General features: G+C 66.8%; 56 protein-coding genes (1 of these 56 running past the window's edge). 30 read left to right on the forward strand and 26 right to left on the reverse strand.

Going from position 1 to position 54,469, the window contains the following annotated elements:
- The first annotated feature begins 45 nt into the window (after nt 1-45).
- From ACX17K_RS20140 to ACX17K_RS20185, 10 genes are all read left to right on the forward strand, one after another.
- Entirely contained in the window at nt 46-327 is a 282-nt protein-coding gene (locus tag ACX17K_RS20140) for a DUF2218 domain-containing protein (protein ID WP_021474915.1), read from the forward strand.
- Nucleotides 328-337: 10 nt separating this feature from the next.
- Nucleotides 338-1,447, forward strand: coding sequence for an ABC transporter substrate-binding protein (locus ACX17K_RS20145; protein ID WP_104946567.1), 1,110 nt, complete (start codon nt 338-340; stop codon nt 1,445-1,447).
- Nucleotides 1,444-2,511, forward strand: a complete 1,068-nt coding sequence (locus tag ACX17K_RS20150) for a FecCD family ABC transporter permease (RefSeq protein WP_493776159.1) — start codon at nt 1,444-1,446, stop codon at nt 2,509-2,511. The genes ACX17K_RS20145 and ACX17K_RS20150 overlap by 4 nt, the downstream gene beginning before the upstream one ends.
- Nucleotides 2,508-3,275 carry an ABC transporter ATP-binding protein gene (locus ACX17K_RS20155; protein ID WP_231162997.1) on the forward strand — a complete coding sequence of 256 codons (768 nt, stop codon included), beginning with the start codon at nt 2,508-2,510 and terminating at the stop codon, nt 3,273-3,275. The genes ACX17K_RS20150 and ACX17K_RS20155 overlap by 4 nt, the downstream gene beginning before the upstream one ends.
- Before the next feature lie 156 nt (nt 3,276-3,431).
- Complete coding sequence (locus ACX17K_RS20160; protein WP_493776160.1) at nt 3,432-7,334, forward strand: amino acid adenylation domain-containing protein; 3,903 nt, start codon at nt 3,432-3,434, stop codon at nt 7,332-7,334.
- Between the two features lie 205 nt (nt 7,335-7,539).
- Nucleotides 7,540-8,718 (forward strand): isochorismate synthase, encoded by a 1,179-nt coding sequence (locus tag ACX17K_RS20165; RefSeq protein ID WP_493776161.1) that lies wholly within the window; start codon nt 7,540-7,542, stop codon nt 8,716-8,718.
- On the forward strand, nt 8,715-10,322 hold the full coding sequence (locus tag ACX17K_RS20170) for a (2,3-dihydroxybenzoyl)adenylate synthase (protein ID WP_493776162.1): 1,608 nt from the start codon (nt 8,715-8,717) through the stop codon (nt 10,320-10,322). The genes ACX17K_RS20165 and ACX17K_RS20170 overlap by 4 nt, the downstream gene beginning before the upstream one ends.
- A gap of 5 nt (nt 10,323-10,327) precedes the next feature.
- Nucleotides 10,328-11,206, forward strand: coding sequence for an isochorismatase (locus ACX17K_RS20175; protein WP_493776163.1), 879 nt, complete (start codon nt 10,328-10,330; stop codon nt 11,204-11,206).
- 2 nt (nt 11,207-11,208) lie between these two features.
- Nucleotides 11,209-11,973: a 2,3-dihydro-2,3-dihydroxybenzoate dehydrogenase gene (dhbA, locus tag ACX17K_RS20180; protein ID WP_231154802.1), complete on the forward strand. Its 765-nt coding sequence runs from the start codon at nt 11,209-11,211 to the stop codon at nt 11,971-11,973.
- Nucleotides 11,974-12,119: 146 nt separating this feature from the next.
- Nucleotides 12,120-13,223, forward strand: a complete 1,104-nt coding sequence (locus ACX17K_RS20185; RefSeq protein WP_493776164.1) for a 3-deoxy-7-phosphoheptulonate synthase — start codon at nt 12,120-12,122, stop codon at nt 13,221-13,223.
- 74 nt (nt 13,224-13,297) lie between these two features.
- On the opposite strand, the gene ACX17K_RS20190 is transcribed toward ACX17K_RS20185, so the two are convergent.
- From ACX17K_RS20190 to ACX17K_RS20250, 13 genes are all read right to left on the reverse strand, one after another.
- On the reverse strand, nt 13,298-14,488 hold the full coding sequence (locus ACX17K_RS20190) for an anthrax toxin-like adenylyl cyclase domain-containing protein (protein ID WP_493776165.1): 1,191 nt from the start codon (nt 14,486-14,488) through the stop codon (nt 13,298-13,300).
- 189 nt (nt 14,489-14,677) lie between these two features.
- A complete protein-coding gene (locus ACX17K_RS20195) occupies nt 14,678-15,718 on the reverse strand; it encodes a TyeA family type III secretion system gatekeeper subunit (RefSeq protein ID WP_493776166.1) in 1,041 nt (346 codons plus the stop codon).
- Complete coding sequence (locus tag ACX17K_RS20200; protein ID WP_493776167.1) at nt 15,711-16,376, reverse strand: hypothetical protein; 666 nt, start codon at nt 16,374-16,376, stop codon at nt 15,711-15,713. The genes ACX17K_RS20195 and ACX17K_RS20200 overlap by 8 nt, the downstream gene beginning before the upstream one ends.
- Complete coding sequence (locus ACX17K_RS20205) at nt 16,373-16,927, reverse strand: type III secretion system domain-containing protein (RefSeq protein ID WP_493776168.1); 555 nt, start codon at nt 16,925-16,927, stop codon at nt 16,373-16,375. The genes ACX17K_RS20200 and ACX17K_RS20205 overlap by 4 nt, the downstream gene beginning before the upstream one ends.
- On the reverse strand, nt 16,924-17,625 hold the full coding sequence (gene sctJ / locus ACX17K_RS20210; protein ID WP_493776169.1) for a type III secretion system inner membrane ring lipoprotein SctJ: 702 nt from the start codon (nt 17,623-17,625) through the stop codon (nt 16,924-16,926). The genes ACX17K_RS20205 and sctJ overlap by 4 nt, the downstream gene beginning before the upstream one ends.
- Nucleotides 17,622-17,873: a type III secretion system inner rod subunit SctI gene (gene sctI, locus ACX17K_RS20215; protein ID WP_046159177.1), complete on the reverse strand. Its 252-nt coding sequence runs from the start codon at nt 17,871-17,873 to the stop codon at nt 17,622-17,624. The genes sctJ and sctI overlap by 4 nt, the downstream gene beginning before the upstream one ends.
- Nucleotides 17,870-18,139, reverse strand: coding sequence for an EscG/YscG/SsaH family type III secretion system needle protein co-chaperone (locus tag ACX17K_RS20220; RefSeq protein WP_343481540.1), 270 nt, complete (start codon nt 18,137-18,139; stop codon nt 17,870-17,872). The genes sctI and ACX17K_RS20220 overlap by 4 nt, the downstream gene beginning before the upstream one ends.
- A gap of 5 nt (nt 18,140-18,144) precedes the next feature.
- Nucleotides 18,145-18,363, reverse strand: a complete 219-nt coding sequence (gene sctF, locus ACX17K_RS20225) for a type III secretion system needle filament subunit SctF (protein WP_021478894.1) — start codon at nt 18,361-18,363, stop codon at nt 18,145-18,147.
- A 15-nt stretch (nt 18,364-18,378) separates the two neighbouring features.
- Nucleotides 18,379-19,098, reverse strand: coding sequence for a helix-turn-helix domain-containing protein (locus ACX17K_RS20230; protein WP_493776170.1), 720 nt, complete (start codon nt 19,096-19,098; stop codon nt 18,379-18,381).
- A gap of 66 nt (nt 19,099-19,164) precedes the next feature.
- Nucleotides 19,165-19,404 (reverse strand): EscE/YscE/SsaE family type III secretion system needle protein co-chaperone, encoded by a 240-nt coding sequence (locus ACX17K_RS20235; RefSeq protein ID WP_104946555.1) that lies wholly within the window; start codon nt 19,402-19,404, stop codon nt 19,165-19,167.
- 13 nt (nt 19,405-19,417) lie between these two features.
- Nucleotides 19,418-20,602 carry a type III secretion system inner membrane ring subunit SctD gene (gene sctD, locus ACX17K_RS20240; RefSeq protein WP_493776171.1) on the reverse strand — a complete coding sequence of 395 codons (1,185 nt, stop codon included), beginning with the start codon at nt 20,600-20,602 and terminating at the stop codon, nt 19,418-19,420.
- A gap of 12 nt (nt 20,603-20,614) precedes the next feature.
- Nucleotides 20,615-22,093: an EscC/YscC/HrcC family type III secretion system outer membrane ring protein gene (locus ACX17K_RS20245; protein WP_493776172.1), complete on the reverse strand. Its 1,479-nt coding sequence runs from the start codon at nt 22,091-22,093 to the stop codon at nt 20,615-20,617.
- A complete protein-coding gene (locus ACX17K_RS20250) occupies nt 22,090-22,491 on the reverse strand; it encodes a hypothetical protein (protein WP_231153618.1) in 402 nt (133 codons plus the stop codon). The genes ACX17K_RS20245 and ACX17K_RS20250 overlap by 4 nt, the downstream gene beginning before the upstream one ends.
- Before the next feature lie 273 nt (nt 22,492-22,764).
- Between ACX17K_RS20250 and ACX17K_RS20255 the strand changes: the two genes are divergently transcribed.
- Nucleotides 22,765-23,403 (forward strand): two component system response regulator, encoded by a 639-nt coding sequence (locus ACX17K_RS20255; RefSeq protein WP_166440852.1) that lies wholly within the window; start codon nt 22,765-22,767, stop codon nt 23,401-23,403.
- A gap of 4 nt (nt 23,404-23,407) precedes the next feature.
- On the opposite strand, the gene ACX17K_RS20260 is transcribed toward ACX17K_RS20255, so the two are convergent.
- Genes ACX17K_RS20260 through sctR form a run of 6 tightly spaced genes read right to left on the reverse strand, consistent with a single transcriptional unit; the run spans nt 23,408 to nt 29,619 of the window.
- Entirely contained in the window at nt 23,408-26,149 is a 2,742-nt protein-coding gene (locus ACX17K_RS20260; protein ID WP_493776173.1) for a two component system sensor kinase, read from the reverse strand.
- Between the two features lie 11 nt (nt 26,150-26,160).
- Complete coding sequence (locus ACX17K_RS20265; RefSeq protein ID WP_493776174.1) at nt 26,161-26,865, reverse strand: lytic transglycosylase domain-containing protein; 705 nt, start codon at nt 26,863-26,865, stop codon at nt 26,161-26,163.
- Nucleotides 26,849-27,913, reverse strand: a complete 1,065-nt coding sequence (locus tag ACX17K_RS20270; protein WP_493776175.1) for an EscU/YscU/HrcU family type III secretion system export apparatus switch protein — start codon at nt 27,911-27,913, stop codon at nt 26,849-26,851. Before ACX17K_RS20270 ends, ACX17K_RS20265 begins: the two co-directional genes overlap by 17 nt.
- Nucleotides 27,910-28,689: a type III secretion system export apparatus subunit SctT gene (gene sctT / locus ACX17K_RS20275; protein WP_046159063.1), complete on the reverse strand. Its 780-nt coding sequence runs from the start codon at nt 28,687-28,689 to the stop codon at nt 27,910-27,912. Before sctT ends, ACX17K_RS20270 begins: the two co-directional genes overlap by 4 nt.
- A 2-nt stretch (nt 28,690-28,691) precedes the next feature.
- Nucleotides 28,692-28,961, reverse strand: coding sequence for a type III secretion system export apparatus subunit SctS (sctS, locus tag ACX17K_RS20280; protein WP_021475303.1), 270 nt, complete (start codon nt 28,959-28,961; stop codon nt 28,692-28,694).
- 10 nt (nt 28,962-28,971) lie between these two features.
- Complete coding sequence (gene sctR / locus ACX17K_RS20285; protein WP_070981127.1) at nt 28,972-29,619, reverse strand: type III secretion system export apparatus subunit SctR; 648 nt, start codon at nt 29,617-29,619, stop codon at nt 28,972-28,974.
- Nucleotides 29,620-29,923: 304 nt separating this feature from the next.
- Between sctR and ACX17K_RS20290 the strand changes: the two genes are divergently transcribed.
- Nucleotides 29,924-30,364 (forward strand): InvB/SpaK family type III secretion system chaperone, encoded by a 441-nt coding sequence (locus ACX17K_RS20290; RefSeq protein WP_493776176.1) that lies wholly within the window; start codon nt 29,924-29,926, stop codon nt 30,362-30,364.
- Between the two features lies 1 nt (nt 30,365).
- Nucleotides 30,366-31,319, forward strand: a complete 954-nt coding sequence (locus ACX17K_RS20295) for a hypothetical protein (RefSeq protein ID WP_493776177.1) — start codon at nt 30,366-30,368, stop codon at nt 31,317-31,319.
- Nucleotides 31,320-31,724: 405 nt separating this feature from the next.
- Here the strand turns inward: ACX17K_RS20295 and ACX17K_RS20300 are convergent, their stop codons facing one another.
- Nucleotides 31,725-32,966 carry a cytotoxic necrotizing factor Rho-activating domain-containing protein gene (locus ACX17K_RS20300; RefSeq protein WP_493776178.1) on the reverse strand — a complete coding sequence of 414 codons (1,242 nt, stop codon included), beginning with the start codon at nt 32,964-32,966 and terminating at the stop codon, nt 31,725-31,727.
- Nucleotides 32,967-32,993: 27 nt separating this feature from the next.
- A complete protein-coding gene (locus tag ACX17K_RS20305) occupies nt 32,994-33,407 on the reverse strand; it encodes a CesT family type III secretion system chaperone (protein ID WP_493776179.1) in 414 nt (137 codons plus the stop codon).
- A 283-nt stretch (nt 33,408-33,690) separates the two neighbouring features.
- On the opposite strand from ACX17K_RS20305, the gene ACX17K_RS20310 reads away from it, so the two are divergent.
- From ACX17K_RS20310 to ACX17K_RS20390, 17 genes are all read left to right on the forward strand, one after another.
- A complete protein-coding gene (locus tag ACX17K_RS20310) occupies nt 33,691-34,068 on the forward strand; it encodes a hypothetical protein (protein WP_493776180.1) in 378 nt (125 codons plus the stop codon).
- Nucleotides 34,055-36,115 (forward strand): EscV/YscV/HrcV family type III secretion system export apparatus protein, encoded by a 2,061-nt coding sequence (locus ACX17K_RS20315; protein WP_493776181.1) that lies wholly within the window; start codon nt 34,055-34,057, stop codon nt 36,113-36,115. The genes ACX17K_RS20310 and ACX17K_RS20315 overlap by 14 nt, the downstream gene beginning before the upstream one ends.
- On the forward strand, nt 36,102-37,418 hold the full coding sequence (locus ACX17K_RS20320) for a FliI/YscN family ATPase (protein ID WP_231153631.1): 1,317 nt from the start codon (nt 36,102-36,104) through the stop codon (nt 37,416-37,418). Before ACX17K_RS20315 ends, ACX17K_RS20320 begins: the two co-directional genes overlap by 14 nt.
- Nucleotides 37,412-37,795: a hypothetical protein gene (locus ACX17K_RS20325; protein ID WP_021475296.1), complete on the forward strand. Its 384-nt coding sequence runs from the start codon at nt 37,412-37,414 to the stop codon at nt 37,793-37,795. The genes ACX17K_RS20320 and ACX17K_RS20325 overlap by 7 nt, the downstream gene beginning before the upstream one ends.
- 37 nt (nt 37,796-37,832) lie before the next feature.
- Nucleotides 37,833-38,306, forward strand: a complete 474-nt coding sequence (locus ACX17K_RS20330; protein ID WP_493776182.1) for a hypothetical protein — start codon at nt 37,833-37,835, stop codon at nt 38,304-38,306.
- Nucleotides 38,296-39,177: a type III secretion system protein SepQ gene (locus ACX17K_RS20335; protein ID WP_493776183.1), complete on the forward strand. Its 882-nt coding sequence runs from the start codon at nt 38,296-38,298 to the stop codon at nt 39,175-39,177. Before ACX17K_RS20330 ends, ACX17K_RS20335 begins: the two co-directional genes overlap by 11 nt.
- A 175-nt stretch (nt 39,178-39,352) precedes the next feature.
- Nucleotides 39,353-41,002 (forward strand): hypothetical protein, encoded by a 1,650-nt coding sequence (locus ACX17K_RS20340; RefSeq protein ID WP_493776184.1) that lies wholly within the window; start codon nt 39,353-39,355, stop codon nt 41,000-41,002.
- A gap of 207 nt (nt 41,003-41,209) precedes the next feature.
- Complete coding sequence (locus tag ACX17K_RS20345; RefSeq protein ID WP_493776185.1) at nt 41,210-41,560, forward strand: hypothetical protein; 351 nt, start codon at nt 41,210-41,212, stop codon at nt 41,558-41,560.
- A 22-nt stretch (nt 41,561-41,582) separates the two neighbouring features.
- Nucleotides 41,583-42,179 carry a type III secretion system translocon protein SseB gene (gene sseB / locus ACX17K_RS20350; RefSeq protein WP_493776186.1) on the forward strand — a complete coding sequence of 199 codons (597 nt, stop codon included), beginning with the start codon at nt 41,583-41,585 and terminating at the stop codon, nt 42,177-42,179.
- 11 nt (nt 42,180-42,190) lie between these two features.
- The gene (locus ACX17K_RS20355) at nt 42,191-42,988 is read left to right on the forward strand and encodes a hypothetical protein (RefSeq protein ID WP_493776187.1); all 798 of its coding nucleotides are present in this window, start codon (nt 42,191-42,193) and stop codon (nt 42,986-42,988) included.
- 19 nt (nt 42,989-43,007) lie between these two features.
- The gene (locus tag ACX17K_RS20360) at nt 43,008-43,469 is read left to right on the forward strand and encodes a SycD/LcrH family type III secretion system chaperone (protein ID WP_115618599.1); all 462 of its coding nucleotides are present in this window, start codon (nt 43,008-43,010) and stop codon (nt 43,467-43,469) included.
- Nucleotides 43,466-44,944: a type III secretion system translocon subunit SseC family protein gene (gene sctE / locus ACX17K_RS20365; protein ID WP_493776188.1), complete on the forward strand. Its 1,479-nt coding sequence runs from the start codon at nt 43,466-43,468 to the stop codon at nt 44,942-44,944. The genes ACX17K_RS20360 and sctE overlap by 4 nt, the downstream gene beginning before the upstream one ends.
- Before the next feature lie 19 nt (nt 44,945-44,963).
- Nucleotides 44,964-45,545, forward strand: coding sequence for a type III secretion system translocon protein SseD (sseD, locus tag ACX17K_RS20370; RefSeq protein WP_493776189.1), 582 nt, complete (start codon nt 44,964-44,966; stop codon nt 45,543-45,545).
- A 12-nt stretch (nt 45,546-45,557) separates the two neighbouring features.
- Nucleotides 45,558-45,941, forward strand: a complete 384-nt coding sequence (sseE, locus tag ACX17K_RS20375) for a type III secretion system effector protein SseE (RefSeq protein WP_463090420.1) — start codon at nt 45,558-45,560, stop codon at nt 45,939-45,941.
- Nucleotides 45,917-46,543: a GNAT family N-acetyltransferase gene (locus tag ACX17K_RS20380; RefSeq protein WP_493776190.1), complete on the forward strand. Its 627-nt coding sequence runs from the start codon at nt 45,917-45,919 to the stop codon at nt 46,541-46,543. Before sseE ends, ACX17K_RS20380 begins: the two co-directional genes overlap by 25 nt.
- Nucleotides 46,540-47,028 (forward strand): SycD/LcrH family type III secretion system chaperone, encoded by a 489-nt coding sequence (locus tag ACX17K_RS20385; protein ID WP_021475284.1) that lies wholly within the window; start codon nt 46,540-46,542, stop codon nt 47,026-47,028. The genes ACX17K_RS20380 and ACX17K_RS20385 overlap by 4 nt, the downstream gene beginning before the upstream one ends.
- Before the next feature lie 30 nt (nt 47,029-47,058).
- Nucleotides 47,059-48,027: a hypothetical protein gene (locus ACX17K_RS20390; protein WP_493776191.1), complete on the forward strand. Its 969-nt coding sequence runs from the start codon at nt 47,059-47,061 to the stop codon at nt 48,025-48,027.
- A 95-nt stretch (nt 48,028-48,122) separates the two neighbouring features.
- Here ACX17K_RS20390 and pnp read toward each other — a convergent pair whose 3' ends face one another.
- From pnp to infB, 5 genes are all read right to left on the reverse strand, one after another.
- Nucleotides 48,123-50,267 carry a polyribonucleotide nucleotidyltransferase gene (gene pnp / locus ACX17K_RS20395; RefSeq protein ID WP_493776192.1) on the reverse strand — a complete coding sequence of 715 codons (2,145 nt, stop codon included), beginning with the start codon at nt 50,265-50,267 and terminating at the stop codon, nt 48,123-48,125.
- Nucleotides 50,268-50,462: 195 nt separating this feature from the next.
- Nucleotides 50,463-50,732 (reverse strand): 30S ribosomal protein S15, encoded by a 270-nt coding sequence (rpsO, locus tag ACX17K_RS20400; RefSeq protein WP_493776193.1) that lies wholly within the window; start codon nt 50,730-50,732, stop codon nt 50,463-50,465.
- Between the two features lie 92 nt (nt 50,733-50,824).
- Nucleotides 50,825-51,748: a tRNA pseudouridine(55) synthase TruB gene (gene truB, locus ACX17K_RS20405; RefSeq protein ID WP_493776194.1), complete on the reverse strand. Its 924-nt coding sequence runs from the start codon at nt 51,746-51,748 to the stop codon at nt 50,825-50,827.
- Entirely contained in the window at nt 51,745-52,164 is a 420-nt protein-coding gene (gene rbfA, locus ACX17K_RS20410; protein WP_493776195.1) for a 30S ribosome-binding factor RbfA, read from the reverse strand. The genes truB and rbfA overlap by 4 nt, the downstream gene beginning before the upstream one ends.
- Before the next feature lie 168 nt (nt 52,165-52,332).
- Nucleotides 52,333-54,469, reverse strand: partial view of a translation initiation factor IF-2 gene (gene infB, locus ACX17K_RS20415; protein WP_493776196.1) — the 3' portion only. It continues 758 nt past the right edge of the window; only the last 2,137 of its 2,895 coding nucleotides appear in the window; its start codon lies off the right edge, out of view; the stop codon is at nt 52,333-52,335.

Genomic DNA, 54,469 nt, shown 5'->3' on the forward strand with positions numbered 1-54,469 from the left:
TCCGCCAACTGCCTGTTCCCGTTTTAAAAGAATGGAGAAATCATCATGCTGAGCAGCCGCGCTTCCCTCACCACCGCCAACGCCGACAAGGTGCTGTACAAACTGTGCAAGCACTACGCGCTGAAGGTGCCGGTGGATTTCGACACCGAGCGCGCCCACGTGCAGTTCCCCATCGGCACCTGCGACATCCAGCGCTCAGGCGACACGCTGGACATGGTGTGCGCGGCGGACGCGGCCGACAAGCTGGCCAAGATCGAATTCATCATGGACGAGCACCTGGGCCTGATGGCCAAGCAGCCGGAACTCAAGCTCGACTGGCAAAAGTAAAGGACGCCCGATGAAGACCGTATTCTCCCGCCTGCTGGCCGCCGCGCTGATCGCCGCCGCCGCGCTGTCGGCCCAGGCCGCCACCATCACCGACATCGCCGGCCGCAAAGTGGAAGTGCCGGCCAAGGTGAACCGCATCCTGCTGGGCGAAGGCCGGCTGTTCTATTCCTTGGCGCTGCTGGAAGGCAAGCAGCCGCTGGCGCGCGTCGCCGGCTGGCAGGGCGATTTCCGCCAGCTGGACCCGCAAACCTACGCCCAGTACAAGAAACGCTTTCCCGAGATCGACCGCATCCCGCTGATCGGCAAGACCAGCGAGAACTCGGTCAGCGCCGAAAAGGTGCTGACGCTGAAGCCGGACATCGCCATCTTCAGCATCTCCGGCCACGGCCCGGGCCTGAACAACCCCATCGTCCAGCAGCTGCAGGCGGCCAAGGTGCCGGTGGTGTTCGTCGACTTCCGCAACGCGCCGCTGGAGCACACCGTGCCCAGCCTGCGCATCATGGGCAAGGCGCTGCAGCGTGAGGCCGAGGCCGAACGCTTCATCCGCTTCTACCAAAGCCGGATAGACGCCATCCGCAAGACGGTGGCCGCCATCCCGGCGCAGCAGAAGCCCAAGGTCTTCCTCGACCTGCGCGCCGCAGCCTTCCCCAACGTCACCAGCGCCGGCAAGGGCAGCCTGGGCGAGCTGGTGGACGCCGCCGGCGGCGTCAATATCGGCGACAAGCTGATTCCCGGCGCGGTGGGCGAGGTGAACATGGAACACGTGCTGGCGTCCAAACCCGACTGGTACATCGGCACCGGCACCGCCGACGCGGCCGACAAGATCGGCATCCAGTTCGGCGCCGACATCTCGCCGGCCCAGGCCCGCGAATCGCTGGCCCGCGCCGCCGCGCGCAAGCCGGTGGGCGCGCTCGCCGCCGTGCGCGACGGCCGCACCTTCGGCGCCTGGCACCACTTCTACAACACGCCCTACCACATCGTGCTGCTGGAAGCCTTCGCCAAGACGCTGCAGCCGACACGCTTTGCCAAGCTGGACCCGGACGCCAGTTGGCAGCAGCTGCACCGCGACTTCCTGGCGATCCCGCCGCAGGGCACCTACTGGGTCAAGGGAGGCAAATGAGCGAGTCCGCCCTGCCCCCGCTCACCGCCGCCGCGGTGAGCGGCGACTACCGCCGCGCGCTGCTGCGCCGGCTGCTGCTGGTGGCCGGCCTGCTGGCGCTGCTGGCGCTGTCGCTGTCGCTGGACGTCACCACCGGCGCCAGCGGCATGCCGCTGGCCGAGTTCTGGCGCACGCTGCTGGAACCGTCCGCCGCCGATCCGGCCACCGCGGTCATCGTCTGGGACATCCGCCTGCCCTACGCGCTGATCGCCGTCGGCGCCGGCCTGGCGCTGGGCCTGGCCGGCGCGGAGATGCAGACCGTGCTGCACAACCCGCTGGCCGACCCGTTCACGCTGGGCCTGCAGCCGGCCGCCGCCTTCGGCGCGGCGCTGGCGCTGCTGCTGGGCATCAGCCTGCCCGGCATTCCCGCCTCGTGGATGCTGCCGGTCAACGCCTTCGTGTTCGCGCTGGGTTCAGCGCTGCTGCTGGACCTGGTGGCGCGCTGGACGCGGATGGCTGCCAGCGGCGTGGTGCTGTTCGGCATCGCGCTGTTCTTCAGCTTCAACGCCCTGGTGTCGCTGCTGCAATTCGTCTCCACCGCCGACGCGCTGCAAGACCTGGTGTTCTGGCTGATGGGCAGCCTGTCCCGCGCCGACTGGCCCAAGATCGGCCTGATCTTCGCCGCCTTCGCGCTGATCCTGCCGTGGTCGCTGGCCAACGCCTGGCGGCTGACCGCGCTGCGCCTCGGCGAGGACCGCGCCGCCAGCTTCGGCATCGACGTGCGCCGGCTGCGGCTGACCTCCCTGCTGCGCGCCAGCCTGCTCACCGCGCTGGCAGTGGCCTTCGTCGGCACCATAGGCTTCATCGGCCTGATCGCGCCGCACATCGCCCGCAAGCTGGTGGGCGAAGATCACCGTTTCTACCTGCCGGTGAGCGCGCTGACCGGCGCCGCCATCCTGTCCATGGCCTCGGTGGTCACCAAGAACCTGATTCCCGGCGTCATCGTGCCGGTGGGCATCGTCACCGCGCTGGTGGGCATCCCCTTCTTCATCGTCATCGTCTTGCGCAACGGAGGCCGGACATGAGCGAACAGCTGTCCATCGAGAACCTGTCGGTCAGCTACGGCAAGCGCCGCGTCATCGACAAGCTGTCTGTCCCCTGTATGCGGGCGGGCGAGGTCACCGCCCTGCTCGGCCCCAACGGCAGCGGCAAGTCCACCCTGCTGCGCGCGCTGGCCGGCCTGCAGGGCGGCGACGGCCTGGTCCGCCTGCGCGGCCGCCCGCTCAGCCGCCAACGCGGCGAGGTGGCCTACCTGCCGCAGACGCTGCCGCCCTGCGTGCATCTGACGGTGTTCGAATCGCTGATGGTGGCTGGCCAGGCCACCGCCGCCGGCCTGTTCCGCCGCCACGACGACCAGCAGGTGTTCGCGCTGCTGCAGTCGCTGGGAATCGACCACTTGGCGCTGCATTTCCTCGACCAGCTCTCCGGCGGCCAACGCCAGCTGGTGGGCATCGCCCAGGCGCTGATACGCGAGCCGGCGGTGCTGCTGCTGGACGAGCCGCTGTCGGCGCTGGACCTGAATTACCAGTTCCACGTGATGGACCTGCTGCGCCGTGAAACCCGCCGCCGCGGCATGGTGACGGTGATCGTGCTGCATGACTTGAACGCGGCGCTGCGCCACGCCGACCGGGTGCTGATGCTGAAGGCCGGCCAACTGCTGGCCAACGGCGATCCGGACCAGGTGATAGACGCCGCCACGCTGCAAGCGGTCTACGGCGTCAACGGCCGGGTGGAGCGCTGCTCGCAAGGCGTGCCCCACGTGCTGGTGGACGGCCTGGCCGCAGGCTGACCCTCCCGGCGGGGCGGCCAGCGCCGTCCCGCTGGATTGAATTCTCCCTTTTTCTCACGCAATGCGATTGAAATTGATATTCAATCGCATTTATGATGTCAGCCTCCGCTCAGGAGCCGCCCAGGCGGCCGAAACCAATAACAGGCAGACATCCTCATGACCGAGACCTCCACCCGCCTTCCCGTCAGCTACGCCCAGCACGGCATCTGGATGGGCCAGCGCCTGGCGCCCGACAATCCCGGCTATTGGACCGCCGAAGCCATCGAGCTGAAAGGCCCGCTGGACGCCGGCATCCTGCGCGCCTGCGCCGCCGAGGCGCTTGCCCATTGCCCGGCGCTGAACATGCGCTTCGAGTTCGACGGCGAGACGCTGTGGCAGCATCCGCGGCGCAGCTCGCCCCAGCCGCTGCCCTGGCACGACCTGAGCGGCGAATCCGATCCCGAAGCCGCGGCCGCCGCCTGGATGCGCGGAGCGCTGTCCCAGCCCTGCGACCCGGCCGTCGATCCGCTGTACCGCAGCGCGCTGATCCAGCTGGGGCCGCGCCATTTCCTGTGGTACGTGCAAACCCATCACATCGCGCTGGACGGCTTCGCCTACGGCCTGCTGACCAAGGTCGTGGCCGCGCGCTACAACGCCGCGCTGCGCGGACAGGACGCGCCGCCGCTGCCCGATTGGCGGCTGGAGCCGGTGCTGGCGGAAGACCAGGCGTATCAGGCGTCCGAACAGCGCGAGCGGGACCGCGCGTTCTGGACCGCGCGGCAGCAAGCCTTTCCCGCCGCCGCCACGCTGGCCCCGCCCCAACCGCTGGCCGACGGCGTGCGCAAGGCCGGCCGCGCGCTGAGCGCAGGCCAGATCGACGCCTGGCAGCGCGCGGCCAAGGCCTGCGGCGTCAACTGGGCCGCCTGGCTGATGGCGGCGACCGCTGCCTGGCTGGCGCGGCACGGCGGCCAGCGCGCCATCACGCTGGGCCTGCCGGTGATGAACCGCATGGGCTCGGCCGCGCTGGCCGTGCCCTGCATGGCGATGAACATCGCGCCGCTCAGCCTGAGGCTGGACCCGGCCCGCAGCCTGGGAGAGCTGGCCCGGCAGGCCGCCGCCGGCCTGCGCGACATCCGCCCCCACCAGCGCTACCGCTACGAATGGCTGCGCGGCGATCTGGGCCGGCTGGACGGCCGCCAGCGGCTATTCGGCCCGGTGCTCAATCTGATGCCCTTCGACCGCCACGCGCCGTTCGACGGCCTGGAAACTCGCATCCGGCCGATCAGCTCCGGCCCGGTGGAAGACCTGTCGATCAACATCAGCCTGCTCAACACCGAATGGCGGCTCAGCCTGGAAGCCCATCCCGATGCTTACCCGGCCGAGCGGCTGGACGCGCTGTGGCATGACCTGCCGCAATGGCTGGACCAACTGGCGCATGCAGAGCCCGGCACGCCGCTGGCGAGCTTGCTGCCGGACTTGCCGCCGCTGTCCATCCTGGAAGGCCCGGCGCTGGAACAGCCCGCAGTCCCGGTGATGGAGCGCCTGGCCGCGCAGGCTGCCGCCCAACCCGACGCGATCGCGCTGGCAGGCGAAGGCCAGGCGCTCAGCTACCGCGAGCTGCTGGACCGCGCCCGCGCGCTGGCTGGCCGCTTGAAGGCCCAGGGCCTGGAGGACGGCGATCGCGTCGCCATCCTGCTGCCGCGCTCGGTAGACGCCATCGTCGCCATCCTCGGCACGCTGTGGGCCGGCGGCTGCTACGTCCCGCTCGATCCGCTCGGCCCATCGGCCCGCCTGGCCATGGTGCTGGACGACGCCCGCCCCAAGCTGACGCTGACCCATCGCCGCTGGACCGCGCTGTGCGGCGACGCGCCGGCGCTGTGCCTGGACGAAGCGCCGAGCGAAGACGCGCCGCGTCTGGACGCTTGCGCCGCCGGCGTCGACAGCCCGGCCTATCTGCTCTACACCTCCGGCTCCACCGGCAAACCCAACGGCGTGCTGGTCGGCCACCGCGCGCTCGCCCACTTCGTTTCCAGCGCCGGACAGTTCTACCGCGTCCAGGCCGGCGAGCGCGTCCTGCAGTTCGCGCCGCTGCACTTCGACGCCAGCATCGAGGAAATCTTCCTGGCGCTGTGCCACGGCGGCACGCTGGCGCTGCGCGACGACGCGATGCTGGAATCGATGCCGGCCTTCGCCGACGCCGTCGCGCGGCTGAAAATTGATGTGCTGGACCTGCCCACCGCCTTCTGGCACGAGCTCGCTTACGCGCTGACGCCGGAATTGGCCGGCCGGCTGTCCCGCGTCCGCCTCGCCATCATCGGCGGCGAAGCCGCGCTGCCAGAACGCGCGCGCCGCTGGCGCGAGCTGCTGCCGGATGCCACGCTGCTCAACAGCTACGGCCCCACCGAAGCCTCCATCATCGCCACCGGCGCCGCGCTGGCGGGCCCAAACGCGGTATGGGATGGCGGCGACGACATCCCCATCGGCCTGCCGCGCCCTGGCGTGGCCGCCGCCATCGTCGACGCCGGCCTGCAGCCGGTGGCGCAGGGCGAAGAAGGCGAGCTGTGCCTGCTGGGCGACGCGCTGGCCATCGGCTATCTGGGCCGCGACGAGCTGACCGCCCGCCGCTTCGTGGCGCTGGACGCGCTGCCGGGCGCGCCGCGCGCCTACCGCACCGGCGACCGCGCCGTCTGGCAGGGCGGCCAGCTGCGCTTCCTCGGCCGGCTGGACCACGAGCTGAAGATCAGCGGCCTGCGCATCGACCCGGCCGAAGTGGAAAACGCGCTGCTGGCCTGCCCCGGCGTGCGCGAAGCCGCGGTGATCGGCCTGCCGCTGGCCGGCGGCGGCTACACCCTGGCCGCCTTCCTGGCCTCGGACGCGGAACATGACGCCGGCGCGCTGCGGCGCCAGCTGGCCGAACGGCTGCCCGCCGCCGCCATTCCCGACCGCTGGCAATGGCTGCAGCAACTGCCGCGCAACGTCAACGGCAAGATAGACCGCAAGCAATTGGCCGCCATGGACAACGCGCCGGCCAGCGACGCGTCCCCGGCCGCCGAGGCCACGCCGCTGGAGCAGCAGATCATGGAAGTGTGGAGCCAGGTGCTGGGCCGCATGCCGGAAGGCCCGCACGCCAACTTCTTCGCGATGGGCGGCAAGTCGCTGCAGGCGATCCAGGCCGCCAACCGGCTGGCCCAGCTGTTGCAGCGCGAAGTCGCCGTATCCGCGCTGTTCAGCTACAACACCGTCGCCGCGCTGGCGCAGGCGCTGAGCGCGCCGGCCGCCCACCGGCCGCCATCCGCGAGCCAGGGCGGCGAGTTCGCGCCGCTGCTGACCATCCAGCCCGGCGCGCTGCCGGCGCTGTTCTGCCTGCATCCGGCGGAAGGCTTGTCCTGGTGCTACCTGGGACTGGCGCGCCACCTGCCGGACACCGCCCTCTACGGCCTGCAGGCCGCCGGCATCCAGGGCGAGCCGCCCGCCAGCTTCGACGCGATGGTGGCCGACTACGTCGCCCGCATGCGGTCCGTGCAACCGCATGGCCCCTACCGGCTGCTGGGCTGGTCGCTGGGCGGCGCGCTGGCGCAGGCGATGGCCGCCGCGCTCGCCGACGCCGGCGAAACCGTTGAGCTGCTGGCGCTGATGGACAGCTACCCGGTCAGCAGCTGGCAAGGCCGGCCCGAGCCGACCCTGCACGACGCCTTGGTGACGGTGCTCAGCGTCAACGGCGAGGTGGACGCCGACGCCGACGGCCTGCCGCTGGACAACGACGCCATCTACCAGCGCCTGCTGCGCGCCGGCAGCCCGCTGGCGCCGCTGGGCCGCGCCGCGCTGGAAAAGCTGGGCCAGGCCTCGCTGCACGGCATGCGGCTGTTCCGCGACAGCAGCACGCCGACCTACGCGGGCGATATGCTGCTGTTCCGCGCCGGCCGCCATCCCGGCGACGCGCCGACGCCGGCTGACTGGCAACCCTATCTGCAAGGCCGGCTGGACTGCGTGGACCTGGATTGCGACCACTTCGGCATGAGCGATCCGGAGCCGATGCGCCGCATCGGCGAGGAACTGTCGCGCCGGCTGAACCGCGCCTGAAGCCCCACGCCCGGCGCGCGCGCTCTCGCGCCGGGCTTCGTCCCCTCCCCTGCGTCGGCAAAATGGATTTTATTTTCCATCCAAGCCCGATTGCGCAATTTTTCCATATTACCAAGGCATGAACAGGGGTATTTGGCGATTGACAGGCGATTACTTTGAATATACATTGAACGATAATTATTATCATTATCATCGGAGTTAAGCCATGCACACCCAGTCGGCCACGACCGGCAGCGCCGAAGACGGCGAGTTTTATTTCATGTCGTCCCACCGCAGCCTGAAGGCCGGCGGTGTACATGCCCGCATCCACACCCCCGCCCGCGGCGCGCTCGATCCGGACAGCGCGTTCTCCCGCGAAGTGGCGGAAGCCTTCGCCCGCGCCCGCGCCGACGGCATCGCCTCCCCGGTGCTGATGGGCGCCATCCCCTTCGACATCGACCAGCCCTCCGAACTGTTCATCCCCGCCCGCCACGCTTTCTTCGACCGCCAAGAGCGCTTGCAGGCGGCCGCCCAGCGCGCCGGCGACGGCGGCAAGGTGGTCGGCTCGCGCAGCATCCCCGACGAGCAAGGCTTCAAGGCCGCCGTCAGCCAGGCCATAGAGCGCTTCGGCCGCGGCGAGATCCGCAAGGCGGTGCTGTCCCGCGTGCTGGAAGTGGACTTCGACCGCCCGGTGTCGGCGGAACGCGTGTTCGACGCCGTGTGCGCGCAAAACCCCAACGGCTACCAGTTCCAGCTGCCGCTGGCCGACGGCGGCCGCCTGGTGGGCGTCAGCCCTGAGCTGCTGCTGCAGAAGGAAGGCGCGCGCGTGCGCACCTTCCCGTTGGCCGGCTCCGCCAAGCGCCAGAGCGACCCGGCGGCCGATGCCGCCGCCAGCGCCAAGCTGCTGGATTCGTCCAAGGACCATTACGAGCACAGCCTGGTCATCGACGACATCCAGAACGTGCTGGGCCCCTATTGCGCCGAGTTGTCCATCCCGTCCGCGCCGTCGCTGCTGGGCACCCGCGCGATGTGGCACCTGGGCTCGCAGATAGACGGCGTGCTCTCCGACGCCGCTCTGCCGATTTTGCAGCTGGCCTGCCGCCTGCACCCGACGCCGGCGATCTGCGGCTTCCCCACCCAGGCTTCCCGCCAGCTGATACGCGAGATCGAGCCGTTCGAGCGCGGCGTGTTCAGCGGCATCGTCGGCTGGTGCGACGAGCATGGCAACGGCGAATGGGCGGTTACCATACGCTGCGCCACCGTGGCCGATACCCGCGTGCGGCTGTTCGCCGGCGCAGGCATCGTCGCCGCGTCCACCCCAGAGTCGGAATGGGCGGAAACCCAGGCCAAGCTGGGCACCATGCTGGGCGCCTTCGGTCTGTCCGGCCAGGAGGCGGCGGCATGAGCGTAGCCTTCACCCGCTGGCCCGACGACCTGGCGGCGCGCTATCGCGCCGCCGGCTACTGGAACGACCAGCCGATGACCGAGATGCTGGCCCGGCAATGCCGCGAGCGTCCCGACGCGCCGGCCGTGCTGTGCGGCGAGCGCGAGATCAGCTACGCCGAGCTGGACCGCCGCGCGGGCAACCTGGCCGCCTGGCTGCTGTCGCGCGGCGTGGCCCGCCACGACACCGCGCTGGTGCAGCTGCCCAACGTCGCCGAGTTCTACATCGCGCTGTTCGCGCTGTTCAAGATCGGCGCCGCGCCGGTCAACGCGCTGTTCAGCCACCAGAAGCTGGAGCTGTCGGCCTACGCCCGCCAGATCCAGCCCAAGCTGCTGATCGCCGACCGCCGCCACCCGCTGTTCGGCGACGACGCGATGGCGGACGAGCTGGCTGCCATCTCGCCGGCGCTGAGCGTGCGCCTGTTCGCCAACGACGAGCTGGAAGCCGTGCTGGAGCGCGACTGCGGCGGCCTGCCGAAACAAGCCGGCCCCAGCGCCGCCGACGAAGTGGCGTTCTTCCAGCTGTCCGGCGGCAGCACCGGCACGCCCAAGCTGATTCCGCGCACCCACAACGACTACTTCTACAGCGTGCGCCGCAGCGCCGAAATCTGCGAGCTCGGCCCGCGCACCCGCTTCCTCTGCGCGCTGCCGGCGCCGCACAACTTCCCGCTCAGCTCTCCGGGCGCGCTCGGCGTGTTCCACGCCGGCGGCGCGGTGGTGCTGGCGCCCAATCCGGAAGCGCTGGCCTGCTTCGCGCTGGTGGAGCGCCACCAAGTGGACATCGCCGCGCTGGTGCCGCCGGCCGTCGCGCTGTGGCTGCAAGCCGCCCCCGGCCGCGAGGCCCAACTGAAGAGCCTGAAGCTGCTGCAAGTCGGCGGCGCCAGCTTCGCCGAAGCCACCGCCCGCCAGGTGCCGGAAGTGCTGGGCTGCAAGCTGCAACAGGTGTTCGGCATGGCCGAGGGCCTGGTCAACTACACCCGCCTGGACGACGGCGACGACATCGTCTACGGCTGCCAGGGCCGGCCGATGAGCGACGCCGACGAAGTGAAAGTGGTGGACGAAGCCGGCCACCCGGTGCCTCTCGGCACGCCCGGCATGCTGGCCACCCGCGGCCCCTACACCTTCCGCGGCTACTACCTGGCCCCGGAGCACAATGCCCGCGTGTTCGACAACGAAGGTTTCTATTACTCGGGCGACGTGGTGGTGGCCGACGAGCGCGGCTACCTGCGCGTGGTCGGCCGGGTAAAAGACCAGATCAACCGCGGCGGCGAGAAAATCGCCGCCGAGGAAATCGAACACCTGCTGCTGCAACACCCGCACGTGGCCCAGGCCGCGCTGGTGGCGATGCCTGACGCGATGCTGGGCGAAAAAAGCTGCGCCTACGTGGTGGCGCATGAGGACGGACTGAAATCGGTGGCGCTGCGCCGCTTCCTGCGCGAGCAGGGCGTGGCCGACTACAAACTGCCCGACCGTTTCGAACTGGTGGACACCCTGCCGCTGACCCACGTCGGCAAAATAGACAAACAAGCGCTGCGCGGCATGCTGGCCGCCGCGGCCGGAGCCTGAACACAATGAGCATTCCCAAGCTGAACGCCTACCCGCTGCCGCAGGCCGCCGACTTCCCCGCAAACAAGACCGCCTGGCGCGTGGAGCCCAAGCGCGCCGCGCTGCTGATCCACGACATGCAGCTCTACTTCCTCGCCTTCTATGGCGAGGACAGCGCGCTGGTGAACGAACTGGTGGGTAAAGTGGAGGCGCTGCGCCGCTGGGCAGACAGCCACGGCATCCCGGTGATCTACACCGCGCAGCCCACCGAGCAGAAGCCGGAAGACCGCGCGCTGCTGAACGATATGTGGGGCCCGGGCCTCACCACCGCCGATCCGGCGGTGCAGGTGGTGACGCCGCGGCTGGCCCCGCGCGAGCAGGACACCGTGCTGGTCAAATGGCGCTACAGCGCCTTCCAGCGCAGCGACCTGCAGGAAAAGATGAAAGCCTGGGGCCGCGACCAGCTGGTGATCTGCGGCGTCTACGCCCACATCGGCTGCATGATGACCGCCTGCGACGCCTTCATGCGCGACATCCAGGCCTTCATGGTCGGCGACGCGGTGGCGGACTTCAGCGAGGAAGAGCACAAGATGGCGCTGCGCTACGTGGCCACCCGCTGCGGCGCGGTGATCGCGCAGTCCGACCTGGCCGTTTCCGGCGGCGACGCCGCGCTGACGCGCGAATGGCTGAAGGCCCAGGTGCTGACCGTGCTGGAAGACGGCGACGACAGCCTGGCCGGCGGCGACAACCTGCTGGATTACGGCCTGGACTCCATCCGCGTGATGGAGCTGGTGGCGCAATGGCAGAAGCTGGGCCTGGAAATCGGCTTTGAAGATTTGGCCCAGGACCTGACGCTGGACGGCTGGTGGGCCGCCATCCAGGCCAAGCTGCCGCAGGAGGCCTGATCATGGTCGGACTGGATTTCACCGGCCAATGCGTGTGGGTGACCGGCGCGGCCCAGGGCATAGGCCGCGAGGTGGCGCGTCGCTTCGTCGAAGCCGGCGCGCGCGTCGTGGCGCTGGACCTGCGGTTCGAGCAAGCGGCCGCGCATTGCGGCGTGATGCGCGAGCTGCCGCTGGACATCCGCGACGCCGACGCCGTGGCCGCGCTGTGCCGCCGGCTGGCCGAAGAGGACGCGCTGCCCGATGTGCTGGTCAACGCCGCCGGCGTGCTGCGCCTGGGCGCGTTCGACGCGCTGTCGGTCGACGACTGGCAGCAATGCCTGGCCGTCAACGTCAGCGGACCGTTCTACCTGCTGCGCGCGCTGATGCCGCACTTCAAGGCGCGCCGCGCCGGAGCCATCGTCAACGTCGCCTCCAACGCCGCCCACGTGCCGCGCATCGACATGGCCGCCTACGGCGCGTCCAAAGCGGCGATGGCCAGCCTCAGCCACAACGCCGCACTGGAGCTGGCGCCGTACGGCGTGCGCTGCAACGTGGTCTCGCCCGGCTCCACCGACACGCCGATGCTGCGCGGCATGTGGCAGGACGAGCACGGAGCCGCCCGCACCATCGCCGGCAAGCCGGAAGCGTTCCGCCTGGGCATTCCGCTGGGCAAGCTGGCCACCCCGGCCGATGTCGCCGGCGCGGTGCTGTACCTGGCTTCCGACCTGGCCGGCCACGTCACGATGCAGGACATCGTGGTGGACGGCGGCGCCACCCTGGCCGCCTGAACATGCGGACCGCGCGACGGGGAGAGGCTGGACGCGCCGTCGGCGCGCGGCCGCCCTGTCGCCGACACCGGGGCCGCGCGCCGGCCCTGCCGCAAACGACGGGCTGAATCCGCGGCTCGTTTGCGGATCATCCTGTGGAGAACATCATGACAACGCTTGCAAGGCCGGATCACGGCCTACTCGCGCCCGAACACGGCCACGCGCCGCCATCCAGCCAGGCCGACTACCGCTCGATGGCCAGCCCCGCCGAACTGCTGCGCAGCCTGCCGGCCAACGCGCGCGCCAGCGCCTCGGTCCACGCCGGCCGCGACGCGGTGAAAAAAGTGCTGAGCGGGGACGATCCGCGCTGGCTGGTGGTGGTGGGGCCCTGCTCCATCCACGACCCGCGCGCCGGACTGGACTACGCCGCCCGGCTGGCGGAGCTGGCCGCCGAACTGAACGACACGCTGCTGATCGTGATGCGGGCCTACTTTGAAAAGCCGCGCACCAGCGTGGGCTGGAAGGGCCTGATCAACGACCCCTACATGGACGACAGCTACTGCGTGGACGAGGGCATGCACATCGCCCGCCGCTTCCTCCTGGCCGCCGCCGAGCTGGGGCTGCCGCTGGCCGGCGAGGCGCTGGACCCGATGTCGCCGCTGTACCTGGCCGACCTCTATAGCTGGATGGCGATCGGCGCACGCACCACCGAATCGCAGATCCACCGCGAGCTGGCGTCGGCGCTGGACAGCGCGGTGGGCTTCAAGAACAGCACCGACGGCTCGCTGGACGCGGCGCTCAACGCCATCGTCTCCGCCAGCGCGCCGCACGCCTACCTGGGCATGGGCAAGGATGGACGGGTGGCGGTGGTGAACAGCCGCGGCAACCCGCACTGCCATCTGGTGCTGCGCGGCGGCGGCGGCCGGCCCAACTATGATTCGGTGAGCATTGCGCTGGCCGAACAGGCGATGAAGAAGCACGACATCCCGCCGGCCATCATGGTGGACTGCGCGCACGCCAACTCGTGGAAGCAGCACACGCTGCAGCCGCGCGTGCTGGCAGACGCGGTGTCCCAGATCCGCCACGGCAACCGCAGCATCCGCGCCTTCATGCTGGAAAGCTTCATCGAGCCCGGCAACCAGTCCATCCCGGCCGATCTGGCTCAGCTGCGCTACGGCTGCTCGGTGACCGATCCCTGCGTGGACTGGAACACTACCGCCGACATCCTGCGCGACGCCCGCGCCAAGCTGCGGCCGCTGCTGGCCGGCTGAGCCCCGCCAGCATCCTGTCCGATGCCGGCGTCCGGGCCGGGACATGCCCGCCCGGATGCTGGCCTAACGAACGCTCACTCTCCGCCCAGCCTGCGACGGGCGTCGACAAAGCTTTCGCGCCTGACGCCGCTCACTTCTTTTTCCCACAGCGGGTTCAAGGGCAGATGGTAGCCGCTGTCCTTGGCCTGCTTCACCAGCTCGGCCAGTTCCTCCTTGTTCGCGATCACGCAGATTTCGTCGAAGCGGCCGATCCTGGCCGGCAAGGCGAAAGTGGCCGGATAGTTCGCGTCCGGGTCCGTCGCCGGGCTGCCGGAATCGGCATTGTGGTGTACCACGCGCTCGCCGTCGCCCACCAAGGCCTGGTTGATCACGGGAATCATGTCGCGGATGCGCGCCGAGGCATTGCCGATTTCCGCATCCTCGCGGCGATAAAAGCTCTTGGGATTCAGATAGGCGTCCAGCAGGCCGACATTGGCCGGAATCCCGCGGTAATGGTCGATCCGGTCGCGGAAAACCTGATGCGCGACGTCCGGCACCGGCAGATTGTCCTGTGGCCCGACATCGCTCAAATGCGGGCCGATGACCAGCAAGTCGTAATCGGCGGTGAGGGGTTTGGCGTCCGCCTTCGGCGCCAACACTTCAATCGGCGCGCCGTCATGGCGGATTTCATACGCCTCCTCGCCGCCGGACTTGCGCGCCGCCTCGAAAACATATTCCTTGCCGCTGGGCGCTTTCGCGGTGAACGTGCGCGCGCCTTCGGCGTTTTCCCGCGACAGATTGTTCAGCACGCCGGCGTGCAGCAGGCTGGACAAGCGCGAAGCGGAGATCGTCAGCGGCACCGCCGCCGCGTCACCATCGCGGATGCACTGCCGGGTTTGGGAATTGAATTTGGCGATGCGGTCGGCCGAAGCGTTTTCCAGCTTGCTGAAGCGCTGGTCGACGCAGATCAATCCGGCCTGCGCGCCCCAGGACGCGCTTTTGCCCTTGATGTGAAACCCCTTGGTGGGATGCCCCGATTCGATCAGCTCGGTGGCCAGCCTATCCACCGGCCGGATGCCGATGATGCAATTATGGTCGCGCGCGACCTGCTGCAGCGGAATCAGGTGCGAGGCCACCATCCCGGTTTTGTCCTTCACCGCCTCAACCAGCCGTCCCAGGCTCAGCGGTTCGCCGCTTGCGCCCGGCGCCTGGTTCGAAATGGAATCCAGCTGGGATTGGCCGACATTGCCCGGCGTGATCGCCGCGCGATTGAATTGAATGGTCATGTGGTTTGGACTCGCAAATTGCCGACAACTCGACGGGACATGGCGCGCGCCGCCAGCCTCCCGGCTTGGCCGGGAGCCGCCGCGCGCCAGCGGAGACAATGGCGGCCAACATATCAGCCGGCGCGGCGACCGGCTTTCAGAAAACCGCATATCATTCGGTTTTTGACACAAGGATGCCCTGCGGGCCGGCTATTCCAGACTGCGGTCGCGCAGCTCCGCCACCGCGGCCTCCAGCTGAGCCTTCTGCTCGGCGTCGCCGAAACAGTCTTCCGGCAGCAGCTGCGCCAGCCGGCCAAGGGCGTGGGCCAGCCGATACTGCTGCTCGGGCTCCACCGGCGGCAGCGCCTCCGCCACGCTGTCCGCATTCACCCACACCTGCTCCAGCAGCGACACCACGCCGCGCAGCAGGGTCTCTCCGTCCAGAGCCGGCAAGGCCAGCGCCGCCGCGGCCTGGTCGCAATGGGCCTCCAGGCCCAGGATGCGCAACAGTTGTCTGAGGTCGCCGATCACCGCGGCCAGATGGCTGCCGACGATGGCCTGGCCGCTGGCCGACAGCTCGTAGGACAGCACCCTCAGCATGGTGCGCAGCTTGCGTTGCCGCCCATCCCGCTCTCCCAACGACGCCAGCCACTGCGACAGCTTCTGCCGGGACGCGCCGGCGCGGTGGTAAAGCCGCTGCAACTCCTGGCGCAAGGCCGGCGTGGGCGCGCCGTACTCCAGCGCGCCGAACAGGGACAAGGCCAGGGTGTCGTCGGCGGTCAGCGCCGCCAGCGCCTCTTCCATGCGGCGGCGCAGCTTGGCGTCCGGCCTGCCCTTCGCCAGCCAGGCGGCCAGCTGCAGGGCCATGCGGCCCGGGTCCGGCGTCTGCGCCTGCATCGCGGCCAGCAAATGCGGCGCGCGCTGCCAGTCTTGCGGGCCGCTCAGCAGGCTGTCCAGATCGGCGGCCTCCACGGCGGCCAGCTCCGCCACCAGCTTCTGCGCCAGCACCCGGCCGCGCGCGCCGTCCTGGCCGATGCCGCCGCGCCGGTTGTCGCGCAGGCGCCCTCCCAGGGCGAAGCCCAGGTCCTCCTGGGTCTCGGTCAGCGCATCGCTCTGAAACTCCAGCAGCTCTGCCTGCGCCAGCGCCAGCACCGACTCCGCCGCCGGCGGCCTGCCCATCGGCTGGACGCCGATGCCGTCATCCACTCCGCCCAGCGCCGTTCCCGGCGTAACCTGATCCAGCCTAAGCATGGGCCGCCTCCCGGGCATCGCCCCTCAGTTGCTCCAGCACCCGCGCCTGATGCGCGGGCGTGTCCAGGTGGATGCGCACCAAGCCGTTGTCCAGCCTGGCCTGCCCGACGGACAGCGCGGCGTCGGCCAGCACGGCCACCTCCGGCACATCGGCGTAGGCCTGCTCCGCCGCCCTCAACGCTTGCGGCGCGACATGCAGATTGACGCTGCCGCGCGGCAGCAGCCGAGCCACCTGGCGCTCCACCCGGCGCAGCAGCAGCTCGCTTTGATCACAGTTTCCCAACAATGCCTCCAGCACTCCGGCGGTGATGCCGCGCCAGCGCAGGGCCAGCTGGCGCGCGATCAAGCCTTCCATTTCCTGTTCGCAGCACAACCAGCGCACCGCGTCGGCCACCGCCTCCTCCCGCGCCAGGACCGCCTGGCGCTCGCCCTCTCGCCTGGCGGCCTCGCGCAGCGCGTCCGCGTCGAGCCGGGCCTGTTCCAGTTCGGCCTGCGCCTGGCGGCGCAGGGCATCGGCGTCGTCGCGCGCCGCCGCCCTTTCCGCCTCTAGTGCGGCGGAAATGTCCTGCCTGGCCGCCAGCTCGGCGGCCGAAATCACGGTTGCCGCCGGCAATGGCCCCGGCAGAACCGCCACGGGGATTTGCAGCGGATTATTCATAGCCACCTCGACAATTTTTGCAGCGCCGGTTCAAGCGGCGCCGCCGGCGCGGCCTGCGCGGAAGGCGCCCACAGCAGGCGGCACAAGCGCAGCGACGGTTCGGCCGCGTCCGCCAGCCAGGCGGCGCCCAGCGCGCGGGCGGCATCCGGCAACTCGGCCGGCGCCAGCTCCGCGGCGGCTGCGCCCCTGGGCAGCAGCGCCTGCAACTGCGTCTGCGCGCGCGCGTCCAGCGCCGGCGACAGCGCCTCGCGGTAAGGCTTCAACAACAGATAATCGGGACAGCGCAAGGCCCACAGGCCCAGCGCCGCGCACAGCGCCTCGCGGCGCATGTCGTCCTCCAGCAACGCCTCCGCCAATGGCGACGGCTCGGGCGCGCCGCCCGCATGGCCCAGTCGGCTGGCGATCAGGCTGTCCAGCGCCGGCCGCGTCAGCGCCTGGGCGGCATAGGCGGACCGCCAGCCGGCCAGGCCCAGCTTGTCCCACCAGCCATCGGCCATTTCCCGGCCCGGCCGCCGCCACAGCGCGTGCAGCCGCCGCAAGGCCGGGCTCATCCGACGGCCTCCGGCCTGCGCCGCCACCACAGCGCGGCGATGCACAGGCCGCCCAGCAACAGGGTTCCCCCTCCAGCGGCGATGGGCAGCCAGGGAATGGCTTGCGCCCTGGGCTCTGCCGCGGGCTGGTAGCGATATTCCGCCCGCTGCAGGGTGATGCTGATGCGATCGGCGGCCAGGCCGGGGATGCCGTCCCGCACCAGCGCGCGGATTTCCGGCTCGCGCGCGGCCAGGTTGACCTCCGGACTGTATTTGATGAACACCGCGGCCGACGCCGGCGGCGGCGCTTCGCCGTCCACCCCGCGCGGCTCGGCCACCGACACCTCGGCGGCCACCACGCCGTCCATGCTGGACAGCATCTTTTCCAGCTGCTGGCTCTTGAGATAGCTGAGCTTGGCTTCCTCCTGCTCCGGCGACGACACCAGCTGGCCGCTGGGGAACAGGTCCTGCATGGTCACCGTCTTGCGCCGCGGCAGGCCGTTCTGGCGCAGCACCTCCACCGCGTCGACGAAGCGGTCGCGCTCCACCTTCAGCGTCACCCCGTCCTTGGCCGTCTCCTTGTCGGCCGGGATGTGGTTGTACATCAGCAGCGCCAGCATCTGGTTGGCCTCGCTCTCGTCCAGCTTGCTGTAGAGCTCGCTCTTGCAGCCGGCCAGCAGCAAGACGCTCAGCAGCAGGATCCAAGGCGCGATTTTCATTGCATGCTGACCAGCTTGTTGATCGACTGGGTCAGCGAGCCCGCCACTTTGGCGGTCAGCTCGGAGCCGACGGTGAGCTCGCTGAGCGCGCTCTGGGCGGCGAACAGCGCATCCGGCGAGTCGGCCGCTTTCTGGCTGTCCAGCAAGGCCGCGAAACGCTGCTGGGAAGAGGCGTCGGGGACCGGCGCCTCGCTCTGCCCCAGCGGAGCGAGGGCGGCGAGGGCATGGGAAATGGCTTCTATGCTCATGATTTTTCCTCCGAAGAAGTCGCGTTCAGCAAGGCGCGCAAGGGGGCGCAATCGTCATCCGGCAAGGCGGCCAGCCGGGCGGCGGCGGCCCGGCGGCGGCCCAGGCCGAACAGCAATACGGCCTCGCAGCGCGCCAGTTGGGCGGGCTCGTCCAGCCAGTCGGGCAAGGCGGCCAGGATGTCGTGCATCTCGGCCCGCAGGCCATGGTTGACGGCGGCGAAGCCGGCCTCGATCACCAGGCGGGAAATGGGGAGTTCTGCGTTCATGCTCTTCATCCGATCTTGGAGATGATGCCCATCATCATGTCCTTGACCGCCTTCATCACCGAGCTTTCATAGCCGATCATCACCGAGTACTGCTGCAGCGCGTACTGCGACTTGAGCATGCTTTCCGGGTTGTTCTGCACATCGCTGTTCATGGCGGCCTCCGCGTTGTTGGCCGCCTGCGATATCTGTCCGCCGATCTGGGAGACGATGGAATCGATGTTCATGAAGGGCTCCTTGGCTCAAAACAGCAGCGACGCCGCGAGCGGCACGGTCGGCGCTTCCCGCCTGACGTCGCTGGGCGACATGCGGAAATGGCGGCGGAAGCTGTCGGAAAAGTGCGCCGGGTTGCCGAAACCCGACTCCAGCGCCACGTCGATCACTTTCTTGGTGGTGGTTTCCAGCAAGCCCCTCGCGTATTCCAGCCGCTGCGCCAGCAGCCAGTGCTTGGCGGACACGCCGTACTTTTCCTTGAACAGCTGGTTGAACTTGCGCAACGGCAGCCCCAGCGCGTCGGCGTAGCGGGCCACCGGCCACGGCTGCAGCCGGTGGCGGTGGATGAAATCGAACAGGTCCAGGTCGGCGGCCACCAGATAGCGCAGCAGGGCCGCGCAGTATTCGCCGTCCACCGCCAGGCAATACGACAGCACGAAGCGCAGCATCGCGCAGCGGTCGGCCTCGGCCAGTTGCCCCGCCGCGCGCAGCACGCCTTCTTCGGCGGGGATGTTGCGGGGAATGTCCAGCATCGCGCCGCGGCCCCCGCCCGGCAGCAGCTGCTGCATGTCGCGGTAAACCAGTTGCAGTTCCATGGCGGAAACGGGGTAGGCCCGTCCCGCCGCGGACAGCTCCGGGGTTCCCGTTCCCGCCATCAGCAACAGGCTGGGGCCGAGGACCGGATAGCTTTGCCCGGCAACGCGTACCATGTCGTCTTCCGTTGTCAGGATGATGTGCAGACAAGTCATCGCGCGCTCCTTTTGTTCACCATATGGCCATCATCGCGCCGGGTTCCAACCGGCTCCATCAGGTCATCACCTGAGTTGGGCGGTCCCGCGATGCCGTCTATGCCAGACGGTGTCGACCACCCGCATCGCCGCCAGGCAGGCCAGCCGCTGGCGCTCCAGCTTGGCGTAGGCGGCGGCGCTTTGCGGCTGGCGCTGCCTCAGTCCCAGATCGGCGGCCTCCGCGGCCAGCGCGGCCAGCATCCGTCCCAGATCGCGGCCGTTCGGATCGGCCGCCAGCGTGTCTTCAAGTTCGGTCAAGGTATGCATGGAAACTCTCCGTTCAGCCGTGCAAGGGCAGGAACACCAGTTGTCGATTGCCGGCGATGGAGACGCCGGCCGGCGTGATCGCTACGATGCGCATGCTCCGCTTGAGCGGGCTGCCAGGCTGCAAGCGCATGCCGTTGGCCAGCTCCAGATAGGGCTCCCGGGCGTTGCCGCCCACCCCGGAGATGGCTGCGGGCAGGTAGTCGGCCGGCAGAGCGGTGCTGGCGGCGCTGATGAAGCGGAAGCGCCCGCTCTTGCCGGCCTCGGCGTTGAACCGCGCCAGCAGCGCGTCCAAAGCGGCCTGACGCGCCGCGTCCAGCTGTCCGGACAAGACCCAGCCCTGCTCCGTTCTGGCCGCGCTGAGGCCGGACAGCAGCCCGGCCTGCCGCAAGCGGGCCAGCAGCGCCGCCAGGGCGTCGGCGCCGCGATCGGTGAAGCGCCAGCCCTGCAGGCCCGGCAATTGATCCAGCGCGGCGGAAAGCTCGGCGAAACGGGCGTCGCTCTCCACCTGGCCATCGATATCCGCGCGTCCCTGCGTGTCCAGCGACACCGTGACGTCCGGATAGCCGTAGCTGCCCAGCAGCGCGCGCACCGAGCGCCGCAATTCGTCGTCGCACACCGTTTCCTGGCGCAGGCGCACGCCGGCGGCGCGCAGCCTGGCGGTCAGCGCGGACAGCTTCTCGCTGCTGCGGCAGCGCCCGGACAGCAACAGCCCGCCGCCGTCCAGCCAGCGCGCCGACAATCCCGGCTCGGCGGCCAGCGCCTGCGGCAGCCAGACCCGCGGTCCGGGGGCCGCCGGCGGATCCGCGGGCATCGCCGCCCAGGCCAAGGCCGCGGCCAGCGCCAGCGTGGCGGCCAGGATGGCGGCGGCGGAGCGCTTCAGGCCGCCTCGCGGCGGCACCTTCGGCGCGCCCAATTCGGCGTCGGCGGGCCCCAGCACGAAATGCAGCCCCGCCATGTCTATCGCCGCATTGGGCGGCAAAGGTCCGGGAGGACGGCTGCGGCCGCCCACCCAGCATGGCGTGCGGCTGCCGAGGCTGACCGCGTCGGCCGAGACTTCCAGCGTGGCGACGGCGCCGCCTTCCAGCGGCAGCGAGAGGTCGCTGTCGCCGCCGCCGACCGAGAACGGGCCGAGCGGCAAAAACAGCTCGCGTCCGGCCAGCGGACCATTGAGCAGCTTGAGCTTGAAACTGGCGTCCATGATCGTCTCCCCCTACAACTGCCGCGGCTCGGCCTTGATCAGGAACAGGCGCACCACATTGCGCTCGCTCTTGGTCGTGCTGCGGAACAGGCCGCCGATCAGCGGCAGATCGCCCAGCAATGGAATCTTGCGCACGCCCTCCACGCTTTCGTCCTGGACAAAGCCGCCCAGCAGCAGCGCCTGGCCCAGGTTGAGCCTGGCCTGGGTGGCGATCTCGGCGTTCTGCACCTGCGGCAGCGATTCGGCGCGGCTGATCGGCTTGTCCTGGCGGCCATCCTGGATGTTGAGGGTGAGCAGAACCTTGTCGCCGTCGGTTTCGTGGATCAGCCGCGGCGTGACGCGCATCAGCGCCCCGGCCGTCACCGACTCCAGCTTGGCGTTCTTTTCGCTCACCAGCTTGGTGTAGAAAGTGACGCTGCGGTCCAGCACCGCCTGCACGTTGTCCAGCGTCACCACCGACGGGCGGGAGACGATCTTGGCCTTGGACTTCTGCTCCAGCGCGGAAAGCCGCAGCATGAAGTTGCCGGAGTTGGACACCAGCGACGAGAAGCTGTCGGACGCCAGGCCGCCATCGCTGTTGAAGCTGACCGTGCCGCCGCCGATGCGAGCCGATCCGGACCAGTCGATGCCCAGTTCGTTGATGTCGGCGGCGTCCACATCGATGATGGCCACCGATATCTCGATCAGGCCCGGACGGCGGTCCAGCTTGGGAATCAGGTCGGCGTACAGCGACATGTTCTTCTTGCGGTCGCGGACCAGCACGGCGTTCTGCCGCGTGTCGGCGGAGAACATCGGCAGCCCGCTGGCGTCGGCGGGCGCCGGTGTCTTGTTGTCGGGCAGCGGCAGCGCCCTGCCCTGCGCCATCTCGCGCAGCACCGACACCACGCCGGGCACCACCACGTTCTGGCTGCGGTAGGCGTAGCTGCTGTCCCCGGCGTTGGCGTATTTGAGCGGATAGATGGCGATGGTTTCCTTGTTCTGCTCCTGGTTGAGATTCTGCTCGTCCAGTTGCTTGGCCAAGGCCGCCACCCGGGTCAGGCACACCGGCACGCCGTTGACCTGCAGCGCGTTGGCGCCGCCCACCTGGCGCAGCCGGCAAGCGGCGCCGTCCAGCAGGCCGCTCTGGCGGATCAGCCCCTCCAGCTCCGTCCCGCTCAGATAGGCCGGCGTCAGCAGCGCCTGGTCCATCTCCTGCGCCTTGTAAACGTACAGCGTGTTGCCGTCGTAATACGGCAGCAGCTGATACAGCCGCGACAGCTCGGACAGCGCCTTGCCGCGCGGACTGTCGCTCAGCTCCCCGGCATAGGCCTCTGTGATCCTGGGGCTGACCACCACCGGCAAGCGATAGTTGGCGCCCATGTCCTTCAACACCGAGGCCAGCGGCGTATTGCGGCTGGAAACGAAAAAGGGCTGTCCGCGCCAGGGAATGGGCTGGGCCGCGGCGGCGCAGGAGGCCAGCGCACCGGCCATCAGCAAGGGCAGGCATTTCATGCGTATCTCCCGGCAATGGGCAAAACAAGGGGGGGAGCGCGGTCGCGCCCGGCCAGCAGCGCCGCCAGCGCCAGTTGTTGCTTGAGCAGCAGGTCGAACTCCACCTCGGTCAGCCGCTCGGGAAAACGGCGCAGCAGCCACAGGCTGTCGTCGGCCAGGTATAGAGCGTCGTCGCAGGCTTCCGGGGTGGAGGCCAGCAGCAGGCAGGCTTCCGGCGCTTGCGACACGGGCCGATCCAGGGTCAGCGCCACGGTCAGTCCCGCGTCGAAGCTGCGCGCCCGCGCCCGGTGCGCGCCCAGCATGCCGGTGGCGACCGACCCGGCGGCGGACCAGCGAGGCTGTGCCAGGCGCGCGGCCAAACTGCGCAATGCGGAATGGGGATCGAGTGCTTTTTTCATGCCCCCATGCTGCCAACAGGCGCTATCGTGAAATATCCGGCCTACACCTGAATTTCACGCCGCGCCTGTCCATGCAGCTTCCGGGCGGGGGAAATGGCGGCGGCATGCCGCGCAGGCGGAGCGATGGCTTGATGGTTCACGGATATAAACCTAATTGGGCATGTCAAAGAACTTAATAATGACCATGATCTGCCCCATAGGCTTATTGTGAATTCTGCAGCCGCAGAGAAAATTTCAATTAAAATTAACACTTTATTTACAAGGCCTAGCCAGATGAGTTCACTCCCCCTGCGCGTCCTTATCGTTGAAGACCACTCGCTGCTGGTAGACGGCGTCCGCTCTTTGCTGGCGGACCGGCCGCGTTACGAGGTCGTCGGGGCCGTATCCGATGGGCTGGCCGCCTACGAAGCCTGTCAACAGCTCAATCCGGATTTGGTGCTGCTGGATCTGGGCTTGCCAGGCATGGACGGCATCGATGTGATTCACCAGTTGCGCCGGAGGTGGCCGGCGCTGCGCGTGGTCGTGTTCACCGCTTCGAACGAGGAACACCGCGGCCGCGCCGCGCTGACCGCAGGCGCGCTGGCCTATGTGCTCAAGCAGAGCCCGCAGCAGGTGCTGCTGGCCGCGCTGCAGCACGCGGCGCTGGACAAGACCTATATCGACCCCGCCCTCAAGCTGGAAACCCTGGACACCACCGAGCGCACGCTGGGAGAGACGCCGCTGACGCTGCGCGAGCGCCAGGTGCTGAAACTGGTGGCCGAAGGCCACCGCAACCGCGACATCGCCGAGCTGCTGTCCATCAGCCTGAAAACGGTGGAAACGCATCGCCTCAACCTGATGCGCAAGCTGGACGCCCACAACGCCGCGGAACTGAGCAACTGGGCCCGCCGGCTGGGCGTGCTGGAGTTCTGAGCCCCTACAACACGCTGTCTATCAATCTTCCCAGCGCCTGCCACGCGTCTTTGCGCAGTCCGGCGCCCTGCTGCAGCTGCGCCTCCCAGTGCTCCACCGCCTCGCACACCAGATGCAGCCCGGCCTGGCCCGCCAGCCCCTTGAGCGCATGCAGCAAATCCAGGCTGGCCGCCTGATCCTGCGCGGCCACGGCCTCGCCCAGGCGCAGATAGCGCTGGCGCAAATCCTGCTCCAGCCGCCGCAGGAAATCCGGATCCCGCGCCAGGATGGGCTGGTCGCAGCCGGCGTTGGGCTCCAGCTCCATGCCGCGCGTCAGTTGCAGATCGGCGACGAAGTCCAGCATATGCGCCAACATGGCCGGCGTAACCGGCTTGGTCAGATATTCGTTGAAGCCGGCGGCCAGCAGCCGCTCCCGCTCGCCGGGCTGGGCATTGGCGGTGAGCGCCACGATGGGGCAGTCCGGGTCCAGCATGCCGTTGGCCTCCTCGCGCCACAGCGCCGTCGTCTGCCCGCCTGACAAGCCGGGCATGCGCATGTCCATCAACACCACGTCGAAAACATGCGAGCGCCCCAGCGCCAGCGCGTCCTCGCCGCTGGACGCCTCCATGGTGTGGTGGCCCTGCAGGCGCAGCATGCGCCCGACAATGTCGCGGTTGGTGTCCACGTCATCCACCACCAGCACCTGCAGCGACCAGACCGAAACCGGCACGTCGCCGTCGTCCAGCCGCGAGCCCGGCGCCCCGTCCGGGTCCAGCCACTGGCGCAGCCGCGCCGGCAGATACGCCAGCTCCGGCGCCTCCAGCGTCGGGTTGGCGCCCGCCTCCGGCTGGTAGCCCCAGGCGCGCAATTGCTCATGCAGGCGCTCCGGGGCGACGATGGGGCCGAGGTCCGGCACCATGTCGGCGCACACCTTGCCCAGCGGCAGCTCCAGCTGGAAGCAGGCGCCGCGGCTGGCCGGTGTCAGATACAGATCCCCGCCCAGCAAGCGCGCGAGGCTGCGCGCGATCGGCAATCCCAGGCCGCTGCCGGAAACATGGTTGTCCAACTGATGGAAGGCGGTAAACACCTCGGTCCGCTTTTCTTCCGGTATGCCCGGCCCGGTGTCGTGGACGCTGAAATACACCCGCCCCTCCACGCTCCAGGCGCGCAGGACGACGCCGCCGCTCGAGGTGAACTTGACGGCGTTGCCCAATAGATTGATCAGAATCTGTCGCAGGCGCAGGCCATCGGTAAGCAACTGCCGCGGAAAGCTGGTCGCCGCCTCGGTCTGCAGCGACAGCCCCTTGTCCAGCGCCTGCAGCTGCACGGTGAGCATGGCCTGGTCTATCAGTTCCAGCGGGTCCAGCGTGGCCGGCGTCACCACCATCTGTCCGGACTCGATCCGCGAGAAATCCAGCAGATTGTTGATGATCTCCAGCAGGTGGCCGGAGCATTTCAGCGCGGTGTCCACCAGATCGTGCTGGCTGGCGGTGCCGCCGGTGCGGTTGAGCAGCATCAGCGCGCCGACGATGCCGTTCAGCGGCGTGCGGATTTCATGGCTGATGCTGGTGAGCTGCTCGCTCTTGTTGGCGCTGGCGCGCTCGGCCCGGTACCTGGCCTCCTCCAGCGCCGTCGTGCGCTCGGCCACCTTGGCCTCCAGTTCGGCGTACTGCGCCTGCACCACGTCCAGCAGGCGGTTGTAGGCGCAGGCGATCTGCCCCAGCTCGTCCTCGCCCGCTTCCGGCAAACGCTGCTGCGCGCTGACATCCGCCTGGGGGCTGATGGTGCGGACGAAGTGGCTGAGCGTCCGGCCCAGGCTGCGCTGCAGCACCGCGTACAGCAGGCCGACCAGGGACACCAGCACCAGCAGCGCCATCGGCAAGTGCCGGGGCAGCGCCGCCAATGCCCGGTCGGTCAGCACGTCCGCCGGATAGAGCAGCACCATGCGCCAGCCCGGCGGCTCCACATTGGTGCAGATGGCGCGCACGCCCTCCACCCGCCGCGAATACGGAGCCACGCAATCCGGCAGCGAAGCCGGCAAGCCGGGAGGCGTCCACGGCGGCAGCGGGGTCAGCGCCCGGCCCGCGCCATCCAGCCAGGCCAGCCAGCCCTCGTGCAGCACATCCAGCTTGTCCAGGCCGAAATTCATCGACAGCTGCACCGTGATGCCTATCAGGTCGTTGCTGGCGGCGTCTTCAGCCGCCACCACCATGCACCACTTCCCGCTGTACGACTGATAGGGGCGGCCCCAGAGCACGCCGTCGCGCACCGGCTGGCTGCGCAGGCCGCGCAGCTGGGACAAATGGCGCTGGCTTTCGACTTGATGCTTGGGGCCGTTGGCGCTGGACAGCACGATGCCCTTGTCCATCACCACGAAGGTATTGACCAGATTGCCCAGGCCGCCGCTGCCGAAAGCCTCGACGAAGGCCAGCGCCCGCTCGACGCGCGGCGGCGCGTCCCGGTTCTTCTCATCGAATGGGATGTAGTAGGCGCTCAGGTAGCTCCCGCTGCCCACGCTCTCCGACAAGCCGCGCCAGCTGCTGAGCAAGGTGCGCACGTCGCGCGACACGCCTTGCAGCTCGGCGCTCTCCTGCGCGGCCCGGTTGGCGGTTTGCGCTTCCAGCCGCTCCACCAGCTCGCGGCGGGTGTCCTGATAGTCCAGAAACAGGGTCACGCCGGTGCCCAGCAGCCAGAACAGGGCGATGGCGCCGCTGAGCACCAAAGACAAGCGAAACGCCAGCGAGGCGCGCCAAGGCAGATTGGGCATGCTGATCCTAATCAAAGTCGGGCCGCCGGGGGCCGCGGGGAGCCGCCGGTGAAAAGCCGCCAGAATTGTTCCATGTCGCCGATGCCGCCCGCGGCGCGGCGCGGCCGGCGAGGCGCGGGCGCGGGATCCGCCGCCGGCGTCGTCCCGGCCTCGCCCTTGAGGCCGGCGTAATGGGCCATGACCTTGCGGACATAATCCCGGGTTTCGGCATAAGGCGGGATGGCGTTGCCGTAGCGCGCCACCGCGCCCTCTCCCGCATTGTAAGCCGCCAGCGCCAAGTCCAGGCGGCCGCCGAAGCGATTCATCAGCCAGTCCAGATAAGCGGCGCCGGCCTGCAGATTGGCGCGGGGGTCGTACAGCGCCGTCTGGCCGAAACGCGCCGCCGTGGCAGGCATCAGCTGCATCAGCCCCACCGCCCCCTTGCCCGACACCGCCTCCGGCCGATAGGCCGACTCCACCTGCACCACGGCGTGGATCAGCATGGGGTCCAACGCATGCTGGCGCGCCACGTCGTCGATCAGCGGCCGATAGCGCTGGGCGGAAGAGGACATCGGCTTCGGCGCGGCGGATGCCGCAGGCTCGTTCCCAACCTCCGGCAACGCCGCCAGCGGCGCGGACGGCGCGGGGTCGGCCGGCACCGCGTACCATTGCAGCGCCTCCGCGCCGGCCGGCGCGCAAAGCAGCAGCCACAGCAGCACGCTATACAGGGGCTTCATCGTCGTCCTCCTCTTGCAAACGGTCGCGGATCAGGCTCAACACCTGCGCCACCGCGGCGAACAACGGCTCGGGAATGTAGTCGCCGGGCCGGGTGGACGCCACCAGCGCGCGCGCCAGCGGCACGTTCTCCACCACCGGAATGCCCTGCTCCTCGGCCAATGCCACGATGCGTCGCGCCATTTCGTCGCGGCCATACTCCAGCACCTGGGGCAGCGGCGTGTCGTCGGCCTCGTAACGCAGGCAGACGGCGATGTGGGTAGGGTTGCGCACCACCACCGAGGATTTGGCCACCTTGCCGGCCAGGCTGCCGCTCTGCACTTCGCGGTGCAGCTCGCGCCGGCGCTGCTTGACCTCCGGGCTGCCCTCGGAGTTCTTGAACTCCTGCTTGATGTCCTCGCGCGACATCATCAGCTGCTTGCGCAGCTGGTGGTGCTGCATCGCGTAATCCGCCACCGCGAACACCGCGGTGAAGGCCAGCAGCACCGCCCACATCCACTGCGCCATCTGCACGCACACCATCAGCCCGGCCTCCAGCCCGGCTTGCGGCAGATGGGCGAACGACGCGGCGTAGCGCTTGATCAGGTAGGCGAAGGTCAGCCCCAGCACGCCGACCTTGAGCAGCATCTTGCCCAGCTCGAACAGCGTGCGCGCCGACACCATCTGCTTGACGTTGGACAAGGGATTGATGCGCTCGCCGGACGGCATCAGCGCCTTGGGCGCGAACAAAAAGCCCGACTGAATCAGCCCGACCAGCAGCAAGGCCACCGTCAGCAAGCCGGCCAGGCCGAAGACGAAGCGCAGCATCAGCGCCGCCGTTTCGCCGACCAGTTGCGCCAGCGCCGCCTGCAGCGGCAGATTCGACACCGCCACCGCGGACGTCATCAGTCCGCCCAAGCCCCGCAGCAGCGCCGGACCTTCCGCCACCAGCCACAGCAGGATCAGCCCCAGCTGCGCCACCGCGCCGATTTCCTGGCTCTTGGCCACCTGCCCTTCTTCGCGGGCGTCGCGTATCCGCTTGGCGGTGGGCTGCTCGGTCTTCTCGCTCACCGTCCCGGCTCCAGCACGCGCGCCAGGCCGCCGTCGAAGCGTTCAAAGCTGGCAATGACGTCGGACAAGCCGAACTGCAGGCCGATGATCAGCATCAACAAGGCCACCAGGCTCTTGATCGGCATCGACAGCGAAAACACGTTCAATTGCTGCACCGAGCGGTTGATCAGGCCCAGCGCCAGATCCACCAGCACCATCATCACCAGCGCCGGCATGGCGAAACCCAGCCCCAGCGTGTACAGCATCTGCCACTGCCGCTGCAGCAAGGGAATGAACTGGCTGGACCAGTGCCAGCCCATGCCGGGCGGCAATTGCTGATAAGAGGCGTACAAGGCCGACAGAAAGGCGTGGAAGCCGCCCAGCGCCATGAACAGCACCGCCGCCAGCTGCGAGAACAAGGCGCCCATCGGCGACGACTGCCCGCCGATCAGCGGATTGAGCACGCCCGCCATCGACGCGCCACGCAGCGTGTCCAGCGCGAAGCCGGCCATGTCCACCGCCCAAAACGGGATGGCGGCGGAGAACCCCAGCAACAGGCCGACGGCGAGCTCGCTCGCCAACAGCAGCGCATAGGCGGCCGGCGCCTGGATCGGGTCCGGCAACGCCAGCTGCGCCAACAGCGGCAGCGCCGGCAAGGTGGCCATCAGCGCCAGCGCGTTGCGGATCAACGCGCTGCCCAGCATCGACGGGCTGAACAGCGGCAACAGCAGCATCGCGCCCAGCGGGCGCATCATCGCCGCGCCCAGCAACGGCCACCAGGGATTGAGCTGGTCCATGCTCAGCTCCCCATGCGCGAGATCAGATCGAAGCTGCGCTCGGCATAGCGCAACAACGCCTGGCCCATCCAGTGGTGGGTCAAAGCCAAGGTGATGCAGGCCGCCACCAGCTTGATCAAGAACGACACGGTCTGGTCCTGCACCTGGGTCAGCGCCTGCACCAGGCCGACCAGCACGCCGACCACCGACGCGACCACCACCACCGGCAGCGACAGGATCAGCACCAGCCACAGCAACTCGCTGGCCAGCTGAACGATCTGGGCTTGTCCCATGCCTCTCTCCTCAACGGTAGGACAGCAGCAGCTGGCCCAGCAGCCGGTCCCAGCCGCCCACCAGCACGAACACCAGCAGCTTGAACGGCATCGATATCGTCATCGGCGACACCATCATCATCCCCATCGCCAGCAAGACGTTGGAGACGATGAGGTCGATGGCGATGAAGGGCAGGAACAGCAGCAGGCCGATCTTGAACGCCTCGATCAGCTGGCTGACGGCAAAGGCCGGCATCAGCAGCAGCAGCGAATCGTCGCTCACCCGCGCGCGGACGGCTTCGGGCCAGCTTTTGCGCGCCGTGTCGCGGAAAAAGCGCAGCTGCGCCGGTGCCGCGTGCTTCTTCAGAAACTGGCGGTACGGGTCCAGCGTGTCGTCAGACAGCCGCGCCAGCAGGCTGGCCTGGGGCTGGGCCGGCGAAACCGCCAGCTTGTCCTGCACCGCCATCCCCACCGGCGTCATGATGAACAAGGACAGGATCAGCGCCAGGCCATAGAGCGCGATGTTGGGCGGAATCTGCTGGATGCCCAGCGCGTTGCGCAGCAGGGAAAACACCACCGCCAACTTGAGAAACGACGTGCCCATCACCACCAGCAGCGGCAGCAGCGACAACGTCGCCAGCAAGGCGATCAGTTGAACCGGTTGGTCTGTGAGTGCCATGGTTGCGCTCCCGAGGAATCATGGCGCCCATTGTCTGCCCGGACCGGCCCTTCCCCCATCAGGCCAACACCTGAACCCGACGGCCAGGCGCTCGCAAGCCAGACTCGCATGTCAAACCTCACACCCGCAGGTCAAATTTTGAAAGTCTCGGACGATTCACAAAAGCCGCAATCACGCCATATCTCTACGATTACGCTCAAACACCTCACGTTCCGCCCACTGGGGAAAGAGCAAAATTTCCAAGCAAGCAATGATCAGAAAGCGCTCAAATCTGGGGCATAGTTCAATTTCCAAGAGGAGACACATGAATCCAATCTCGTTTTCGAATCAGATACATCAAGGGATTGATAGGATCGTTCTGGAAATGGCGATGCAAATTGGTTTGCCGCCCGATCAAATAAAACCCATAGGACAAGCATCCTCCATCGCACTGAAAGTACAGGGACTGCCGGATGTGATGCTCTCTGTCGCGGAAGACAGGCTGTGGATATGGAGCTTGTTGCCTATTCATGATGAAAGATCTCTGATGCTCCATGCCTCGGAGGCTCTTTCGATTCTGACTACCGCCATCGAAGGCGTGGAAACTGGGCAACTTACACTTGGCATGAGCGAGCATGGCTACGAATTGAAAGCGCTGGTCGAATTGGACCTGTTAAAACGCGACCATGGCCTAAAGCAGGTATTTCAGGGCTTCGTTGCGCAGCTGTATCGATTTTGCGAAGCCTATCAAATTAAAGGAGCATGACATGCTGAACGGAACCTATTTTAATGGCATGCATGGAGTCCATGCCCCACAAACGGGCATCACAGGGCAAAATAGCCAGGCAGGTCAATTGATCGGCATCGCAAGCAGCGCGCTTCAAGGCCCCTCCTCCCAATCCTTTAAGCCACTGGACCCTCACAGACTCAATATAGTTGGAGAATCACATCCAGAATCGGGCCCGCGTCGAGATGAAGAAAAAGCTTATCTCCAATCCTTAGGCATGTCGGGCTCTCAGTACTGGAATGAAAATGAATTCCAATACAGCACGACAAAAAGCCGCTTCCAAATATTGGGCATATCTTTCGGCAAAGAAACTACTCAATCCTTCGGCGACCCCGTGATGCTTCGCCTGGAAATGAGACTTGCCGATGTCAAGGAAAAATTTCTCCCGATAGCACAAAAATTCGCAGCGGGAGTTAATCCACCAGAGCTAGGATTAAACCACCACCCCTTGGAAAAAACATGGGAGAGTTTTGTAAAAACTGGATTCAATCAAGAAACCAAGCAAATTATATTAACCATGCACGAATTACTGAAAGTCAATGACGAAAAGGCCATAGGAAAACTGACGCATCTCTATTCTTTTATGGAGCAGCTGGAGAAAAAATATCAAAATCCAGCCACCCAAAATGTCCAGGCCGACGCCCAAACCTTGCTCCAAGACTGGGCGAAGGCCGAGCAGATCTTCTGCGCGGATGTCAAAGCGGGCAAACCTCTTGAACATTCCGACAACCTCAGCAGGCAGCGCTCCGCCGCCATGGCCGCCAGCGCCCAGGCCTCAGCCCAGACCATCGGCGTGTGGAAAGTAGGCCAAAGCCACATAAACGACATCATGAGTGCACCCGGCTTCAATGAACGAGCGCTCAACTACAACATTCTGACCAAGGATGAGTTCAATCAAGGCCTAGCGCTCTGGGTCCAAAAGCACCATCCCTGACATCCATTTCTTTCTGCCACGCTCCCGGGCGATCCGGTTTTCCGAATCGTCCGCCTTCTCACCAGCATCCTCCCGCCCCAGACCTCAGGTCTCGATGCCTCACCCCTCCGCGCTGCAGCCAGATCAGGCCATCCCGGCGCGCGACGGGCCATTCGATGACGAAGAAGCTGAATCCGTTAAAAAATACATGATAGGCAACTACAACAAAGACCATCCCCATCGTCATTAAAGGAAAAGCCTGCGCAGCTTGAAATGCACAGGCTTTCATTCAATAAACAATCCACTCACAACTGTTCCTTACATTTCAGCGCGCCATCCAATATCCCCCCAAAGAAGCCTCTCCCTCACCGGGCTACCGGGTCCGGGAGGGCGCGTCCATGCCATCAACAGAGCCAGTCAAAACTATCACTGCCCAGATAGCCATCTTGTAGTCCGGCAATCCAGAGACTGAATATCGCCGCCCTGCAAACCGATGCTCATATCATCATTCAGGGTTTCAAAGCTGAGCACGCCATCCTTTTTCATCAGCAGCGCCGCAGAGTTTCCTACACGGACAGCGCCGCCTGCATCACGACCGTTGTAGTTAAAACTTACAACTCGACTGCCATTATTTTTCACAATGGAATCCGGCCTGTCATCATGACCGCAATAGCCCATGACCGCATAATCAAAACTGCCTTGCAGAAAATCAAGCAAGGCCTGATTGCCAAACACTCCGGCAGGAGCCTGGCCTCCGGCAAACTGAGCGTGCGTTTCCATGATGGAACGGGCGCCATCGGTGCAGGTGGTCCAGCCATCATCTTCCCTGGTTGCTTTCCCGGCATGATACGCATAAAAATGACCATCCTTGACGCCATACACCATGGTGCAGCCAGACAGCGCCCCGCCGTTGATCAGCAGCGGGATATTTTCAGGAATATCGTCAAAATTTATCCTGATGCCCAGCGTTCCCTTATCCCCATTATCCACCCCGATGATCTTCAAATCAGGCCCAAACGCATGCTTGTTGAAATAATTGCCATAGGGCGTGCCAGGCAGTTGCTCATCCGCCTTTGCATGCGCGCCATCATAGACATAAAACCCCTTTGGCCGACCTTCACTCCGCAAAGGAAACTCGCCGCCGCCTGTCATATTGACATTCTTGTCATGCATGATGAAATCAAACTTGACCGGTAGCGTATCCAGCAGTGATGAAGGGGCAACGATGCCGCAGCCCTGCAACGGCCGAATGCACCCATCCAGCACTTGTCTTTTATCAGAATCAAACCGTTCCGCTTCAGCAGGCGTGCAGGTATTCACAATATGGTTGAAGCGGGGATCATTTTTGAACTTATCCCCTGCGTGGATATCCGCTGCAACGAAGCTTGCTGACACGTCTTTCCTTCTCGCCTGGACCAGCAGGTCCGCCAGTAGAGGAAATGACTTTTCTGCCGTATCACCGCCCATATTTTCCGCCAGGAAATCCTTAGCCTGACGCACCTGATTTGGATGAAGCAAAAAATCAATGCCCGTATAAACGACCAGGTCGCCATTCTTATGCAAGCCGATATGCGCCTCCCCCAGCTTGGCGCCATCCTTTCCCTTCAGCGCATTCAGGCTGGAAAAATTGGCATTGAATACATTCAAACCCGTTTCAAAAACACTCATGCGACACACCTCCCTCCATCTCCCGCATCAAATACGGGAATTTACAGACAAGCCTGAATGCAGCAATGGCTTCACACTATCCATCAGAGCATCGAAAGCCGAAACCACCATGGATAGATCACATTTATTCCCAGGCAAAATCAGGTGCAGACAAAGGCAATTTTTTTCATTCAGGGACGCAATGGGCTGCCAGGCCAGAGTCGTCATCTGGTTATGCCGCAAGGCTTGCAGCAGCAATGCGCATTCTTGGGCCGAGACGCACTCGCCCAGCTCCGCCAGCAAAAACCACCGTTTGCCATCCACGCAGCCAAAATGAACGAGAAAACGCTGTTCCAGCGTCAAAGTCATCACTTCTTGATCTTCCAGCATGACATGTCCCTGAAAGCCGATATGCGCCATCAAGGCCATGGCGCAGCCATGAAATCCGGACAAATCTTTCATATCATCCTTAATTTGTTTTCAAAACTCTCTGGCAAGAAGGCCCCGCTCGCGGCGGCAAGACCCGAAGAGGGGGATAGATGGCAATTCGAATTCTTGCATTGATGAAGTGAGGATCAACTCAGGCAAACACCTTAAGACCCGCGCAGCCGCCCCCTGATCCGGCGTTGCGCTTCCTTGCCGCGCCGCCTGGATGGATGCCGAGGCTCGACCTCAGGTATTCACCCGATATTCCCCCATCGGCCCCTGCCCCAAGATGCGGCCATCAAGCATGAGGAAGCGCACGATGGACCTGCAATGGCAAAGACAAACCGAGCTCTGGCTGCGCCTGATGGGCGAGAGCGCCATCCCGGCCGCGCTGCGGCTGTCGCTGCGCCAGGGGCAGGACATGTTCTATCTGGAATCGCTGGACGGGCGGGCCCTGCTATCGCTGTCGCGTCCGCTGCCGGAGGCCAGGCGCCGCCCCGCCTTGCTGCGCCTGCTGGCGCTGCTGCAGCCGGAAGCCGGCGACGGCGTCCCGCTGCGCGCCTGGCTCGCGCGCGGCTGCCTGTGGCTGGCCGCGACCATGCCGCGGGACAGCGGCGCCGAACAATGGGCCCGGATGTCCCGCCAGCAGCGCCGGCTGCTGGACCGCGTCGCGGAGGGCAGCCATGAAGCTCAATAACTGGCTGCAAGGCCTGCAGGCGCGCCAGGACGTAGTGCTGGCCGCCATGCTGCTGCTGGCCATCTTCATGATGATCGTGCCGCTGCCCACGCTGCTGGTGGACGTGCTGATCGCCATCAATCTGGCGTTGTCCATCACGCTGCTGATGATGGCGGTGTACATCCGCGAGCCGATGGAGTTTTCGGCCTTTCCCTCGGTGCTGCTGATCACCACCCTGTACCGCCTGGCGCTCACCATCAGCACCAGCCGGCTGATCCTGCTGCAGCACGACGCCGGCGAGCTGGTCTACACCTTCGGCAACTTCGCCGTCGGCGGCAATCTGGCGGTGGGTCTGATCGTGTTCGCCATCATCACCATCGTCCAGTTCATCGTCATCACCAAGGGCTCTGAACGCGTGGCCGAAGTCAGCGCGCGCTTCTCGCTGGACGCGATGCCAGGCAAGCAGATGAGCATAGACGGCGACATGCGCGCCGGCATCATAGACGCCGGCCAGGCGCGGCAGCAGCGGCTCCTGGTGCAGAAGGAAAGCCAGCTCTACGGCGCGATGGATGGCGCGATGAAGTTCGTCAAAGGCGACGCCATCGCCTCCATCATCGTCATCCTGGTCAACATCTTCGGCGGCATCGCCGTCGGCGTGTTCATGCATGAGATGAGCGCCGGCGAAGCCGCCGCCACCTACGCCATCCTGTCTGTGGGCGATGGCCTGGTGGCCCAGATCCCGGCGCTCTTGATCTCCATCGCCGCCGGCATCATCGTCACCCGCGTGCCGGGAGAAACCCGCCGCAACCTGGCGCAGGAGCTGTCCTCGCAGCTGATGCGCCAGCACCAGGCCTTGTGGATCGTGGCGGCGGTGCTGGTGCTGTTCGCCTGCCTGCCCGGTTTCCCCGCGCTGGTCTTCCTGCCGATGGCCGCCATGGTGGCCGCCGGCACCGCCTGGGTGACCCGCCGGGCCAAGACCGGCGAGACGGCTGGCGGCTTCGGCGGCGACGCCGACAGCGGCGGCCAGGATGCCGGCGACGCCGCCGCGCCGCCGCCGGTCGGCGCCATTCCGCTGCTGCTGCGCGTTCATCCCGAGCTTGGCCGCGACGCCGCCCTGGCGCGGGCGCTGGCCGAGCTGCGCCAGCAGAAGCTGGAGCAGCTCGGCCTGCCGCTGCCGGACATCCTGCTGCAAGTGGACGCCAACCTGCCGCCGCGCCATCTGTCCTTCCTGCTCTACCAGGAAGCGGTGCTGGAGCTGGAGCTGCGCCCGCTGCCGCTGCTGGACGCCTCCAGCGCGCCCGTGCCCCAGGCCGCCGCGCGCGACGCCCTGCCCTTCGGCGGCCTCACCCTGCAATGGGTGGCGCCGGAACAGGCCGCTGGCCTGGCCAAGCTGGGACTGACGGTTCACCGCGACCACGAACGCGTCGTCCACCTGGTATCGCTGGCTCTGGACCGCTACGCCGCCGAGCTGATCGGCGTGCAGGAGGCGCGCTATCTGATGGACCAGATGGAGCAGCGCTACGGCGAGCTGGTGAAAGAGCTGCAGCGCCAGCTGCCGGTGGGCCGCATCGCCGACGTGCTGCAGCGGCTGGTGGCCGAGGGCGTGTCCATCCGCGACCTGCGCGCGGTATTCGAGGCCCTGGTGGAATGGGCTCCCCGCGAGAAAGACCCGGTAATGCTCACCGAATACGCCCGGCTGGCGCTGCGCCGCCACATCGTCGGCCGCCAGCGCCGCGGCCAGCCCTGGATCAGCGCCTGGGTCATCGGCGGCCACATCGAGCAAACCATACGCGAATCCATCCGCCAGACCTCGGCCGGCTCCTACTCGGCGCTGGGGCCGGAAGAGAACCAGGCCATCGTCGGCGAAATCCGTTCCGCGCTGGAGCAAAGCGGCGTCGGCGGCGCCGCGCTGGTCACCGCGATCGACGTGCGGCGCTTCGTGCGCAAGCTGATCGAGCGCGATCTGTTCTCCGTGCCGGTGCTGTCGTTCCAGGAGCTGGGCGACGAGGCCGAGCTGAAGATCCTGGGCCACGTCGAACTGATAGGAGAAGGCCATGCGCCTGCCTGATTACTACGCCATCCTGGACGCCATCGAGCCTCCTCCCCCGCCCGCAGGCGGCGATTGCCGCCTGGAAGGACGCCTGTCCGAAGTCGGCGCCACCCTGCTGCGCGCCCATCTGCCGGGCGCCGGACTGGGCGAGCTATGCTTTCTGCCGGACGGCGACCCCGCCGAAGTGGTGGGGCTGGACGGCGACGAGGCGCTGCTCTCCCCCTACCGCGAACCGCTGGGCCTGTCTTGCGGCATGCTGGTCCAGCCCAGCGGCCGCCGCGCCGACATCGGCGTCGGCGACGCGCTGCGGGGCCGGGTGCTGGACGCGCTGGGCCGGCCGGCGGACGGCCTGCCGCCGCCGGGGATAGAAACCCGGCGCGACATCGACGCCGAGCCTCCCGATCCCATGCAGCGCCAGGTGATAGACACCATCCTCCCCACCGGCGTGCGCGCCATCGACGCCACCCTCACCGTCGGCGTCGGCCAGCGGCTGGGCATCTTCGCCCCGGCCGGCTGCGGCAAGAGCACCTTGCTGGGCATGCTCTGCGCCGGCAGCGAAGCCGACATCGTCGTGCTGGCGCTGATCGGCGAGCGCGGCCGCGAAGTGCGCGAATTTCTCGACCATGTGCTCAGCGCCGAAGCGCGCGCCAAGAGCGTGGTGGTGGTCGCCACCTCCGACCGCCCGGCGCTGGAGCGCATCAAGGCGGCCGCCACCGCCACCGCCATCGCCGAGCACTTCCGCGACCGCGGCCAGCGCGTGCTGCTGCTGGTGGACTCCCTCACCCGCTACGCCCGCGCCGTGCGCGAGGTGGCGCTGGCCGCCGGGGAGCCTATCGTGGGCGGCGGCTATCCGCCCAGCCTGTACGCCAGGCTGCCCCGGCTACTGGAGCGCGCCGGCCCGGCCGCCCGCGGCAGCATCACCGCCTTTTATACCGTGCTGATGGAAGACAAGGCCGACCCGCTGGCGGAAGAGGTGCGCTCGCTGCTGGACGGCCACATCGTGCTGTCGCGCAAGCTGGCCGAGTCCAACCACTTCCCGGCGATCGACGTGCTCGCCAGCGTCAGCCGCGTCATGCATCAGATTTGCGCCGGGCCCCACCGCGCCGCCGCCGCCAGGCTGCGCCAGCTGCTGGCGGCCTGGCGGGAAATCGAGCTATTGGTCCGGGTGGGGGAATACCGGCCGGGCCAGGACGCCGACGCCGACGACGCCATGGCGCGCCGGGCGCCGATCAACGCCTTGCTGCGCCAAGCGGTGGATGAGCGATTCGCGTTTCCCCGCACGCTGGCGGAACTGGGCGACGCCGCGGGGATGCCATGCTGAGCCAATTGCTGTGCATCAAGCGCCGCCGCGAGAACAGCCTGCGCGCCGCGCTGGTCCGGCTGGCGGACGAGGAGCTGAAGCTGTGCGCGCGCCGGGACGCCATCCATGAGCGCCGCCATGCGCTGTACGCCGAATGGCGGCTCCAGGCCGCGCGCAGCGGCCAGTTCGACCAGACCGAGCTGGAAAAGCTGCGCGCCGCGCTCTCCCGGCTGGAAGGAGAAGACCAATCCCTGCAGCGCCAGCTGGAAGAGCTGGCCGCCGAGCGGTTGCGGCTGACGCAAACCCGCGCCGAGCAGGAAACCATGCTGCTGCGCAATCTGCGCGAACAGGAAAAGCTGAGCGCGCTGCTGGACGACGAATCCGACAAGGATGCCTGAGGCCGGCCCGCTCTAAACCGCAACAGAAGGCACGACCATGCAAGCGCAACCCCCTTCCGCCGCCAGCCGCGCGTCATCGCGCGACCGCGACGAACCCCATGCCGACCGCCGCGGCGCGCAGCGCTTCCGCGCGCTGCTGGACGAAGCGCCGTCGCAGCAGGATTTCCCCGCGCCCTCCCTCTCGCCGTGGCCGCTGTTCGCGCCGCCTGCCGCCCCGCCCGACGCCTCGCCCGCCGGCTCCGCGAGCGCTCGCGCCCATCCCGATCTGCCGCCGCCGCCCGCGCCTGCAGCCCCCGTCGACAGCCAGACGCTAGCCTTGCGCGCCAGCACCGGCCCGCTGGCCGGCTTGCTGGTGCAGGCCGAGTGGCGGGGCGCACGCCTGAGCCTGCGGCTGTCCGCCCCGGCCCCGGAACTGGCCGGCAGGCTGGCGCGCGAGCGGGAAAACCTGGGCGCGGCGCTGTCGGCCGCGCTGGGCGTGGACGTCGTGGTGGAGCTTGGCGATGGCCGCTGACACCCCGCTCGACGCCTTCCATCTCAGCCGCATCGGCGCCCGCGCCGAACATGAGGGCAGACTCATCGAAGCCGATCTGGCCCGCGCCGACAGCCAGGGCCTGCTGCTGTCCACAATGTGCGATGGCGCGGCCCTTACCCTATGGGCTGCCGAAGCCGACTGGCGCGCCTGGCTAGAGCCTCAGCTGGCGGTGGGCGAGCTTGCCGATATCGAAGCCGGGCTGCTGCCGGTTTTGGCCGCCTGGACGCTGGCGCCGCTGGATGGCTTCCTGCGCGCCCAGGGCCTGCCCGGCCTGGCGGAGCCCGCCGTCGCGCCCGCCCCGCCTCCCGGCGGCGAAGGCTGGCGGCTGACGCTGCGGGACGGGCCGCGCCGGCTGCCGCTGCATGTGCGGGACGCGCCGCCGGGCTGGCTGCGCGCGCTGCTGGCCGCGCTGCGGCCATCGCCCGATCAAACCCGCCAACTGGCGCTGGGCCTGGGTTGGTGCCTGCTGCCGGAACAGGACTGGGACAAGGTCGCCGTCGGCGACGCGCTGCCCATCCACGGCATGGCGGATGCGCTGGACAGCCTGTGGCTGCATCCGGAAGCCAGCCCGGGACGGGTGAGGCTGCTCGACGCCGAGCGCGCGATCGTGGAAGCCCCATCCCCGGGCCTCGATCAAGCCCCGTCCGGCACGCTGCGCCTGGCCGTGGAAGCCGCCTCCATCCGCGTGAGCGCCGACGCGCTGGCCGATTGGGAGGCCGGCAAGGAAATCGCCGCTCACGCCGCCGCCCACCCCATGCTGCGCCTGACCGCGCAAGGCCGCCTATTGGCGCAAGGGCAGCTGCTGCGGCTGGACGATGGCTGGGCGGCCCGCATCCTGACGCGCGGATGACACCTTCCGCGCTCATTTCTCCCTTCCCGCCGCCTCGCCTCTTCCCTCCACACCCGCCACCCTGAAATGGCCAAATCCAAAAGATCGGCCACTTTTCGGAAAGACCTCTCAATGGTTGCGGCGGAGAATCCGCCGCAACCATCCGCCATCCCCCTGTATTTTCAAAGGAAACCACATGGTCAACAGCGTCAACTTGAAAGCCTGCACCACCGGGGCCCAGCTCAGCGAAATCCGCGCCGAAACCGCAGGCGGCCCGGACAAGGTCGTCTCCTCGGAAAAAGGCGTATCGCTGGATCCGGCCCAGGAAGCGGCGGTCAGCAACAGCCGGCTGTTCGAAGCCGGCGTCAGCATGATGATCCTGGACGACCCGGGCCAAGTCGGCCGCGTGTTCGACGACTACGGCGCCAAACTGGCGTCGGTGCTGACACCCTTGTTCGCCGATGGCGACAAAGCCTGCAACAAACCCGACGCGGTGGTATTCAACGGCAAACCGATGGCGCTGCGGGACGTGTTCCGCTCCACCCTGGTCAGCCCGCTGACCTCGCCCGCCTCCGACCAAATCGGCAGAAAGACAACCCCCGATGGCAGCGGCGAAGCCTGGCTCCACACCCAGCTATCCAGCCCGCTGATGCGCGAGCAAGGCGGCGAGCTGAAATACGCCGACCAGAAAGGCGGCAACGACCTGCTGACCAAGATCAAGGCCGCCAGCTCCTTCGGCACCACCGTCTGGCAGCTGCTGAACGACAAGACCCACGGAGAGAAAAACGGCGCGGCCCTGCGCGACATGCTGGCGCCGCTGGGCGGCTCGCAGTCGCGCGATTGCGTCGCCCGTTTCGACGAATTCAAGAGCCGCACCCGCACCGAGCGCTTCGACGACGCGGTCAGCCGCATGCGCAGCGAGCGGCCGCTGCAAGTGGATTATCAAGTGGATTACTCGTCCGCCGGCGATCACGGCCTGGGCTTCGGCCGGGTGGCGGTCACCGCCCATGACGCGAAAAACCAGCCGGCTCTGGATGAGCTTCTGGGTCACAAACCGGCCGAGGGGCAGCGCTACGCCAACATCAACGGCGTGCCGCGCCAGGGCGCGCCTATCGAGTCGGCCCCGGGCAAACTGCCTACCCGGCCCTTCACCATGTCGCGGGCGGAAGTCGAGAAGCTGCCCGAGGCCTACGCCAAACTGCGATTCGGCGACAAGGGCGGCTTCCAGGAACTGCTCAAGCAGCATGAGTTTCCGCACGGCACCGGCGTCAACCGCTGGCAGCCCTACGGCACCTTCGCCACCGAGTCCAATCTGCGCGGCCTGCCGTCCGCCGGCGCGCAATCCGGCGGTACCTGCGACACCCTGCTCGCCCTGCACACCTTGAGCGACGAAGGCATCTACAACCGGCCCGACATCGTGGAGCCGGCCACGCTGGGCGTCGCCGCCTTCATGAATTTCGGCGCCTACCACACCTTCGCCGAAACCATCCCGATCGGCATGTCGGTGGCCAACGACGACGACGAGTACAACCCGTCCTCCGGCACCGCCAGCGCCTATGGCGAGGCGTTGCAAAAGCAGGGAAAACTGCAGGACCTGCCCGGCTACGCGACCGCGGAGCTGACCGCGCCGACGCACACCAATCTGCAGCATGACGCGCTGTACGACCGCCTGGCCAACCTGGTCGGCCAGCATGCCGGCGCCGGCATCGCCGGCCATGTGGCCGACCTGTCCGAGGCGCACAAGAGCACGCTGGAAGCCCTGCGGAGCGAGCATCCGGAATTGCGGGAAACCCCGCAGATCCAGACCACCCGCCTGGAGCTCGGCCAGATCGGCCAGCACGTCTGACCCCTCTCTGCCCCGCATTCATGGCACGCCCCGGCGTGCCATTTTTTTCCGCGGCTCCCGTTGCCGCCAGGCCGGCCGGCGCGACGGAAACCCCGCCGCCGACCAAACGCCTGGAAACCGAAAGACGCGGCCTTTTTTCGAAAGTCGGCCGCCGCGGCCAGGCCTAGCATCGATTCCAACATCACCCGTTCCAGAAAAGGAGCCCGCATGAACCAGCAGTCGACCCATCCGCTGCAGAGCCTGATGCAGGACCTGCAAAACCGCCAGCAAGGACTGGGCGAGCAACTGCGCACCTTCCAGGCGCTGCAGGAGGAAATCGCCGCCCTGCAGCGCCGCGCGCCGCAGGACGCCCAGGCCCGCCAGCGCCTGGACCGCCTGGGCCGCGCCATGCAAGGCGAGCTCGCGCCGCTGAATCAGAAGCTGTCGCAATGCGTGGAAAGCTTGCAAGGCAATTTCAAATCGCTTGAGGAGTCGCTCAAGCGCGCAGGAGAAGGGGCGCCGGGCAAGCCGGCCGCTCCGCGCAAGACCGGCCCGCAGCTTGGCCGCACTTTCATCTGAACCGTCTAAAGAGGATAACGCCATGTCTTTCGCCACCAACTTCGCCACCAGCAACCCCGTCGCCAGCTCCACCGACTACGAAAACTACGTCGACAACAAGGCCGGCCAGGGCGACTCCATCATGTCCCAGGGCATTTCGGTGCTCTACAAATTCATGACCCTGTTTTCCGACCTGGCCCAGGGCAAATACGACCAGATGAGCGCCAAGGCCGACCGCGCGCGCAATTCGCAGCAGGCCGCCAACCAGGTGGACGCCATCATCTCCAAGCTGGCCAAGGCCGACGACAAGGGCGATCTGCCGCCCGAAGTCATCCAGTACCTGAAAGACCACCACATCAGCATCACCGTGCAGAACGACGGCACTAACTCCACCAGCGACATCATGGCCTATCTGAAAAGCATCGGCCACGAAGACGGCAAGGGCCTGGACAAGGGCCAGCTGGACGTGATCAAGGGCGCGCTGGACGCCGACTCCGGCCGCTGCTCCGACTTCGTCACCCAGGCACAGCTGCAGATCCAGAAGACCATGCAGTCGTACAACGTCTGCGTCAGCCTGATCAACAGCATGCAGTCGCTGCTGGCGGAAATGAACAAGTCCATCGCCCAGAACATCCGCTAAGGAAACGCATCATGGCTATCGCAACCAGCTTTGCCGGCGGCGTTCCGGTCGCCGCGTCGGCCGACTACGAGAACTACGTCGACAACAAGGCCGGCCAGGGCGACTCCATCATGTCCCAGGGCATCTCGGTGCTCTACAAGTTCATGACGCTGTTTTCCGACCTGGCCCAAGGCCGCTACGACCAGATGAGCGCCAAGGCCGACCGCGCCCGCGACTCGCAGCAGGCCGCCAACCAGGTGGACGCCATCATCTCCCGGCTGGCCAAGGCCGATGACAAGTCGCCGCTGCCGCCCGAGGTGATCCAGTACCTGAAGGACCATCACATCGCGGTGGAAGGCAAGTCCATCGACGACTACCTGAAAGCGAGCAACCCCGCCGCCGCCTTTCTGGACAAGCTGCGCGAACGCATCGCGCAGGCCGGCCCGGAAGGGATGCGGTCGGACAGTTGGCAGGATGTGGTCAGCTATATGGACCAGCAGGGCATCAAGGTCGACGGCAAAAAGTGCTCCGACTACATCTGGGGGCTGCCGGAAGTCGGCCAGCGCAGCTACCAGAACATCAGCCGGGACCACATGCAGCACATCGCCGATACCCTGGCGGCCGCGTCCGGAGGATTGGACAAGGGCCAGCTCAGCGTGATCAAGGGCGCATTGGAAGCCGACTCCGGCCGCTGTTCCGACTTCGTCACCCAGGCCCAGCTGCAGATCCAGAAAACCATGCAGTCCTACAACGTCTGCGTCAGCCTGATCAACAGCATGCAGTCGCTGCTGGCCGAGATGAACAAATCCATCTCGCAGAACATCCGTTAACGCCATGGAGGACACGCCGATGCAAGACGATCTGGACACGGTGCGCGACTTCTTCGCCCAAGGCGGCACGCTGCAGGCGCTGGTGAACCTGGACCCCGCCGACCTGGACCGCGTCTACGCCTACGCCTGCCAGCTTTTCGACGCCGGCGACTACGCCGGGGCCAAACGCTTCTACCTGATGCTGGCCCGCCTCAGCCACTGGCAGTTCGATTACTGGCTGTCGCTTGGCCTGTGCTGCCAGCGGCTGGGCGAGCACACCGAAGCGATCTTCTGCTTCGGCCAGGCCGGCCTGCTGCGCCTGGACGACCCGCGCTCCGCCTATCTGGCCGGCCTCAGCCACCAGCTGATCGGCAATCGGCCGCAGGCGGCCAAGGCGTTCGCGGCGGCGCTCAAGTGGTGCGCGGCCAGACCCGAATACGCCGAACTCAAGGCTGAAATACAGCAACAAGCCGCCTCATGCCCCAAGGAGGAACACGCATGAACTCCATCACCGAAACCTTTTCCGCCGTCCCGCTCGGCGAGCTGCGCCGTCCGGACGAAACCGACGGCGCCGCGCCCAGCCAGCGCGTAGGCGCCGGCGCGCTGGACCCGCTGTCAGCCCCCAATGCCCGCGGCCGGGAGGCCAACGCCAACCGCGATTTCCACTCCCCGCCCCCGCCGCGCGAAACGGCGACGCTGCGCATGGCCGAAGGCGCGCTCAACCGCATTCTGGCGGTGTTCGGCCCGCGCGAGAACGGCAAGCCCATCACCCTGGCGCAGCTGGAACGCACGCCGATGGAGGCGATGAGCCTGGCCGCCTCGCTGCTGGGCGTCAAAGCCCTGGGCGACAGCGCCGACCTGAAATCCCTGGCGCTGGAAATCCGCACCCAGGGCGCGGAAAACCTGCGCCTGCGCCAGAACGAAGACCTGCGCAAACAGGTGGACAAGGCGATAGAAGACTCGCAGAAGGCGCAGAAGGCCGGCATTTTCTCCGCCATCGTCGACTGGATCGTCGCGATCGCCGAAGTCGTCAGCGGCGTCCTCAAGATCGCCGTGGGCTGCCTGACCGGCGCCGCCAACAGCGTGGCCGGCGGCGCGATGGACCTGGCGGCCGGCTGCGCCGGCCTGGTCAAGGCCATGTGCTCCACCCTGGCGCTGATCGATCCCAAGAACGCCGAGCGCTACAAGGAAGTGGGCGATGTGGCCGGCAAGGTGCAGCTGGCGTTTGAGATCGCCGGCATGTGCGTGGACTTCATCAGCGTGGGACGCGGCGTGATGGCGGCCAAGACGGTAGCCAACACCACCAAGACCGTGGTGGAGAAAGGCGCCGGCGAGCTGCTGGAAAACACCATCAAGCAGGCTTCCGGCGCCGCCGGCAAGGAAGTGGCCCAGGAAGTGATCAAGAATGTGGCACAACAGGTCGCCACGGAAGTCGCCGAGAAAACCGCCTCGGAAGTGGCGAAGAAGCTCAGCGAAACCGCCGCCCGCTTCTTCGGCCAGGGCCAGTTGCTGCAAGCCTTCAGCAAGCAGGCGATCGAAACCATGGTCTCCAAGGCCGTGGAAACCGTCGCCACCAAGGCGCTCAAGTCCGGCGCCGAAGCCACGGCGCAGGAACTGACCCGGCAGATCGTCAAGCAGGTGCAGCGCGAAATCGTGCAGGCGGCGGTCAGCGCCTGCCTGAAGAGCGCGCCCAATGTCGTCAAGACAGTGGTCGTGGCCGGGGTGCAGGGCTCCAACGGCATCGTCCAGGGCGCCATCGCCAAGGAGCGCGCCGAGCTGCAGAAGATCGTCCAGCAGCTGATCGCCGAAGGCAACTTCATGCAATTCATGCTCGACGAGTTCGACAAGCTGAAGAAACGCGCCCGCGAAGACATCGGCCAGCTGATGGACGGCGCCGGCAAGGCGTTGGCCAGCGGCTCCGAAAGCCAGCTCAAGACCGGCGCGGTGCTCAGCAGCATCGCAGCCAACATCGCCTGATCAAACAAGGAGAAGCATCATGACATCCCCCATCACCTCCAGCGGCGTAAGCGGCGGCGCGCCCGTGCTCAATGTGGCCGGCGACCAGGGCGGCGACGCCATCGGCCAGCTCAACGACCTGATGGTCCAGCTGGGCCAGCTGTTCGGCAAGCTGCGCGACCTGCTGCGCCAGTACAACCAGACCCAGCAGAACAACGCCTTCCAGATGCAGAAAACCTCGTTCAACACCCGGATGGACGCCATCGAAAAGGACTTCTCGGCGAAAAACGCCCAAGCCTGGGCCCAGATCGCCGGCGGCGTCACCCAGTTTCTGGGCGGCGTGGCGGGCGCCAAGGGCAGCGAGGCGTTTTCCCAGATCGGCCGCGGCGCGGACAGCATCATCCAGGGCAACGTCGGCTTGCACTTCAGCAATGGCCAGGCGCGCGAAGCCCAGGAGCAGCAAGCGGTGGCCGACTACCAGCACGGCCTGTCCGAGCAGCTGCTCAAGCGCTCCGACGAAACGCTGGAGAAGGCGCTCAAGGTGTCGTCCGACCTGCGCGAGATCCTGAGCACCCTCAACCAGGCGCATGAGCGCATCGCCAGCAGCGTGCGGTTCTCGTAAGGAAGACGGAGCATGGACGAGGTCACCCGCTTTCTCCAGGCCGAAGGCCTGAACCCGGCGCCGCAGCGCTTCCTGGACAGCGATTTCCTGCTGGGGCAGCGCATAGAAACCGGAAACTACGCGCTCACCTACCGCCAGGAAGACGAACGCCTGATCCTGTGCGATTTCGCCGCAGTCGCGGCGGACGGCCAGGCGGTGCTCGCGCTGATGGCGCTGCTGCGCCGCTTGACGCGGGCGGTGCCGGCGCTGCGCTACGTCGACGCCATGATCCTGTCCGCTCCGCGCGACCCCAAGCTGAATCAGACCCGTCAACGGCTGGCCGAGCTGATGCTGGCCGAAGGCGCCCAGCCGGTGCGGCTGGACGACGAGCTATGGCTGCGCTACCGCTGCCATTGAGCGGCGCCGGCCTGCGGCTGGACCGGCTGGCCGCCGCGGACTACCCGCGCTATCGCGCGCTCTACGGCGATCCACGCGTGGCCGGTCCTTGCGGGCTGGACGGCGGCGGCGAGGACGCGCTGCGAAGCGGGTTCGACGCCGCGCGCTCGCTTCCGCCCAGCCAAGGGCGCGCCTACGCGCTGCGCCATGCCGGCCAGGAGCGGCTGGCCGGCGTGCTGCGCCTGACGGACTGGGAACATCGGGCAGGCCACCTGACGCTGAGCTACACGCTCTGCCCGACGCTCTGGGGACGGGGCCTGATGGCGGGGTGCCTGTCCCCGCTGCTGCCCTGGCTGTTCGCCGGCGGGCTGGGCGAACCCATCCACCGCGTCCAGGCCTGGGTGCTGTCCGGCAACCAGCGTTCGCGCCGGCTGCTGGCCAGCCTGGGCTTTCAGCACGAAGGCACGCTGCGCGGGATGCTGCGGCTGGCGGACGGCCGCCATGACGTCTGCGCCTACGGCTTGCTCGCAGCCGATTTGCCAAATTCCCAGCCGCTTTGCCAAAGCGGCCAATCTGGCCCGGCGCCATGCTGGGGCCTCCACTCCAAGGAAATTCCCGCATGAATCACCCCGCCGCTCATGCTCCCCAACACGACGCGCTGGCCCGCCATTGCCGCGACATCATAGAAGGACGCAGCAGCCTCGCCTCGCTGGGCGGCCTGGACGCCGCCGCGCTGGAAGCCATCTACGCGCGCGGCTACGACGCCTGGAACGCCGGCGATCTTGACGCCGCCACTTCCGACTTCGGCTTCCTGGTGCTGCAACAGCCGCGCGACCGCCGCTTTCACTTCGCCTTCGCCTGTGCGCTGCAACAGCAGGGCGAGTTGCATCATGCTCTGGCATTCTTCAGCTACGCCGCCTCGATGCAGGCTGACGACCCCTTCGCCGTCTTTCATATCGGCGAATGCCTGCTGCGGCTGGATGAGATAGAGGGCGCGCGCGACGCGCTGGATGCCGCCATCGCCCTGTGCTACGGCCAGGCGGACAAGCCCGGCCATCACGCGCTGCGCCTGCGCGCCGAAGACCTGCTGGCCAAGCTGAACCACTGACCCGACAAAGAATCAAGGAAAGGAAACCGCATGGAAGCTTCAGTACGCATCTCCGGCTCATCGATTCAAGGCGTCCAACCCAACGAGCAAGCCAGCCGCGTCAACAGCGTCGGCGTCCAGTGCGACGACATCGGCATTTCGGCGCCGCGCGTCCCTGGCGAGATCAAAGACGCGCCGGATCTGGCGCAACTGGATAAAAGCGCCAAGGAGGCCGCCGACAAGGCCAAGTCCTGTGGCGTGGACCTGGCCAAGCGCAACTTCATCGTCAAGGCGCTGGGCTTCGTCGGCGCGGCAGTGGGCCTGGGCGCGGCCATCGCCGTCACCGTGCTAACCGGCGGCGCCGGCGCGCCGCTGCTGGCCTTCGCCGGCGTCGGTTTCGCCATGGCGCTGGCCGACGCCTGCTGCGCGCTGCACGACTGGCGCAGCAAGGCCGGCGGCGGCAGCGGCCTGCCGATGGAGGGCGACAGCATAGGCAACGCCGTCTACGCCATCGCCAAGCGCTGCAAGGCGTCTGACGACACGGCGATGAAAGTCGGCACCTATACCTCGCTGGGCATACGCTCCGCCCACCTGCTCGGCGGCCTGCTCACCGCCTATCTCGACCCGGCCACCACCGCCGGCACCGCCAAGCAGGTCGTCGCCGTGCTAGGCACCCTGGTTACCCCCACTCTAGGCGAGATCGGCAAGCATGTCGCCGCCGGCTCGGCGCTGCGCGCGGCGGAAAAAGGCAAGCAGGAGAAAGCCGAAGCCCAGGCACAGGGCCAGATATCCGTCGCCACGCCGCTGCTGCAGCAAAACCAAGCATTGTCCGCCCAGAAGAGCGAGGCGGAGCAAGCTCTGGCCGAGCACAAGACCCAGGCCGACCAGGCGCTGAACGCCATGCTGCGCGAGCAAGGCGCGGACAACCAGCAAATCGGCATCCTGCAGTTCTACGTCAAGCAGCTGGAAGACAAGCTGGCCCAGCAAAGCGCCGACCTGGCGCGGCACGCGGTGGCCTGAGATCTGAAACCATCCAACACCCCGGCAACAAAACAAAACCCCCGCCAAGGCGGGGGTTTGTCGTTCCGGATCCGCCCATCAAGGGCGGAAAAGGATTACTGGGTCTTCAGGCCAAAGGAATCAGCGGTCGCCTGGGCGGTTTTCGCTTCTTCTTCCAGCAGGGCCTTGATGGACAGGCGGATGCGGCCGCGGTCGTCCATTTCGATGGCCTTGACCTTCACCACTTGGCCTTCCTTCAGGTAGTCGGACACATTCTTGATGCGCTCGTTGGCGATCTGCGAAATGTGCACCAGACCATCCTTGCCCGGCAGGATGGAGACGATGGCGCCGACGTTGTTGTCGAGGATCTTGACCACGGTGCCTTCATACACCTTGCCCACTTCGACTTCGACGGTGATCTCTTCGATGCGCTTCTTGGCCGCTTCCGCGCCCTCGTTGCTGACCGAAGCGATGGTGATGGTGCCGTCTTCCTCGATGTTGATCTCGCAGCCGGTGTCCTTGGTGATGGAGCGGATGGTTTCGCCGCCCTTGCCGATCACTTCGCGGATCTTCTCCGGGTTGATCTTCATCACGTACAGGCGCGGAGCGTGGGCGGACAGCTCTTGCGGGCCGTCCACGGCTTCCTTCATCAGGTCCAGGATGTGCAGACGGCCTTCCTTGGCCTGCTCCAGCGCGACCTGCATGATTTCCTTGGTGATGCCCTGGATCTTGATGTCCATCTGCAGCGCGGTGATGCCGCCTGCGGTGCCGGCCACCTTGAAGTCCATGTCGCCGAGGTGATCTTCATCGCCCAGGATGTCGGTCAGCACCGCGAAGCGGTTGCCTTCCAGGATCAGGCCCATGGCGATGCCGGCCACGTGCGCCTTCAGCGGCACGCCGGCGGACAGCAGCGACAGGCAGCCGCCGCACACGGAAGCCATCGACGAGGAGCCGTTGGATTCGGTGATTTCCGACACGACGCGCATCGAGTAGCCGAATTCGTCTTCCGGCGGCAGCACCGCCACCAGCGCGCGCTTGGCCAGGCGGCCGTGGCCGATTTCGCGGCGCTTCGGCGGGCCCATGCGGCCGGCTTCGCCGGTGGAGTACGGCGGGAAGTTGTAATGCAGCATGAAGCGCTCGGTGTACTCGCCGGCCAGCGCGTCGATGATCTGCTCGTCCTGCTTGGTGCCCAGCGTGGTCACGACCATCGCCTGGGTTTCGCCGCGGGTGAACAGCGCGGAGCCGTGGGTGCGCGGCAGCACGTTGCTGCGGATGCTGATCGGGCGCACGGTGCGGGTGTCGCGGCCGTCGATGCGGGCGTCGCCGGACAGGATTTGGCCGCGGACGATTTCAGCTTCCAGACCCTTGAAGATGCCCTTGATCTCGTTGGCCTTCAGGGTGTCGGTCTCTTCGTTGATCAGGTCGGCCTTGACCGCGGCCCAAGCTTCGTTGATGGCCACGGTGCGGGCTTGCTTCTGGCGCAGGCGGAAGGCTTCGGCCAGCTTCTCGCCGGCGATGCCGCGGATCTGGGCGATCAGCTCTTCGTTGGCGACCGGAGCGGCCCAGTCGAACATCACCGGGTTCACTTCGTCGGCCAGCTCGTTGATGGCCTTGATGGCGGCTTGCATTTGCTCGTGGCCGAACACCACGGCGCCCAGCATCACGGCTTCCGGCAGTTCCTTGGCTTCCGATTCCACCATCAGCACGGCGCGTTGGGTGCCAGCGACGACCAGGTCCATCTGCGAGGTTTGCAGTTCGGTCTTGGTCGGGTTCAGGATGTATTCGCCGTTGGCGTAGCCGACGCGGGCAGCGCCGATCGGGCCGGCGAACGGCAGGCCGGAGATGGCCAGAGCGGCGGACGCGCCGATCATCGCCGGGATGTCGGAATCCACTTCCGGATTCAGCGACAGCACGGTGGCAACGATTTGCACGTCATGGTAGAAGCCTTCCGGGAACAGCGGGCGGATCGGACGGTCGATCAGGCGGCTGGTCAGCACTTCCTTCTCGGACTGCTTGCCTTCGCGCTTGAAGAAGCCGCCCGGGATCTTGCCGGCGGCGTAGGTGCGCTCAAGGTAGTCGACGGTCAGCGGGAAGAAATCCTGGCCCGGCTTGACGTTCTTGCCGCCTACGACGCTGACCATGACGACGGTGTCGTCAACGGAGACAACTACGGAACCGGACGCCTGGCGGGCGATTTCACCGGTCTCCAGGGTGACGGTCTGGCGGCCGAGCTGGAACGATTTGGTGATCTTGTTGAACACGAGGGTTTCCCTATCTTTTGGTTCACTGATGAAAATGCGCGAGTGGATAAAACAACGGGAACCCCTAAAAATTCTGACCTGATGAATGATCGGAATTTGTAGAGGCTCCCCCCGTTGTCACGACAGTTGAACTCGCACAGCTGTCGGTGTGAAAAAGTCGCAGCGAGCTGCGACTTTTTCAGAACCGTATACCGATTACTTGCGCAGGCCCAGACGGGTGATCAGCGCGCGGTAGCCTTCAGCGTCGGTGCGCTTCAGGTAGTCCAGCAGACGACGACGACGGCTAACCAGCTTCAGCAGACCACGACGGCTGTGGTGGTCTTTGGTGTTGGCCTTGAAGTGCGGGGTCAGATCGTTGATGCGTGCGGTCAGCAGGGCAACTTGAACTTCGGACGAACCGGTGTCGCCTTCAGCGCGTTGGAAGCCCTTTACGATTTCTGCTTTTTGAGCGGCGGTCATTGCCATTTGGATTACTCCGTTTCAATAGGGGTTTGAAAACCCGACAAGTGCGGCGAGCCGGAAAGCCCAACCCATTCCACACTTCGGTAAGCGGCGAATCAGGGCGTCGCCGCCTGGTTCGCCAGGAGCCGGATCGGATGCAGGCGGCCATCGCCGCGAGCCTCGCCCAGCCCCACGAATTTCCGGGAAGACTGTTGGTAAACCCGGAAACGCTGCATTTTCTCACACTTTTGTTCAAAACGCACGGGCTGGCCCTGAAGAAACTTGCCGATCTCGCCGTCGGCCAGTTCCAGCTGCGGGAAATGCATCACCAGCACGTCGGCCGGCATCAACAAGGCTTCGCGCGCCGGCATGTCGAGCAGCTCCAGATCGGCCAAGGCATGCGACTGCTCCAGGCCGAAGCCGCCAGTGGCGGTGCGGCGCAGCGCGGTCAGATGCGCGCCGCAGCCCAGCGCCTCGCCGATGTCGCAGCCCAGGGTGCGGATATAGGTGCCCTTGGTACACAGCACCTCGATCTCGGCCGACACGCCGTCGAATGACAGCAGGTCCAGCTTGCGGATGGTGACTTGGCGCGCCTCGCGCGGCACCTCGATGCCGGCGCGCGCGTATTCGTACAGCGGCTTGCCCTGGTGCTTCAGCGCCGAATACATCGGCGGCACCTGGCTGATCTCGCCGCGGAAGCGCTCCAGCGCGGCGTCCAGCTGCTCGCGGCTGAAATTCACCGGCCGCTCGGACACCACCTCGCCCTCCACGTCGCCGGTGGTGGTCACCACGCCGAACTTCACCGTGGCGCGGTAGCCCTTGTCGGCATCCAAGAGATAAGACGAAAACTTGGTGGCCTCTCCCAGGCATACCGGCAGCAGGCCGGTAGCCAATGGGTCCAGCACGCCGGTGTGGCCCGCCTTGGCGGCGTTCAGCAGCCAGCGCGCCTTCTGCAGCGCGTTATTGCTGGAGATATCGTAAGGCTTGTCGATCAGCAGCACGCCATCGATCTGGCGGCGGTTGCTGCGCGGCTTGCTCATTCGGCCTTACCCTCGTCCTCGCCGGCGTCGCCTTCAAGCTGCTCGCCAAATTTCTCCGCGTCTTCGCGCGCCACTTGGTTGATCAGGCTGGTCAGATGCATGCCGCGCTCCACCGAGTCGTCATAGACGAAATGCAGCTGCGGCATGCTGAACATCTTGATCGCGCGGCCCAGCTCGTTGCGCAGATAGCCGGCGGAGCTGTCCAGCGCTTCCTGGGTGGCCTCGCGCGTGCTCTCGACCATCACGGTGTAATACACCTTGGCGTGCGAGTAGTCGCGGGTCACTTCCACCGCGGTGATGGTGATCCAGCCGGCGCGCGGATCTTTCAGGCCCTTGCGGGTCAGCTCGGCCAGCTCGCGCTGGATCTGCTCGGCGATGCGGTCCGAGCGGGAAAAACCTTTTTTGGCTTTGGCCATGTCACTTCCAATTCTGTTCTGGCGCGGCCCAAACGGCCGCCAAGCCACGGGGCCCGCCGAAACGCACGCGGCACGGCATGCGCTTCGACGGGCGTCGTGGCGGATATGAAAAAGGGCGAGCGCCCGCCGGCCATCCGGCCGACGCGGCACCCGCCCCTGGCGTCCCGATTACAGGGAACGCGCGATTTCCACGATTTCGAACGCTTCCAGCTGGTCGCCTTCCTGGATGTCGTTGAAGTTCTTCAGCATCAGGCCGCATTCGTAGCCCTGCTTCACTTCCTTCACGTCGTCCTTGAAGCGCTTCAGCGATTCCAGTTCGCCGGTGTGGATCACCACGTGGTTGCGGATCAGACGGATCGAAGCGCTGCGCTTGATCATGCCGTCGGTCACCATACAACCTGCGATGTTGCCCACCTTGGAAACCGTGATCACCTGACGGATCTCGACGGTGCCCAACACCTGTTCCTTCTTCTCCGGAGCCAGCATGCCGGACAGCGCGGCCTTCACCTCGTCCACAGCATCGTAAATGATGTTGTAGTAACGGATGTCGACGCCCTCGTTCTCCGCCAGCTTGCGCGCGGCGGCGTCGGCTCGGGTGTTGAAGCCGATGACGATGGCCTTGGACGCGATCGCCAGGTTGACGTCGGACTCGCTGATGCCGCCCACGCCGGAGTGCAGGATGGATACGCGCACTTCTTCGGTGGACAGTTTCTGCAGGCTGCCGGCCAGCGCTTCGTACGAACCCTGCACATCCGCCTTGATGATGACGGACAGGGTCTGCACTTCGCCTTCGGACATCTGGGCGAACATGTTTTCCAGCTTGGCGGCTTGCTGCTTGGCCAGACGCACGTCGCGGAACTTGCCGGCGCGGAACAGGGCGATTTCACGCGCCTTCTTCTCGTCGGCCAGAACCATCGCGTCTTCGCCTGCTTGCGGCACGTCGGACAGGCCCAGGATTTCCACCGGGATGGCCGGACCGGCCGAGTCGATCGGCTTGCCGTTTTCGTCCATCATGGCGCGGACGCGGCCAAATGCCGTACCCGCCAACACCACGTCGCCCTTTTTCAGGGTGCCGGACTGAACCAGCAGCGTGGCGACCGGACCGCGACCCTTGTCAAGGCGGGCTTCGACGATGATGCCCTTGGCCAGGCTTTCCACCGGCGCCTTCAGCTCCAGCAGTTCAGCTTGCAGCAGAATGGCTTCCAGCAGTCCGTCGATATTGGTGCCCATCTTGGCGGACACTTCGACGAACTGGGTGTCGCCGCCCCAGTCTTCCGGCACCACTTCATGCGATACCAGTTCCTGGCGGATGCGCTCGACGTTGGCGCCCTGCTTGTCGATCTTGTTGACCGCCACCACCATCGGCACCTTGGCGGCCTTGGCGTGGTGAATCGCTTCGATCGTTTGCGGCATCACGCCGTCGTCGGCAGCCACTACCAGCACGACGATGTCGGTGGCCTTGGCGCCGCGGGCACGCATCGCGGTAAACGCTTCGTGACCCGGGGTATCCAGGAAGGTCACCATGCCGCGCGGGGTTTCCACGTGGTAGGCGCCGATGTGCTGGGTAATGCCGCCGGCTTCGCCCGCCGCTACTTTGGCGCGACGGATGTAGTCCAGCAGCGAGGTCTTGCCGTGGTCGACGTGGCCCATTACGGTCACCACCGGGGAACGCGGGCGCTCCACTACCGCGACGGTCTCGCCGCCGGTCACTTCCAGGTAGGCTTCCGGATCGTCCGCCTGAGCGGCCTTGCCGATGTGGCCCATTTCCTCAACCACGATCAACGCGGTTTCCTGGTCCAGCACCTGGTTGATGGTGACCATCATGCCCATCTTCATCAGGGTCTTGATCACTTCAACGGCTTTCACCGCCATCCGGTGAGCCAGCTCGGCCACGGTGATGGTTTCCGGCACCAGAACCTCATGCACGATGGGGTCGGTCGGCGTCTGGAAAGCATGCTGGTTGTTGCCCTGCTTATGCCTGCCTTTGCCGCGCGACTTCCAATCGTTGCCGGCGTCGCCGCCCTTGGTCTTCAGACCGCGGCCGCCCTTCTTGTTGTCGTCCCAGCGGTCGCCGCCCTTCTTGTTGCCGCCGCCCTTCTTGGCGTCCGGACGGCCGGCAACGGTAGCCGGAATCGCCGGAGCGCCAGGCACGCCGGGCGCTGCCGGACGCGGACCACGATCGCCGGCGCCAGCCGGGCGCGGGCCGCGGTTATCGCCAGCCGGACGCGGACCACGATCGCCAGCCGGACGCGGGCCGCGATCGCCGGCGCCTGCCGGACGCGGACCACGATTGTCGCCAGCCGGA

Source organism: Chromobacterium sp. INPA-IVC, assembly GCF_059047085.1.

What these genes read in the sequence shown, in the direction of transcription:
- ACX17K_RS20140 (WP_021474915.1), top strand. Translation starts at nt 46, where the DNA reads ATGCTGAGCAGCCGCGCTTCCCTCACCACCGCCAACGCCGACAAGGTG.
- ACX17K_RS20145 (WP_104946567.1), top strand. Translation starts at nt 338, where the DNA reads ATGAAGACCGTATTCTCCCGCCTGCTGGCCGCCGCGCTGATCGCCGCC.
- ACX17K_RS20150 (WP_493776159.1), top strand. Translation starts at nt 1,444, where the DNA reads ATGAGCGAGTCCGCCCTGCCCCCGCTCACCGCCGCCGCGGTGAGCGGC.
- ACX17K_RS20155 (WP_231162997.1), top strand. Translation starts at nt 2,508, where the DNA reads ATGAGCGAACAGCTGTCCATCGAGAACCTGTCGGTCAGCTACGGCAAG.
- ACX17K_RS20160 (WP_493776160.1), top strand. Translation starts at nt 3,432, where the DNA reads ATGACCGAGACCTCCACCCGCCTTCCCGTCAGCTACGCCCAGCACGGC.
- ACX17K_RS20165 (WP_493776161.1), top strand. Translation starts at nt 7,540, where the DNA reads ATGCACACCCAGTCGGCCACGACCGGCAGCGCCGAAGACGGCGAGTTT.
- ACX17K_RS20170 (WP_493776162.1), top strand. Translation starts at nt 8,715, where the DNA reads ATGAGCGTAGCCTTCACCCGCTGGCCCGACGACCTGGCGGCGCGCTAT.
- ACX17K_RS20175 (WP_493776163.1), top strand. Translation starts at nt 10,328, where the DNA reads ATGAGCATTCCCAAGCTGAACGCCTACCCGCTGCCGCAGGCCGCCGAC.
- dhbA (WP_231154802.1), top strand. Translation starts at nt 11,209, where the DNA reads ATGGTCGGACTGGATTTCACCGGCCAATGCGTGTGGGTGACCGGCGCG.
- ACX17K_RS20185 (WP_493776164.1), top strand. Translation starts at nt 12,120, where the DNA reads ATGACAACGCTTGCAAGGCCGGATCACGGCCTACTCGCGCCCGAACAC.
- ACX17K_RS20190 (WP_493776165.1), bottom strand. Translation starts at nt 14,488, where the DNA reads ATGACCATTCAATTCAATCGCGCGGCGATCACGCCGGGCAATGTCGGC.
- ACX17K_RS20195 (WP_493776166.1), bottom strand. Translation starts at nt 15,718, where the DNA reads ATGCTTAGGCTGGATCAGGTTACGCCGGGAACGGCGCTGGGCGGAGTG.
- ACX17K_RS20200 (WP_493776167.1), bottom strand. Translation starts at nt 16,376, where the DNA reads ATGAATAATCCGCTGCAAATCCCCGTGGCGGTTCTGCCGGGGCCATTG.
- ACX17K_RS20205 (WP_493776168.1), bottom strand. Translation starts at nt 16,927, where the DNA reads ATGAGCCCGGCCTTGCGGCGGCTGCACGCGCTGTGGCGGCGGCCGGGC.
- sctJ (WP_493776169.1), bottom strand. Translation starts at nt 17,625, where the DNA reads ATGAAAATCGCGCCTTGGATCCTGCTGCTGAGCGTCTTGCTGCTGGCC.
- sctI (WP_046159177.1), bottom strand. Translation starts at nt 17,873, where the DNA reads ATGAGCATAGAAGCCATTTCCCATGCCCTCGCCGCCCTCGCTCCGCTG.
- ACX17K_RS20220 (WP_343481540.1), bottom strand. Translation starts at nt 18,139, where the DNA reads ATGAACGCAGAACTCCCCATTTCCCGCCTGGTGATCGAGGCCGGCTTC.
- sctF (WP_021478894.1), bottom strand. Translation starts at nt 18,363, where the DNA reads ATGAACATCGATTCCATCGTCTCCCAGATCGGCGGACAGATATCGCAG.
- ACX17K_RS20230 (WP_493776170.1), bottom strand. Translation starts at nt 19,098, where the DNA reads ATGACTTGTCTGCACATCATCCTGACAACGGAAGACGACATGGTACGC.
- ACX17K_RS20235 (WP_104946555.1), bottom strand. Translation starts at nt 19,404, where the DNA reads ATGCATACCTTGACCGAACTTGAAGACACGCTGGCGGCCGATCCGAAC.
- sctD (WP_493776171.1), bottom strand. Translation starts at nt 20,602, where the DNA reads ATGGACGCCAGTTTCAAGCTCAAGCTGCTCAATGGTCCGCTGGCCGGA.
- ACX17K_RS20245 (WP_493776172.1), bottom strand. Translation starts at nt 22,093, where the DNA reads ATGAAATGCCTGCCCTTGCTGATGGCCGGTGCGCTGGCCTCCTGCGCC.
- ACX17K_RS20250 (WP_231153618.1), bottom strand. Translation starts at nt 22,491, where the DNA reads ATGAAAAAAGCACTCGATCCCCATTCCGCATTGCGCAGTTTGGCCGCG.
- ACX17K_RS20255 (WP_166440852.1), top strand. Translation starts at nt 22,765, where the DNA reads ATGAGTTCACTCCCCCTGCGCGTCCTTATCGTTGAAGACCACTCGCTG.
- ACX17K_RS20260 (WP_493776173.1), bottom strand. Translation starts at nt 26,149, where the DNA reads ATGCCCAATCTGCCTTGGCGCGCCTCGCTGGCGTTTCGCTTGTCTTTG.
- ACX17K_RS20265 (WP_493776174.1), bottom strand. Translation starts at nt 26,865, where the DNA reads ATGAAGCCCCTGTATAGCGTGCTGCTGTGGCTGCTGCTTTGCGCGCCG.
- sctT (WP_046159063.1), bottom strand. Translation starts at nt 28,689, where the DNA reads ATGGACCAGCTCAATCCCTGGTGGCCGTTGCTGGGCGCGGCGATGATG.
- sctS (WP_021475303.1), bottom strand. Translation starts at nt 28,961, where the DNA reads ATGGGACAAGCCCAGATCGTTCAGCTGGCCAGCGAGTTGCTGTGGCTG.
- sctR (WP_070981127.1), bottom strand. Translation starts at nt 29,619, where the DNA reads ATGGCACTCACAGACCAACCGGTTCAACTGATCGCCTTGCTGGCGACG.
- ACX17K_RS20290 (WP_493776176.1), top strand. Translation starts at nt 29,924, where the DNA reads ATGAATCCAATCTCGTTTTCGAATCAGATACATCAAGGGATTGATAGG.
- ACX17K_RS20295 (WP_493776177.1), top strand. Translation starts at nt 30,366, where the DNA reads ATGCTGAACGGAACCTATTTTAATGGCATGCATGGAGTCCATGCCCCA.
- ACX17K_RS20300 (WP_493776178.1), bottom strand. Translation starts at nt 32,966, where the DNA reads ATGAGTGTTTTTGAAACGGGTTTGAATGTATTCAATGCCAATTTTTCC.
- ACX17K_RS20305 (WP_493776179.1), bottom strand. Translation starts at nt 33,407, where the DNA reads ATGAAAGATTTGTCCGGATTTCATGGCTGCGCCATGGCCTTGATGGCG.
- ACX17K_RS20310 (WP_493776180.1), top strand. Translation starts at nt 33,691, where the DNA reads ATGGACCTGCAATGGCAAAGACAAACCGAGCTCTGGCTGCGCCTGATG.
- ACX17K_RS20315 (WP_493776181.1), top strand. Translation starts at nt 34,055, where the DNA reads ATGAAGCTCAATAACTGGCTGCAAGGCCTGCAGGCGCGCCAGGACGTA.
- ACX17K_RS20320 (WP_231153631.1), top strand. Translation starts at nt 36,102, where the DNA reads ATGCGCCTGCCTGATTACTACGCCATCCTGGACGCCATCGAGCCTCCT.
- ACX17K_RS20325 (WP_021475296.1), top strand. Translation starts at nt 37,412, where the DNA reads ATGCTGAGCCAATTGCTGTGCATCAAGCGCCGCCGCGAGAACAGCCTG.
- ACX17K_RS20330 (WP_493776182.1), top strand. Translation starts at nt 37,833, where the DNA reads ATGCAAGCGCAACCCCCTTCCGCCGCCAGCCGCGCGTCATCGCGCGAC.
- ACX17K_RS20335 (WP_493776183.1), top strand. Translation starts at nt 38,296, where the DNA reads ATGGCCGCTGACACCCCGCTCGACGCCTTCCATCTCAGCCGCATCGGC.
- ACX17K_RS20340 (WP_493776184.1), top strand. Translation starts at nt 39,353, where the DNA reads ATGGTCAACAGCGTCAACTTGAAAGCCTGCACCACCGGGGCCCAGCTC.
- ACX17K_RS20345 (WP_493776185.1), top strand. Translation starts at nt 41,210, where the DNA reads ATGAACCAGCAGTCGACCCATCCGCTGCAGAGCCTGATGCAGGACCTG.
- sseB (WP_493776186.1), top strand. Translation starts at nt 41,583, where the DNA reads ATGTCTTTCGCCACCAACTTCGCCACCAGCAACCCCGTCGCCAGCTCC.
- ACX17K_RS20355 (WP_493776187.1), top strand. Translation starts at nt 42,191, where the DNA reads ATGGCTATCGCAACCAGCTTTGCCGGCGGCGTTCCGGTCGCCGCGTCG.
- ACX17K_RS20360 (WP_115618599.1), top strand. Translation starts at nt 43,008, where the DNA reads ATGCAAGACGATCTGGACACGGTGCGCGACTTCTTCGCCCAAGGCGGC.
- sctE (WP_493776188.1), top strand. Translation starts at nt 43,466, where the DNA reads ATGAACTCCATCACCGAAACCTTTTCCGCCGTCCCGCTCGGCGAGCTG.
- sseD (WP_493776189.1), top strand. Translation starts at nt 44,964, where the DNA reads ATGACATCCCCCATCACCTCCAGCGGCGTAAGCGGCGGCGCGCCCGTG.
- sseE (WP_463090420.1), top strand. Translation starts at nt 45,558, where the DNA reads ATGGACGAGGTCACCCGCTTTCTCCAGGCCGAAGGCCTGAACCCGGCG.
- ACX17K_RS20380 (WP_493776190.1), top strand. Translation starts at nt 45,917, where the DNA reads ATGGCTGCGCTACCGCTGCCATTGAGCGGCGCCGGCCTGCGGCTGGAC.
- ACX17K_RS20385 (WP_021475284.1), top strand. Translation starts at nt 46,540, where the DNA reads ATGAATCACCCCGCCGCTCATGCTCCCCAACACGACGCGCTGGCCCGC.
- ACX17K_RS20390 (WP_493776191.1), top strand. Translation starts at nt 47,059, where the DNA reads ATGGAAGCTTCAGTACGCATCTCCGGCTCATCGATTCAAGGCGTCCAA.
- rpsO (WP_493776193.1), bottom strand. Translation starts at nt 50,732, where the DNA reads ATGGCAATGACCGCCGCTCAAAAAGCAGAAATCGTAAAGGGCTTCCAA.
- truB (WP_493776194.1), bottom strand. Translation starts at nt 51,748, where the DNA reads ATGAGCAAGCCGCGCAGCAACCGCCGCCAGATCGATGGCGTGCTGCTG.
- rbfA (WP_493776195.1), bottom strand. Translation starts at nt 52,164, where the DNA reads ATGGCCAAAGCCAAAAAAGGTTTTTCCCGCTCGGACCGCATCGCCGAG.